General features: G+C 39.7%; 38 protein-coding genes. 27 read left to right on the forward strand and 11 right to left on the reverse strand.

Annotated features, from left to right (window positions below):
• Positions 1-296 precede the first annotated feature (296 nt).
• The 5 genes from gltB to FTV12_RS06055 all read left to right on the forward strand — a co-directional run bounded on the left by gltB (position 297) and on the right by FTV12_RS06055 (position 8,763).
• Positions 297-4,772: a glutamate synthase large subunit gene (gene gltB / locus FTV12_RS06035; RefSeq protein ID WP_180033730.1), complete on the forward strand. Its 4,476-nt coding sequence runs from the start codon at positions 297-299 to the stop codon at positions 4,770-4,772.
• 72 nt (positions 4,773-4,844) lie between these two features.
• Positions 4,845-6,266: an FAD-dependent oxidoreductase gene (locus tag FTV12_RS06040; protein ID WP_004787110.1), complete on the forward strand. Its 1,422-nt coding sequence runs from the start codon at positions 4,845-4,847 to the stop codon at positions 6,264-6,266.
• Between the two features lie 269 nt (positions 6,267-6,535).
• On the forward strand, positions 6,536-7,129 hold the full coding sequence (locus tag FTV12_RS06045; protein ID WP_004787108.1) for a LemA family protein: 594 nt from the start codon (positions 6,536-6,538) through the stop codon (positions 7,127-7,129).
• A gap of 36 nt (positions 7,130-7,165) precedes the next feature.
• Positions 7,166-8,209 (forward strand): TPM domain-containing protein, encoded by a 1,044-nt coding sequence (locus FTV12_RS06050; protein ID WP_180016591.1) that lies wholly within the window; start codon positions 7,166-7,168, stop codon positions 8,207-8,209.
• Positions 8,203-8,763, forward strand: coding sequence for a TPM domain-containing protein (locus FTV12_RS06055; RefSeq protein WP_180033732.1), 561 nt, complete (start codon positions 8,203-8,205; stop codon positions 8,761-8,763). The genes FTV12_RS06050 and FTV12_RS06055 overlap by 7 nt, the downstream gene beginning before the upstream one ends.
• A gap of 444 nt (positions 8,764-9,207) precedes the next feature.
• Here the strand turns inward: FTV12_RS06055 and FTV12_RS06060 are convergent, their stop codons facing one another.
• Positions 9,208-9,528, reverse strand: coding sequence for a helix-turn-helix transcriptional regulator (locus FTV12_RS06060; protein ID WP_180033734.1), 321 nt, complete (start codon positions 9,526-9,528; stop codon positions 9,208-9,210).
• A gap of 224 nt (positions 9,529-9,752) precedes the next feature.
• Positions 9,753-9,959 (reverse strand): helix-turn-helix domain-containing protein, encoded by a 207-nt coding sequence (locus FTV12_RS06065; RefSeq protein WP_180033736.1) that lies wholly within the window; start codon positions 9,957-9,959, stop codon positions 9,753-9,755.
• Between the two features lie 97 nt (positions 9,960-10,056).
• Here FTV12_RS06065 and FTV12_RS06070 point away from each other — a divergent pair, with 97 nt between their 5' ends.
• From FTV12_RS06070 to FTV12_RS06095, 6 genes are all read left to right on the forward strand, one after another.
• Positions 10,057-10,539 (forward strand): hypothetical protein, encoded by a 483-nt coding sequence (locus FTV12_RS06070; RefSeq protein WP_180033738.1) that lies wholly within the window; start codon positions 10,057-10,059, stop codon positions 10,537-10,539.
• A 124-nt stretch (positions 10,540-10,663) separates the two neighbouring features.
• On the forward strand, positions 10,664-10,858 hold the full coding sequence (locus tag FTV12_RS06075) for a DNA-binding protein (RefSeq protein ID WP_086044392.1): 195 nt from the start codon (positions 10,664-10,666) through the stop codon (positions 10,856-10,858).
• 173 nt (positions 10,859-11,031) lie between these two features.
• Positions 11,032-12,459 (forward strand): site-specific integrase, encoded by a 1,428-nt coding sequence (locus FTV12_RS06080; RefSeq protein ID WP_180033739.1) that lies wholly within the window; start codon positions 11,032-11,034, stop codon positions 12,457-12,459.
• Positions 12,456-14,393: a hypothetical protein gene (locus FTV12_RS06085; RefSeq protein WP_180033740.1), complete on the forward strand. Its 1,938-nt coding sequence runs from the start codon at positions 12,456-12,458 to the stop codon at positions 14,391-14,393. Before FTV12_RS06080 ends, FTV12_RS06085 begins: the two co-directional genes overlap by 4 nt.
• Positions 14,390-16,447: a hypothetical protein gene (locus tag FTV12_RS06090; protein WP_180033742.1), complete on the forward strand. Its 2,058-nt coding sequence runs from the start codon at positions 14,390-14,392 to the stop codon at positions 16,445-16,447. Before FTV12_RS06085 ends, FTV12_RS06090 begins: the two co-directional genes overlap by 4 nt.
• A 3-nt stretch (positions 16,448-16,450) precedes the next feature.
• A complete protein-coding gene (locus tag FTV12_RS06095; protein WP_180033744.1) occupies positions 16,451-16,810 on the forward strand; it encodes a hypothetical protein in 360 nt (119 codons plus the stop codon).
• 21 nt (positions 16,811-16,831) lie between these two features.
• Here FTV12_RS06095 and FTV12_RS06100 read toward each other — a convergent pair whose 3' ends face one another.
• Positions 16,832-17,323, reverse strand: coding sequence for a pilin (locus FTV12_RS06100; protein WP_180033745.1), 492 nt, complete (start codon positions 17,321-17,323; stop codon positions 16,832-16,834).
• Between the two features lie 937 nt (positions 17,324-18,260).
• Here FTV12_RS06100 and FTV12_RS06105 point away from each other — a divergent pair.
• From FTV12_RS06105 to FTV12_RS06115, 3 genes are all read left to right on the forward strand, one after another.
• Positions 18,261-18,734 (forward strand): pilin, encoded by a 474-nt coding sequence (locus FTV12_RS06105; RefSeq protein WP_180033747.1) that lies wholly within the window; start codon positions 18,261-18,263, stop codon positions 18,732-18,734.
• A gap of 141 nt (positions 18,735-18,875) precedes the next feature.
• Positions 18,876-19,610, forward strand: coding sequence for a TfpX/TfpZ family type IV pilin accessory protein (gene tfpZ, locus FTV12_RS06110; RefSeq protein ID WP_180033749.1), 735 nt, complete (start codon positions 18,876-18,878; stop codon positions 19,608-19,610).
• 91 nt (positions 19,611-19,701) lie between these two features.
• Positions 19,702-21,336, forward strand: coding sequence for a PglL family O-oligosaccharyltransferase (locus FTV12_RS06115; RefSeq protein WP_180033750.1), 1,635 nt, complete (start codon positions 19,702-19,704; stop codon positions 21,334-21,336).
• Positions 21,337-21,390: 54 nt separating this feature from the next.
• Here the strand turns inward: FTV12_RS06115 and bfr are convergent, their stop codons facing one another.
• The 3 genes from bfr to FTV12_RS06130 all read right to left on the reverse strand — a co-directional run bounded on the left by bfr (position 21,391) and on the right by FTV12_RS06130 (position 22,878).
• The gene (gene bfr / locus FTV12_RS06120; protein WP_034705394.1) at positions 21,391-21,855 is read right to left on the reverse strand and encodes a bacterioferritin; all 465 of its coding nucleotides are present in this window, start codon (positions 21,853-21,855) and stop codon (positions 21,391-21,393) included.
• A 226-nt stretch (positions 21,856-22,081) separates the two neighbouring features.
• Complete coding sequence (locus FTV12_RS06125; RefSeq protein ID WP_004787097.1) at positions 22,082-22,276, reverse strand: bacterioferritin-associated ferredoxin; 195 nt, start codon at positions 22,274-22,276, stop codon at positions 22,082-22,084.
• 218 nt (positions 22,277-22,494) lie between these two features.
• Positions 22,495-22,878: a RidA family protein gene (locus tag FTV12_RS06130; RefSeq protein WP_004787096.1), complete on the reverse strand. Its 384-nt coding sequence runs from the start codon at positions 22,876-22,878 to the stop codon at positions 22,495-22,497.
• A gap of 131 nt (positions 22,879-23,009) precedes the next feature.
• Between FTV12_RS06130 and FTV12_RS06135 the strand changes: the two genes are divergently transcribed.
• Positions 23,010-24,068, forward strand: a complete 1,059-nt coding sequence (locus FTV12_RS06135) for an RNA-guided endonuclease TnpB family protein (protein WP_180033751.1) — start codon at positions 23,010-23,012, stop codon at positions 24,066-24,068.
• 73 nt (positions 24,069-24,141) lie between these two features.
• Here FTV12_RS06135 and FTV12_RS06140 read toward each other — a convergent pair whose 3' ends face one another.
• The 3 genes from FTV12_RS06140 to gmk form a co-directional block, all read right to left on the reverse strand.
• The gene (locus FTV12_RS06140) at positions 24,142-26,247 is read right to left on the reverse strand and encodes a bifunctional (p)ppGpp synthetase/guanosine-3',5'-bis(diphosphate) 3'-pyrophosphohydrolase (RefSeq protein WP_004787093.1); all 2,106 of its coding nucleotides are present in this window, start codon (positions 26,245-26,247) and stop codon (positions 24,142-24,144) included.
• Between the two features lie 217 nt (positions 26,248-26,464).
• Positions 26,465-26,746 carry a DNA-directed RNA polymerase subunit omega gene (gene rpoZ, locus FTV12_RS06145; protein ID WP_004650579.1) on the reverse strand — a complete coding sequence of 94 codons (282 nt, stop codon included), beginning with the start codon at positions 26,744-26,746 and terminating at the stop codon, positions 26,465-26,467.
• Between the two features lie 77 nt (positions 26,747-26,823).
• Complete coding sequence (gene gmk, locus FTV12_RS06150; RefSeq protein WP_004787090.1) at positions 26,824-27,447, reverse strand: guanylate kinase; 624 nt, start codon at positions 27,445-27,447, stop codon at positions 26,824-26,826.
• Positions 27,448-27,582: 135 nt separating this feature from the next.
• Here gmk and ispH point away from each other — a divergent pair, with 135 nt between their 5' ends.
• The 12 genes from ispH (at position 27,583) to rplS (ending at position 38,346) form a co-directional block, all read left to right on the forward strand.
• A complete protein-coding gene (ispH, locus tag FTV12_RS06155; protein ID WP_180033753.1) occupies positions 27,583-28,533 on the forward strand; it encodes a 4-hydroxy-3-methylbut-2-enyl diphosphate reductase in 951 nt (316 codons plus the stop codon).
• 163 nt (positions 28,534-28,696) lie between these two features.
• Positions 28,697-29,113: a Tfp pilus assembly protein FimT/FimU gene (locus tag FTV12_RS06160; protein ID WP_227607406.1), complete on the forward strand. Its 417-nt coding sequence runs from the start codon at positions 28,697-28,699 to the stop codon at positions 29,111-29,113.
• Between the two features lie 12 nt (positions 29,114-29,125).
• Entirely contained in the window at positions 29,126-29,629 is a 504-nt protein-coding gene (gene pilV, locus FTV12_RS06165; protein WP_005180450.1) for a type IV pilus modification protein PilV, read from the forward strand.
• Positions 29,622-30,695 (forward strand): PilW family protein, encoded by a 1,074-nt coding sequence (locus tag FTV12_RS06170; protein ID WP_180033756.1) that lies wholly within the window; start codon positions 29,622-29,624, stop codon positions 30,693-30,695. The genes pilV and FTV12_RS06170 overlap by 8 nt, the downstream gene beginning before the upstream one ends.
• Complete coding sequence (locus tag FTV12_RS06175; protein WP_373687222.1) at positions 30,692-31,399, forward strand: pilus assembly protein PilX; 708 nt, start codon at positions 30,692-30,694, stop codon at positions 31,397-31,399. Before FTV12_RS06170 ends, FTV12_RS06175 begins: the two co-directional genes overlap by 4 nt.
• Positions 31,400-31,425: 26 nt before the next feature.
• A complete protein-coding gene (locus tag FTV12_RS06180; RefSeq protein WP_180033758.1) occupies positions 31,426-35,031 on the forward strand; it encodes a PilC/PilY family type IV pilus protein in 3,606 nt (1,201 codons plus the stop codon).
• A gap of 1 nt (position 35,032) precedes the next feature.
• Positions 35,033-35,581: a type IV pilin protein gene (locus FTV12_RS06185; protein WP_180033759.1), complete on the forward strand. Its 549-nt coding sequence runs from the start codon at positions 35,033-35,035 to the stop codon at positions 35,579-35,581.
• Complete coding sequence (locus tag FTV12_RS06190; RefSeq protein WP_180033761.1) at positions 35,581-36,015, forward strand: type IV pilin protein; 435 nt, start codon at positions 35,581-35,583, stop codon at positions 36,013-36,015. The genes FTV12_RS06185 and FTV12_RS06190 overlap by 1 nt, the downstream gene beginning before the upstream one ends.
• A gap of 142 nt (positions 36,016-36,157) precedes the next feature.
• Entirely contained in the window at positions 36,158-36,415 is a 258-nt protein-coding gene (rpsP, locus tag FTV12_RS06195; RefSeq protein ID WP_004826436.1) for a 30S ribosomal protein S16, read from the forward strand.
• A gap of 21 nt (positions 36,416-36,436) precedes the next feature.
• The gene (gene rimM, locus FTV12_RS06200) at positions 36,437-36,985 is read left to right on the forward strand and encodes a ribosome maturation factor RimM (protein ID WP_004787070.1); all 549 of its coding nucleotides are present in this window, start codon (positions 36,437-36,439) and stop codon (positions 36,983-36,985) included.
• A 42-nt stretch (positions 36,986-37,027) separates the two neighbouring features.
• A complete protein-coding gene (trmD, locus tag FTV12_RS06205) occupies positions 37,028-37,768 on the forward strand; it encodes a tRNA (guanosine(37)-N1)-methyltransferase TrmD (protein WP_180033763.1) in 741 nt (246 codons plus the stop codon).
• Positions 37,769-37,974: 206 nt separating this feature from the next.
• Positions 37,975-38,346 carry a 50S ribosomal protein L19 gene (gene rplS, locus FTV12_RS06210; RefSeq protein ID WP_004787066.1) on the forward strand — a complete coding sequence of 124 codons (372 nt, stop codon included), beginning with the start codon at positions 37,975-37,977 and terminating at the stop codon, positions 38,344-38,346.
• Positions 38,347-38,406: 60 nt separating this feature from the next.
• Here rplS and FTV12_RS06215 read toward each other — a convergent pair whose 3' ends face one another.
• Positions 38,407-39,375, reverse strand: coding sequence for a triacylglycerol lipase (locus FTV12_RS06215; protein ID WP_180033766.1), 969 nt, complete (start codon positions 39,373-39,375; stop codon positions 38,407-38,409).
• Between the two features lie 169 nt (positions 39,376-39,544).
• Positions 39,545-40,555 (reverse strand): triacylglycerol lipase, encoded by a 1,011-nt coding sequence (locus FTV12_RS06220; RefSeq protein WP_180033764.1) that lies wholly within the window; start codon positions 40,553-40,555, stop codon positions 39,545-39,547.
• Positions 40,556-41,077 lie beyond the last annotated feature (522 nt).

Here is a 41,077-nt window from a genome sequence, read left to right on the forward strand (position 1 = left end):
AAATTTGCTTTATTGGTGCATGAATTGAATTAATCTCCCTGTTTTGGCGCGAAAATGATTCGATGAATAGGCGTAATTGTCATCTTTGTTGCTTATTTTTATCTTATCCATCAGCAAAATGAATGTTATTTTTCATGCATTCCGTCTGAAAAAGGATTATGTTGAAAAGATACTCAATGATATTTTGCTCTATAAAGCTGCTTAGCTTGCCGAGTAAATCAGACAGTCACGCACAGCAGAATTTAGATTGTTTAATAGCCTATCGGGCTTAGTGAAAAGAAGGGTACGCTATGCACATGCCATCGCCTAATAATGTAGCTCCCGCTCAAGGTTTATACCAACCGGATGAGTTTAAAGATAACTGTGGTTTCGGTTTGATCGCCCATATGCAGGGTGATGCCAGTCATGATCTGGTCAAGACCGCAATTCATAGTCTAAGTTGTATGACCCACCGTGGCGGTATTGCTGCTGATGGCAAGACCGGTGATGGTTGTGGTCTATTGCTGGCAATGCCTAAAGAATTCTTCCGTGAAGAGGCCAAACGCTTAAGTGACATTACCTTAAGTGAGATTTTTGCTGTGGGTACAGTATTCCTGAATCTGGATCCAGCATTAGCCGCACATGCAAAACAAGTCCTGACGAAAGAAATTGAAGAAGAAGGCTGTCGCGTTATCGCATGGCGTGTTGTACCGACGAATAATGATGCGCTCGGTGAGATTGCAATGCAGTCTTTGCCGGCTTTTGAGCAGGTCATCGTGAACTGCCCAATCGGTGTGACTGAAGTTGAATTCAACCGTAAATTGTTCCTTGCGCGTCGTCGTGCTGAACAGCAGTTAACCAGTGATTCATACTTCTATGTGACGACCTTATGCTCAACTGTAATCAGCTATAAAGGTCTGATGATGCCAGCAGCTATTGCTGACTTCTATACTGACTTGGCTGATGAGCGTCTGGCATCACATATCGTGGTCTTCCACCAACGTTTCTCTACCAATACATTGCCACGCTGGCCATTGGCTCAGCCATTCCGTTACCTGGCACATAATGGTGAGATCAATACCATTACGGCTAACCGTAACTGGGCAATGGCGCGTACGCCTAAATTTGAAAACCCGTTACTGCCAGGTCTGACTGAGCTGAGTCCAATCGTAAACCGTACTGGTTCAGATTCATCTAGTCTGGATAATATGCTGGAAATCCTCGTGGGTGGTGGTATGGATTTGTTCCGTGCGCTACGTATGCTGGTTCCACCTGCTTGGCAGAACGTTGAAACGCTTGATGCTGATTTACGTGCATTCTATGAGTTCAACTCTAAACATATGGAAGCATGGGATGGCCCTGCTGGTTTAGTTATCCAAGACGGTCGTCATGCGATCTGTATGCTGGATCGTAACGGCTTGCGTCCGGCACGTTGGGTCATCACTAAAAATGGCTACATCACACTGGCTTCAGAAATCGGTGTATGGGGTTATGAACCTGAAGATGTCATTTCTAAAGGACGTGTAGGTCCTGGCCAAATGCTGGTGATCGATACTTATACCGGTAAAGTACTAGATACTCAGGATGTGAATAATCACCTGAAACGTATGCGTCCGTACCGTGAATGGTTACGTGAAAATGCTGTACGTCTACAAGGTAGCCCTGAGCTGGAAGAATATCTATGTGAGCGAGGCTTGAAAGGTGACAACCTGAAAGCGGCACAGAAAATGTTCATGGTAACTTTCGAAGAACGTGACCAGTTGCTGCGTCCAATCGCTGAAAGCGGTCAGGAAGCTGTAGGTTCTATGGGTGACGATACACCGATGGCGGTTCTGTCACGTCAGGTGCGTCATGTATCAGACTATTTCCGTCAGCAGTTCGCACAGGTAACAAATCCGCCAATCGATCCATTACGTGAATCGATTGTGATGTCGCTGGAAACCTGTTTAGGTCGTGAACAAAACGTTTTCGAACAGGGTCCAGAACATGCAGACCGTCTGATTATTTCAAGTCCGGTCTTGTCTAATTCAAAAATGCATCAGATCCGTACGCTAGGTCGTACAGGTTATGAGATTGCAGATATTGATCTGAACTATGCTGAAACTGAAGGTCTGGAAGCTGCGATTGCTCGTATTTGCGAAGAATCAGCGCAAGCGATTCGTGACGGCAAAACTTTACTGGTACTTTCAGACAAGAAAATCCGTGAAGGTTTCTTGCCAGCCAATGCTGTGATGGTCACTGGTGCAGTACACCATCATCTGATCAATACTGGTCTGCGTACTGATGCGAATCTGATTGTTGAAACCGGTTTCGCCCGTGATCCACATCAATTTGCCGTTCTGCTTGGCTTTGGCGCGACAGCAATTTATCCATACCTAGCATATGACGTGATCAATGATCTGGTGGCTAAAGGTGAATTGCTAGGTGATCCGGTCTATGCGCAAAACAATTTCCGTAAGGGTATTGAAAAAGGCCTGCTGAAAGTCCTGTCTAAGATGGGTATTTCAACTGTGGCTTCTTACCGTGGCGGTCAGCTGTTTGAAGCAGTCGGTTTATCCAATGAAGTTGTGAATAAATGCTTCGTAGGTGTTCCGAGCCGTATTCAGGGTGCAACTTTTGCTGATCTTGAAAATGACCAGAAACAACTGGCAGATTTGGCATGGAAAAACCGTAAGCCAATCGATCAGGGCGGTATGCTGAAATTCGTCTTCGGCAAGGAATACCATGCGTTTAACCCGGACGTGATTAACTCACTGCATAAAGCAGTACGTTCTGGTAATTATGCTGACTTTAAAGAATATGCAGAACTGGTAAATAACCGTCCGATTGCAACCATCCGTGATTTATTCAAGCTGAAAACTGACAACTCAATTCCAGTGGATCAGGTTGAGTCTGTAGAAGATATCCTGCCTCGTTTTGACTCCGCGGGTATGTCTTTGGGTGCACTATCTCCTGAAGCACATGAAGCGATTGCGATTGCTATGAACACTATCGGTGGTCGTTCTAACTCTGGTGAGGGCGGTGAAGATCCAGCGCGTTATGGCACCATCCGTAACTCGAAAATCAAACAGATTGCATCCGGACGTTTTGGTGTAACTCCAGCGTACTTAACATCAGCAGAAGTACTGCAAATTAAGGTAGCTCAAGGTGCAAAACCAGGTGAAGGTGGTCAGTTGCCAGGTGGTAAAGTGAATGGCTTGATTGCCCGTTTACGTTATTCAGTTCCGGGTGTTACTCTGATTTCACCACCACCACATCATGATATCTATTCAATCGAAGATTTATCTCAGTTGATCTTTGACTTGAAACAGGTCAATCCGCAAGCGATGGTATCGGTGAAACTGGTATCTGAACCGGGTGTGGGTACGATTGCAGCAGGTGTGGCAAAAGCTTATGCCGATTTCATTACCATTTCTGGTTATGACGGTGGTACAGCAGCATCTCCATTATCCTCGATTCACCATGCGGGTTCTCCATGGGAATTAGGTTTAAGTGAAGCGCATCAAGCACTTCGTGTAAACGACTTACGTGGCAAAGTACGCGTTCAAACTGATGGTGGTTTAAAAACTGGTCTTGACGTCGTAAAAGCCGCAATCTTGGGTGCAGAAAGCTTCGGCTTCGGTTCAACACCAATGATTGCCTTAGGTTGTAAATACCTGCGTATTTGTCACTTGAATAACTGTGCGACCGGTGTTGCAACTCAGCAGGATCATCTGCGCCAAGAGCACTACATCGGCGAACCTCAAATGCTGATCAATTTCTTCACTTTCATTGCTGAAGAAACTCGCGAATGGTTGGCGGCACTTGGCGTATCTAGCCTGAAAGACCTGATTGGTCGTACCGACTTGCTGGAAATCCTGCCAGGTGAAACTGACAAACATGCTCACCTTGACCTGAGCAAACTGCTAGAGTCACATCCAGCAGCAGAAGGTAAAGCACAGTACTGTGAAGTACAAGGTAATGAACCATTCGATAAAGGTATTCTGGCTGAGAAAATGGTAGAAGAAATTCTGCCAGCGATCGAAGCAGGTACAGGTGGTGAATACAGCTTCACAATAGGTAACTGTGACCGTTCGATTGGTGCACGTCTGTCAGGTGAAATTGCCAAACGTTATGGCAACCTGAGTATGGAAGCACATCCAGTTAAAGTAAATCTGACTGGTACAGCGGGTCAGTCACTCGGTGTCTGGAATGCCGGTGGTCTGCATCTGAAACTGGAAGGTGATGCGAACGACTACGTGGGTAAAGGTATGGCAGGTGGTCGTATCTCGATCTTCCCACCGAAAGGTTCGCCATTCCAGACTCAAAATACTGCGATCATTGGTAATACCTGTCTGTATGGTGCGACTGGTGGTAAATTGTTTGCTGCGGGTACTGCGGGTGAACGTTTTGCAGTTCGTAACTCTGGTGCCTTTGCTGTGATTGAGGGTGCAGGCGATCACTGCTGTGAATATATGACTGGCGGTATTGTGACAGTCTTGGGTAAAGTAGGTCATAACTTCGGTGCAGGTATGACCGGTGGTTTTGCTTATGTATTGGACCTGGACAATGATTTTGTAGATCATTACAACCATGAGTTGATTGAACTGAACCGTATCTCAACTGAAGCGATGGAAGAACATCAGACCTTTTTGCTTCGCATTTTAGATGAACATATTGCAGAAACAGGTAGTGCTTGGGCGTACAAGATCCGCCATGAGTTTGATTTCTATAGTCGTAAGTTCTGGCTGGTAAAACCAAAAGCAGCTAACTTATTGACCTTGTTGAAAACAACTCAAGCTGATCCACAATAATTCCACTACTGCAGATATAGGCAGACCTAAGGTAATGCGAATTAAGCTTTGGGTCTACCCACGGAGAGAGAGATGGCAGAGCGCCTAAATAATGACTTTCAATTCCTGGATGTCGCACGCCAAGATCCAGAGAAAAAAGAGATTGACGTCCGCAAAGCAGAATTTGTGGAAATTTATAAACCTTTCACAACAGAAGTGGCTGCAAATCAGTCACATCGTTGTCTAGGTTGTGGTAACCCATACTGTGAATGGAAATGTCCGGTTCATAACTACATTCCAAACTGGTTGAAGTTACTGGCAGAAGGCCGTATTTTCCAGGCAGCAGAATTGTGTCACCAAACCAATACTTTGCCAGAAGTCTGTGGTCGTGTTTGTCCCCAAGACCGTCTGTGTGAAGGTGCTTGTACCTTAAATGATGGTTTTGGTGCAGTCACCATTGGTAATGCTGAAAAATATATCAATGACACCGCTTTCGCTTTAGGCTGGCGTCCAGACATGTCTCATGTGAAATGGACTGACAAGAAAGTTGCTATCATTGGGGCAGGTCCTGCCGGTCTAGGCTGTGCTGATATTCTGGTACGTAATGGTGTTAAGCCAGTTGTATTTGATAAACGTCCTGAAATTGGTGGTCTGCTGACTTTCGGTATTCCAGAATTCAAGATGGAAAAAGACGTGATGAAACGCCGCCGTGAAATTTTCACGGGTATGGGTGTTGAATTCCGTCTGAATACTGAAATTGGTACCGATGTTACTATCGACCAGTTACTTGCTGACTATGACGCTGTCTTTATGGGTATGGGAACATACACTTATATGAAAGGTGGCTTTGCTGGTGAAGATCTGGATGGAGTGTATGATGCACTGGATTTCCTGATTGCTAACGTGAACCGTTGCCAAGGGTGGGAAAAAGATCCATCCGAATACATCAGCGTTGAAGGCAAAAAAGTGATTGTCTTGGGTGGTGGTGATACCGCGATGGACTGTAACCGTACTTCAATCCGTCAAGGTGCTGAGTCAGTAGTTTGTGCTTATCGTCGTGATGAAGCGAACATGCCGGGTTCACGTCGTGAAGTAAAAAATGCGCGTGAAGAAGGTGTGGAATTCCAGTTCAACCGTCAGCCTATCGAAATCGTGGGTGAAAATGGCAAAGTGACTGGCGTAAAAGTGGTAACGACTCAACTGGGTCAACCAGACAGCCGTGGCCGCCGTAGTCCGGAACCAATTCCAGGTTCAGAAGAAATTCTGCCTGCAGATGCAGTATTGCTGGCATTTGGTTTCCGTACCAGCCCAGCAGACTGGTTCACTGATGTAGAAATCAATCTGGATGGTTCTGGTCGCGTACTTGCAGCTGAACAGCAGCAATACAAATTCCAGACTTCGAATCCAAAAATCTTTGCTGGTGGTGATATGGTTCGCGGTTCTGACCTGGTCGTGACTGCGATCTGGGAAGGTCGTCAGGCTGCAGAAGGTATTCTCGATTACCTTGATGTTTAATCTAAGTTAATCATTTATTTAAAAAACCCGCTACGGCGGGTTTTTTATTTTTTTCATTTTACTAGTTCAGTCAGCTTAGTTCTAAGAAGTTATAGTAGATATGGATTTGAACTTATAGATATATCCAATATTAATTCGTAGCTCAGAAGCAGAACAGAAGGAATAAAAACGATAAAAGTAAAAAATTATAAAAATTAACAAAAAATGAGAAAAATATGTTTAAAATCAAATTAATTAAATAAATATCAATAAAGAATTGAGGAGAAAAGATGATTCCTGTATTAAAAAAATCTTTCATTGCTCTGATGTTAGCCAGTACCCTGACGCTTACAGGTTGTGGCTATAACACCTTACAAGTCAAGGATGAGGCAGTAACTGCGGCATGGTCTGAAGTGCAGAACCAGTATCAGCGCCGTGCTGACTTGGTGCCGAATCTGGTGAATGTGGTAAAAGGCTATGCCGCACATGAAGAGCAGGTATTGACTGAAGTGACTCAGGCACGTGCCAATGTTGCAGGTTTGAAAGTTGATCGTGAAGTGCTGGAAGATCCTGAACTGTTCCAGCGCTATCAGGAAGCACAGGCACAAATGACCAGTGCCTTGTCACGTCTACTGGCAGTAACCGAAAATTATCCTGATCTAAAAGCCAATGAGCAGTTCCGCGATTTACAGGTACAACTTGAAGGTACTGAAAACCGTATTGCGGTAGCGCGTAACCGTTATATTACGACTGTACAAGATTTTAACTCTTATGCACGTCAGTTCCCGCAGGTGATGACGGCCAAAGTCATTGGAATGGATACCAAGCCAAACTTTAGTGCAGAGCAGAGTGCGCAACAGGCACCTAAGGTTTCATTTGACTAAGCTTGATCTTGGGTAATCACTAATAAGGTGGCTGCAATGATGCATATAAGCGCTGTAAAACTTTATATAGGTCTATTTCTCAGCCTCATTATGAGCCTGATGAATCCTGCCTGGAGTGAAACAGCAACAGCAACTGATACAGAAGAAGTGATTGTTGCACGTGAAATTTTGCAGCCTAAAACGAATACTACGGATCAAAATGTAGAATCTGCAGATACAGCACCGCAGCGCCAAATTGCCAATGATATGGCAGAAGGTCAGGTTCAGCGCGACTTGCCCAGCATGAATGAGCCGGTGATTGATCAGGCAAATTTATTAACGGCAGCAGAAAAACAACAACTTAGTCAACGAATCATCAATCTTTATCAGGCAGGTAAGGCTCAGATCGGAGTAGTGATTGTCCCTACTACTGGACAGGAAGATATTTTTGACTATTCCATGCGTGTGGCAGATCGTTGGCAACTGGGATCAAAAGAACATGATAATGGTCTGTTAATGACCATTGCAGTAAATGATCATCGTATCCAGATTTTAACTGGATATGGGTTAGAAGGTGTTCTGCCAGATATTGTGGCTGGACGAATTATTAATAACAAAATTACACCTTTGTTTAAGCAGGGTCAGTATGCGCAAGGGATAGATGCCGGTCTGGCAGAAATCGAGCGTATTCTAAATCTGGATCCTGAGATTGCAGCTCAAGCAGCGGCTGAGCTTAAAGAACGTCAGGAACAGGCTTATAAAGCACAGCAAGCATCTCAAGCGACTTTTGGTTCGGTTATTTTTATTATCGTCGCTGGTGTCATTGGTTCCATGATCTTTGGCAGGAAGTTGAGTGCGGCCACTGCTGCAGTAGCGGGTACCGCAGCTGGATTAGTCAATGGCATGGGATTGGTCGCTAGCCTATTAATTGGTGCTGGAGTTTTCTTTTTGCTCGTAACCTCACTTGCTCAGTTGATCCTGCATGCTTTCATGGCAGGTGGAGGTCGTGGCGGTGGTAGTGGACGTGGTGGTTTTGGAGGCGGCGGCTTCGGTGGAGGCGGCGGTGGTTTTGGTGGGGGAGGAGCATCAGGCTCATGGTAACAACTACAGATACAACAGATATTGTCACGCAGCCTAAGCTGGAAGAGCATGCCCAACCAAGTTTTAAGCGCTGGCTTAAGCATTTCTTTTATATGCCTGCAACCAAGCGATTTTTCTCCAAGCAGGATCAGCATGCCATTGCATTAGCTGTAGAAGAAGCAGAGCATGGGCATGTGGGAGAAATTCAGGTGGTGATTGAAGGATCTTTACCTTCTCGTTCTGCTTATTACCAAGATACGCTGTGTCGAGCCCGACAACTTTTTGCTGAACTTGGGGTTTGGGATACAGAGCATAATAGTGGTGTACTTGTATATTTAAACCTCTGTGATCATAAAGTTGAAATTGTGATTGATCGGGGAATTAAACAGGCAACTGCACAAGATGTATGGGATCAGATCTGTGAAAATATTATCCAGCAATTGAAACAACAGAAGTATAAGAATGGTGTGATTTTGGGTGTTAAGCAGATTGGAGAAATTTTAAATCAATACTATGATCGAAAAATGAATGATTTAAAAAATGAATTAGGAAATAAACCCATCATGCTAGGGTGACTTTAGTCAAATAAATGACAATTTTTGTCAGTTATCTACACAAAATGAAACCTAAAAATAACAAATTGAAAAATATTTTTTTAAACTGCTGTTTTTTATTCTAAAATTATTATAATAAAACTTGGCACGTTTAGTGCTGAGTATAAAATAGCTTACAAAGCTTATAATTAAATTAACAAAACATTTGTGGAGAATGTTATGAATACAATGCAAAAGGGCTTTACGCTCATCGATACTCCATAAGTGTCCATATAAAATCAAGAATCCATAAGTTAGCTAATATGGACTTCTTCCATTTTTTAGGCATGTAAGCTCAATTAATTGAGCGTAATGAAAAAAATCAATGATCTCATCACTGAATAGGAACAGTGTAGAATTTAATTAATTAAATTAATGCTGTCATTTTTATTACCAATCTAGATCTTATTTAGTTATTTTATTTCTTTAGCTTGTTATTGCATCATGATTTGTACCAGAGGCTCTTCTACGAATTTTTCCTCTAAGTTTAAATAATTGAATTGGTGAAATTATTTGAGGGACTAATAAATTGTCCAATTGCTCAGTACAGTCCAAAGCAATGAGCAGTGCCATTAAATCCTGTACCTTTCCATCTCCCTGTTCCAAGATTTTGACTGTGTAGCGGCTAATACCTGCTGACTGCGCAACTTCTTCTTGAGTTAGATCTAAATTCAATCGTGCTCGTTTTAAACGTTCGCCTAATTCGCGACCCATAGCACTGGGCGTTGTATATGCATTAAATTTCATAGTGCTATTGCTTCAATATGGCTTAAGAATTTCCAGTTGAATTCATTTTACCATGTTTTTATTTGTGCTTATAATGATCAAAAAAATGATCATTAAGTGCTTTTTTTAGTTATTGTGGTCAAATATTTAATCATTATAAAACATAAATACAATCACCTTTAAAACATTAGATTGCTTTGTAGACTTTAAAATTTATCATAATAAAATATATAAATTTCAATATCTTAAGGTAATAAATCCTTTACGTTAACATTTAATGCTGATGCAATTTCATAAAGTTTTTCCACTGTTAAGTTAACTTCACCTCGTTCAATTCGACCTAAATAACTTCGATCAATCCCACACTGGAGTGCTAAGAATTCTTGTGTAATTCCTTGTTCTAATCTAGTAGCACGTAATAATTTTCCAATTTCCTTAGATAGTTCTGTCATTCACGATTAACTGCTCAAAAAACAGAAATATCAACAATTGAGGACTATACATCCACGGACTATAATCCTCTTTTTGTAAAACAGTGAAACTTTAAATATGTTTACGTTCTATCTTCCGCTTGCTAACCAATTTGCCAAAGTTTTAAGCGAATATGAAATTCATGAATGGGAAGCTAAATCATTTTGGGTGAAGTTTGATCATTCAAAAATGCATAACCCTGCTCAGCTCAGACAATATATGTACTCGGGTTTAAGAGTCTTATCTAAAAATGGTTTTTTAAGTTTTAAATATTCAGAAAGCAATTCTAGGGTGTATTTATATACTGAAACATCAAAGCTGAAAATGCTACGTTGTAAGATTTTAGATAAAGATTATGGGAAACTTTTGATAGAGGAGAAATACAAATTAAATAAAGAGTTGGATGAAATATGTTTGCATGATAATTTTATTTATGAGCTTATTTTAAAATATCCTCAACTTGATTTAAGACTTTCTAAAATGAAAGATGAAAATGAGTTTAAAAAACATAGTTGCGAAATTAAAATACAGTTTTTGGATAATTTAATTAAATCATTTTAGTTATTTTACATAAATAATTTTTAAAATATTATATAAATAAAACAATAATTTAACTTAAAAATTAAACTTGACCATAATTAAAAAAAATATTAATTTTCTTCAAAAATATTCAAGGTGGCTCATTATGAGTAAGTCAATCACTCAAGTTAAAGAGGAATTTTCTTCATCTGGTATTTCTATCGCCAGTTGGGCTAGAGATAATAATTTTTCTCCAGATTTGGTGTATCGGATTTTGAATAATAATCGGATTCCATTGAGAGGAAAAAGTCATGAAATTGCAGTTAAACTTGGAATGAAGGAGCACAAAGATAGCTGCTAAACAATTAATTATTTTTATTTGGCAAAAAGTATAAAAGCCCATGCGGAAACATGAGCTTTTATAGATTGTCTTGATTGGTGTCCAGACAATTCCATTTTGATGAATAGGGGCATTTTTGTCAATCCTGTCTCAAGGTGGCTTTTTGCCTGTTTTTTAATAAACAGGAGGCTCAAATGAGCACTAAACTTAAAAATGGTCAGTCACGTTACCGGTCTCAAGCGAAAGTCGTGACCCTTTCAAAATTTCAGCTATTGAAACTGGTTGAAGCAACCCGTTGTTTAAATGATGCAGAATTCGAAAAAAATGGTGATGTTTACCTTAAGTTCCCTTTAATTATTCAGGGAGATGGCAGCCCATCAGAAATTTTTAATCTGTATTTACTGAAAATATTACAGCAAACAGTGCAGTATAATTTTAAAACATTTGCTTCGATTGCTAATCAATTGATTGATTTTCAGCGCTTTTTGGAAGATGAGCAGCTAGACTGTTTAAAGTTTCATAAATTAAAACAGTTGAATGCGGTTTTTAAATATCGTACTCATCTGATTGAGCAAGTAAATGCAGGTTTAATTCCAGCCACTTCGGCACGTAGTCGAATTAATGCGGTGGTGAATTTTTATCGATTTCTTGTCATAGAAGACTTGGTTGATCATCAAAGCTATGGACTTCCATTCCAAGATGTCTACAAATATATTGCGGTAGATAATGAATTCGGTGCACGTAGACAGTTGGCAATCAAGTCACATGATCTTGCGATTCATGTCCCAGCCAAAGCTCCGAACTCTGAAGCCATTATTGATGGTGGTGAATTAAGCCCATTAACTGTTGAAGAGCAAGCTGTTGTATTAAAAGCATTGAAAAAATCATCACGTGCATATCAATTGATGTTCTATCTTGCTTTATTCACGGGCGCACGTTTGCAAACGATTTGTACTTTACGAATTAATTGTTTATTAAATCGTGAGACTGATAGTCATGGTTTCATCCGTCTGCCTGTTGGAGCGGGGACAGGTGTGGATACTAAATTTCAGAAGCCGATGACGCTTTTAATTCCGAGTTGGTTAGCGCAAGATCTTAAAATTTATATCAATAGTGAACAAGCGCGTCAGCGTAGACAGAAGTCAAACTATGGTGACTCGAATGAAAATTATGTTTTTCTCACCAAGCTTGGTACACCTTTCTATACCAGCAAAGTTGAACAGCAAGAGTTGACAGAGAAGATTAAAGCCTCTGACTCATTTGGGGTTAGGCTTAAGTTCTATGAAGGCGAAGCGGTACGCAGCTATTTAAAATGTGTGTTATTGCCTGAAATCCGCTTGATTGATCCGCAATTTCAAAGTTTCAAATTTCATGATTTACGTGCCAGTTTTGGTATGAATCTACTTGAAAGTCAGTTGAAGCACCTACCCGAAGGGCATAACCACATGACTGCGGTGGAATATGTGCAAGCTCGCATGGGTCATCGCAAGATAGCTACCACTTTACAGTATTTGAGCTATAAATCACGATTGCAATGGCGTAGTAAAATTCAACATGAGTATGAATCAAGTTTGATGAAGTATGTGATGTCTTCTGTCAATTCAGCAGGAGATTTGTCATGAATTTCACTCGTACTCTATTGTTTGTACATATAGCTGATATTAACAAACAGATTAAAGAACATGAGCGACTTGTTATCGTCTGTAAAGATAAAACAGCTTCTTTTAGTTATAAAAGATTAGATATTGGAACTCTATTTTTTCGTAAAAGAGAATTATATGAAAATATATCTGAAGATGAAATTTCTGCATCTTTTGATGAAAAAAGACGTTATTTTTTGCAGTGTTTAACGGATTATTTGCTGCAAATGAGTGGATCAGAGCTGTCGAAAGGCAGGTTCTATTCCATTATCAAAATATTTTTAGATTGGATTGATCGGCAAAAGAAAAATTTTGACTTATCGAATAAAGACAGTGTGATCGATGCGTATCGTAGCTATAGTAAATATCTTGTTGACCGCACTTTGCTTGCGGATACAGAAGAGGACAGTTTGGCTGCACACACTGCAAAGCGGTATCAGCGTAATGTAGCCAAACTAATAGCATATGTATTTGACTGTCATGAAATTGATATTGTTAGTCAAGCGATGCAAGTACAGTCTCAGCGTTATGATGTTCCTATCTTGCCGATTGCGGAGGAAGATCACCAGAAAACTTATGCGACTTTGCTTAATATATTTCTTGAAATCCACCGTATTGTTGTGCATGAAGGAAACTTTCCCGCGCACTTTAAATCGGTGGATGACGAAAACTTTTATTTTTACTCCGGCTTTCATCATCAAATTGAAAAAAAGCATATTCAATTTGATATTCAGGGTTATTTAGCCAAATATGCGGTTATTCCAGCTTTTTCCAAAATGCTGGCTGATTTTGGTCTTGCTGAGGATAGTGAATATAGAAAGCGCTTACGTGAAAACCGTAATGAAGCCCTGTATAAATTGCAGCAACGTAATGAGGATAAGCGACACATAGAGCGTGAAAGACTTGCTTCATATGGTCTTGTCATCGGCATGTTACTCTTTATCGCACAAACGGGGGCCAATTTAGATACAGCCCAGCAGTTACAACTTGATAAGATGGAAGTCTTGCCTTCAACTCAGGGACGAAGGTTCTCGGGCACGAAAAGCCGTGCCGACGGAAAGATGGTATACCCTGAATTTAGGGTAAAATTTGAACCGATTTTTAGAAAAATTTTGCAGCTTCGGGCTTGGTATCTCCAAGATGAGACCTGTGATTTCATCTTCTTACAACGTGATGAACTGCTTAAATTTGTCCCCATCGGGTACACTAAACTGCAAAATATGAAAAGGTTTTTGCAACGTATTTTTCCTAAAATGGTTTGGATTACTCCGCAGCAGTGGCGTAAACATAAAAGCAGTCAAACTGTTGAGTTAAGCAATGGTGATCTACTGCTTGAAGCCGAAGTAATGGATCACTCACTCGATACAGCAAGAAATAATTATGCACATACTTCATTTAAAGATGCGAGTCAGCAAATTTCACAGTTTTTTAATGAGCTGAGAAGGGTTGCAGTTGCAAAAACACGAATAGTTGAACGTATTGCGGTTCAAACGCTAGAGGAGACTTTTGAAACTCAGATTTTACCTGTCGGTGCTTGTACAACAACAAACCCACAGCCAGAAAAAGCGCTCGGTTTTACTGAACAAGCCCCAATACCCAATTGTCAGCAATTTGAGCACTGCCTTTTTTGTCAGCATTATGCAGTCCATGCCGATGAAGAAGATGTACGTAAGCTTTTGTCATTAAAAAGCTTATTGGGTTGCATCAAGCAAAAAGCCACAGATTTGATTAAATGGGAGTCACAATTCGGCGTGGTTCTACATCGTATTGATGAAGTACTAACTGAGTTGTCAAACGCTTATGAAACTTTAAGAGATCGCATTTTGTTGATTCAGGAAGAAGTTGAAAGTGGTGATTTAGATGCGTATTGGCTGAATCACTTTGAATTATTGATCGAATTGGGGTGGATATCATGAGTTCATTTAATTCATATTTGTATTCATTGGGTATTGCTGAACGGTTTTTACCTGATGAGTACAACTTACAGAATAATCAGCTGACTGTTCCAAATACTTTTGTATTATCGCGAATGAAGAGCGGTGAGATATTGTCAGTTTATTCAGACAATATATGGGATCTTTCTCCATATTTACCGAAGTGTCATTGTCGCCTGAGTTTTGATAGCTGGCTTAAAAATGCCAGTGAAGATGACTTTCTCTTCTGCCGAATTCGGGCAGAAATGAAAAAAATTAGTTTTGCTTTGCTTTATATAAAATCTGGCAAGTCGATTATTAAAAGTATTGAGAAGCGGCATACTGTTTTGCGTCAGTTTGCACGACTTGCATACAAAAATGGTTGTACGTTACAGCAGTTGTTTAGTGATGTTGCTTATATGTCAAAAGTAAATGATGCTTATGTTGGTGTGAGCTATCAAAAAGCCATCCATATCAAAGCATTTTTAACGGATTGTTTTGCTTTACAACAGCAATACCCATTGCTCATTCCTGCGTTTAGTACATATAAGCCAATAGAGCATTTAGCAAAGTTGGCTGTTCAACTCAGGTTGCAGTCGGGCAAAGTGGGTCCGCAAACCAAGTTGATCCCTTCACGGCTTTATATTGCTTTCATTAATGCTTTAGCGGATAAATTAAACGAGTTTAATCAAAATGCTTCAGCACTTCTGAAATGGTTTCAGCGCAAGCAGCAGGATGCAAATTTTGCTTTGATGCCGACAGAATTTAAACGTGAAAAAAATGCGGTAAGTTTTGTTGATGCTCGAGATTTACTCGGTTTAACGACACTGTTTGAAAATAATCAGATTCAAAAACATGCCAACCTCACCCGTTATATGACGTTGATTCAAGGTATGGCCAAGCTTTGGATTCATTTGTTTACAGGCATGCGAGACAATGAAGTGAATCAGCTGTCTTATGACTGCTATCAAACGGTACAGAGCAATGAGCATCTTGTGCATGTGTTAATGGGCTATACCTCAAAGTTACATGGTGGTGGTAATAAATCCACCTATTGGATCACGTTTGAGGACATTAAATTTGGCGTGAATGCAGCACAAAGCATTGGTGAAATCTACGCCCTGCTCAACCCACATTATGATATGTCTAATTCTGCTGAATACCCATTATTTCCAACACGATATTCACAAAAACATCGGCATAAAAATAATCGAAATATTAAAAATGAAACGGATTTTATTTCCAATTTTTCAGGTGCTCCGACTAGAACACAGTCCAATTTTAACGAGTATTTGAACCATATTTCGGCATTACTTGGTGATGAGTTACGCATCTGTGAAGGTGACTTGGCTGAACTGGAAGCCTTTGATGGTTTCCGAAATTGGCGAGAAGAAAAGGACTGTCAGCTGGGTGAATATTGGAATATTTGTACCCATCAATTTAGGCGCTCATTAGCTGTGTATGGTGCACGTTCAGGGATTATTGGATTAGGAACTTTATCCGTTCAATATAAGCATTTAACCGAAGCCATGACTTTGTATTATCGGGATAATGCAGTGTTTGCTCCCAACATTTTAGCCAGTGACAGTCAAAAAGAGTTTCTTCAAGAGCTGGAATATCAGCGTTTGGTACATTCTTATGAACAATTTGAGGATGGTGTAATTAATAGTGCTAGCCGTTTACTCGGCGGTGCAGGAACCTATTTGCAACTGCAAAAAGAACGTGGGCAATTGCTTAAGGTATTTCCAGATCGTGAGGAAACGATTAAACGGATGAAAAAGGGAGAAATTGCCTATAAACCTAGCCTTTTTGGGGCTTGTACCAATCCCGATTCATGCGAAAAAATTTCCTTTACTGCGATTACTAGTTGCTTGAGTTGTGCCCATGCGGTGTTTGATACTGGCAGCGCAGAGAAGATGCAAAAAGCAGTACAACGATTACAACGAGCAAGAAATAAACAAGCACCAAGCAGTTTACTGTACGGTCAAATGAACAGCGAGATTATGACTTTAAACAAGACTATTCAAAAAATTCAAACGATCAATATTGAGGTTTAAAATATGAGTGCACTCAATGAATATTACGCCGCTTTAGAGCGTTTAAAAGCCAATAAACCGACTATCTTAACTAAAGGCTCTGCGATTAATAATGATACCGTGGCACTGGAAGCAGGACGTAAACGGGGTTCGATTAAGAAGAGCCGTCATGCTGCGCTTATAGAAGCTATTGAGCAAGCTTCAGAGCAAGTTGGGCAAAATGTTCTTTCGCCTGCACAACGGATTGAACAGGCTAAAACTAAGACCAAAGCGGTGAAAAGTGATTATGAGCAGCTGAAAGAAGATTATGAAAAACTGCTGGAAAAGTGCAATTCGCTGTTGCTGGAAAATTTTGAGTTAAAACAAAAAACGCATCAAATTTGATGCGTTTTTTAAGAAGACTACTTATTTTACTGTGCCAATAGAACAAGCTTTATTTTCAAACTTTTTGTCTACATCACTTACACAAGTCCAAGTACCATTTTCATCACGTTGCAATTGAACACTTTTACCATTAATACCAGGATTCCCTGTAGTAAATGTTAAAGTAATTTCACCTGCACCATCGCCAGAATCATTAAGTTTAATTTTACCAAATGATGGATTTACAATACCTAAAGCATCTGGAGTTTCAGCTCTAACAGCAGGTGACTTAATTGAACCATCTTGGTTCTTCTCAGCATCTTTTGCTTTTGTTGTACCATCTGGAAACTCACCATATTCCATGACATATTCTTCCAAGCCAGTTTTATTGGCTGAAATGGTTTGTACTGCTGCCGCAATATTAGAACGGCCCACATAATTTTGATACTGAGGAATCGCAATTGCAGCCAAAATACCAATAATAGCGACAACTATCATCAGTTCGATTAATGTAAAGCCTTTTTGAGCGTTCATAACATTCTCCACAAATGTTTTGTTAATTTATTTATAAGCTTTGTAAGCTGATTTATAGTTTGCACGAAGTGTGCCAAAGTATATTAATCAATTATATCCTGTTAAATCAATACATTGTTTAATAGATTAAAAATCTTAGTATATGCATAAGTAAATTTATGTAATTAAGTGACAAAAAATGTCAGTTTTGTTCTTTAAGTTGCGCTATATCGCAGCTCTTTTTTGTTGAAGATGACAAGAGATATTATGAAGAGAGAACTGATTGACTATTGCATGACTTTTATTAAAGCCCAAAAACTAGAGTAGCAAGTCTTGGCTGAAGGACATGGTTGGGTGCCAAAACAGAATAATACGGATGCCTAACCTTTTATTCTCCTTAAAATTAACAACGCAAGAGATATAAATGAAATCCCTTGGGGAATTTCAATCGCTAAAATTATCAAGTTAACTATCCATTCTTACAGGGGCTAATAAAAGTGTAAATAACAGTATCTAGAGGATGAATATTTGATAAGAGGTAGAGTGAAACGCCTAGCAAACTTAAAAAAAATAATGAACGGATACCTCGCCCAGTGATAAAAGCTTTGCCTATGCAATTTGGTGATGACGAAGAGGCTAGACGTATTGTTCTGCATCATGCAAAATGTGTGTTTCGTCAGCATAAAGAAGAAATACAAAAGTTGGCTTATAAATGAGTTTGGATTTTTTATTCGGTTTTAGCTTATCAAAATTTTAAAATATTTTACGATCAGTCTGCTTTTACAAAAATTCATCCTATCACACTAAGTAAAAGCTATTTTCTTATATGGACAAATTGGAAAAATTTGTCCTTTTAAAAGCATGTCCATATGGACAAAATGAAGAATGAAGTAAAACAATATAATTCAATGGTTTGATGTATGTCCATATAAAGTGACTTATAGAGTAGATTGAGCTTATGATTGTTGTCGCTATTATCGGTATTTTAGCAGCAGTTGCGCTTCCTGCGTACCAAAATTACACAGTAAAAGCACGTGTTTCTGAAGTTATTTTAGCCGGTTCCTCTTGTCGTACTATAATCACTGACATTGTACAAAATGCACCTCAAGCTAATTTGGGGACTGCTTTAGAAGATGCTTGTAGTTTATCCCCTACTAAATATGTAAGTAGTGGAACTGCAAATGCCAATGGTGTGATCACAGTAGTTGCAAATGATGCGGCTTTAGGTGGTGACACGAGCAGTTCTAAGAATACTATTGATATAACACCAATGATTGCTGTAACACCAGCTAAAGCAGGTGATGCAGCATCGCGAGCATTAGCTGCTGCAACAGATGGTGGGGCGACTATTCAAGGCTGGAAATGTGGTCCAGGTGCGAGCAATCCGCTACCTAATAAATATTTGCCAGGATCATGTCAAGGTACTTACTAATTTAGTATAGAACTTGTTATAAAAAAGACTGGTCATCCAGTCTTTTTATATTTATAAAGGTTATACTTTATAAATTAGAGTTATATAAACATAAAAAATCATTTTTTATCATTTGTAAAAGACTCTTATTAGGGTTAAATAATGTCTAAACGTACACGTTTCTTTCTCGGTCATTTATCTATTTCCACACTTATAGCTATAGCGCTAGGAATTTTAATATTTTTTGTTTGGTATCCCTATCCATTATCTAAATCGGTTGGTGTAACTCAAATAATATTACTAGTATTGATAATAGATATTATTTTAGGTCCTTTGTTGGGCTTATTAGTTTATAAAGAAGGAAAAAAAACGCTTAAATTTGACTTAAGTTTTATTATTTTAATTCAAATTTCCGCTTTAATTTATGGTATTTATAGTATTGAGCAAGGGCGTCCAGCATGGTTAGTGCTTCATGTTGACCGTTTTGAACTGGTACGAAAAAATGATATTATTTTAGAAAATATTGATCAAGCTCATCCTCAATTTCAGCATGTATCATGGACTAAACCAGAATTTGTTGGAGTAAAAATGCCTGAAAGTGATCAGCAACATCAAGATGATATATTCACTGAAGTTCTAGGCGGGATTTCTATTGCGCAGCGCCCAGAACGTTATGTAGAGCTGAGTCAAGCCAAAGAACAAATACAACAACGCGCGTTATCTTTAAAAGAGCTTGAGCAATATAACTCTCAGGTAGAAATCGAAAAAAAATTAGTTAAATATCCAGAAGCAGATGCATGGCTGCCTTTAAAAGCTAATGCGGTGGATATGGTGGTTTTAATTAATAAAGAAAAAGCTGAGGTTATTAAGATTGTCGATCTACGCCCGTGGAACTAACCTGTATTTGAAAGGTCAAAGCAAAAAGCAAATTACCCTTTAATCTGCTTTTTGTTTATCATGTGCCAAACTTCCACCGCCTGATATTTCCATGAAATTCACGCTTGCCCTGATCGCAGCAATTCTCATTTCTCTGGCATGGCTCATGCCCATTCACTATCGGCCTTGGGTCACGTACACAGGTGAATTGTACGCATTTTTCGCTTTATTCGCGATTGCTGCCATCTGCCTAAAAGAAAAGCTCAAAATCCCTGCGGTCAGTTTGCCATTATTAGTGCTTGCCTGTGTCCCTATAATTCAATTGCTAACAGGACAAGTATTTTTCTTTAGTACCGCCATGATGGGCTTTATTTTTGTCTTTAGTTTTTGGCTCGCAAGTGTTTTGGGTTATAACCTTTCAACCGGAAACTATAACCGGGAAGAAACTTTTACCAATCTTAGCTATGTATTTTTAGCTTCAGGAACGATTACAGGCTTAATTGCTGTATGTCAGTGGACGAATCTGGATTCAATACTGCCAGGCATGGTGAATATCAGTGGTACTCAACGTCCCTATGCCAACTTTGCCCAGCCGAATAATATGGCGACTTTTTTGGTCATGGCATTGATGAGCTGTCTTTATCTGTATGAGAAGAAAAAAATCCAGACTAAATGGTTAGTGGCTTGCGCCTTAGCTATCGTTATTGGAATTGCTTTAAGTCAGTCGCGTACTGCTTGGGTTGCTGCGAGTGCGATTATCCTTTATTTAGCTTTCTATCAATATAAAGGTGTGATCCGTCTGAAATGGTATTACAGCATTGCTTGGTTTATTTTATTTATTTCCTGCATTGTCGCTTTCCCATTGCTAAGTCAACTGGCAACACAGGTTATGGATGCCCAGGTGGTACAAAGCCGTGATGTAGTAGCGCGTGCTACAGGGGATATGTCTCGTTTAGCGATTTGGCAGCAAATGCTAGCGGCCATTCAGGCACAACCATGGTTTGGTTATGGCTGGTATCAGACTAGTGTCGCCTTTGTCTCGATCAGTGATACGGTGCAGGGCCCAGTCTGGATTCGAAGTGCACATAACTTTATTATTGATTTTTTAGTTTGGAATGGACTGCTTATTGGTCTGCCTTTCTTAGCCTATTTCGGCTATTTAGGTTATCAGCTACAAATATGGGTGAAAACTCCTGAGTCGGTCATTGGTATTTTAATGATTGGAGCTTTTCTTACCCATGCCATGTTTGAGTTTCCGCAGCACTATGCCTATTTCCTTTTACCAGTAGGTTTTATTTTAGGTACTGTTCTAGCCCAAAATCCGAATATCAAAACCGTGACCTTACCCGCTATAGCAATGAAAATCATTTTTGGGTTTGGACTACTGTTATTGATCGTGATCTATCGGGATTATGATGTCGCTGTGCCAAAACTTGGTCAAAGTATTCGTTATGAGCAACAGCCCGAAAAAATCACCAATCAACAGCCAATCTATTTATTAACAGAGTTTAATCATCGTATTGACTGGATTCGTCTTAACCCTTATAGCAAAGTATCCTCTGAACAGATTCAAGCAGGTGAACAGATGGTATTAAGCTATCCAACTAAATATAACCTGATTAAATACGCCAAACTGCTAGCTTTTAATGGTTATGAAGATGAAGCCAGGCATCAGCTGCAACGTCTGAAGGTCATTCAAAAAACCGAACTCAGTTATGAGGAATTGATTCAGGATATGCCAAGATAAATTTCATATAAAAAAGCCAGCAATTGCTGGCTTTTTTATTGATTTATTCTAAGTTTAGAGCTGGCTTTGAATATAGTTTTCGATACCAATACTTTCAATCAGATCAAGCTGAGTTGTGGTCCAGTCCAGATATTCCTCTTCCTTTTCCAGAATTTCTCGCACCAAGTCACGAGTCACATAATCCATCTGTGTTTCTGCCAAAGCCACAGCCTGCTGAATGACTTCAATATTTTCTTTTACTTTACGTACATCACAATGCAGTACTTCTTGAGTATGCTGGCCAATATACAATTTGCCAAGATGTTGTAGGTTTGGTAAGCCTTCTAGAAATAAAATACGTTCAATGATTTTATCGGCATGCTTCATCTGGCGGATGGACTCTTTATATTCTGCCGAACCCAGTTTTTCAATGCCCCAGTCATTAAACATGCGTGAATGCAGGAAATACTGGTTAATCGCTGTAAGGTGGTGATACAACACCTGGTTCAGCTGATTAATTACATCACGATTGCCTTTCATCGTATCACTCCATATAGCCTGTTAACCCATTCATCGCTATGGGTTTTTGATTAACTTATCTTAAATCAATCGAGCGAGCAATGGCGAGTAATTTATTGAACTGCAAATGAAAATCGCAATCAAAAAGCTTCAGGTGAAATATAAAGCAATAAAAACCCGCCAGAGTCAGAGGCGGGGGAGGAGTAATGATACGAGACCATTGATTTTATAATTATCGTTATCCGCTTTAGGCAGCAACCGCTAGCCGTGCAGCAATCTGGGAAATTTCATCACTGATGATCATACGGGCTTCAGGAGCACAACGACCACAACACGTCCCTAGATCAAGCATTTCGCGTACATCACGGTAACTTTCGGCGCCATTTGCAATAGCATCTTTAATGTCTTGATCTGTAATGCCACGGCATAGACAAACGTACATAGGATACAACCACAGTGAATAAATAAGATAAGAGATATTATTGATAATTGTTATCGTTTGTCAATAAAAATCATTTGAAATAGCTTTTATTGTGATTGGTGATTTAGATAAAAAAATATCACTCAAGCAAAAATCCGATTATTGCTCGGGTTTTTGCTTGAGTGATTCATGATTGCAAACGAAATATAGAAGCTTAGGTGTTACATAAATTTTAAAAATTATTGCTGAATGATGACTACGCCATCCATCTCGACCAGAGCATCTTTCGGTAGGCTGGCAACACCGAGTGCTGCACGTGCTGGATAAGGCTGGGCAAAATATTCACCCATAATCTGATTCACCAGCTGGAAGTGCGATAAATCAGTCAGATAAATATTCAGTTTGGCGATGTCTGCCAGAGAGCCACCGGCCGCTTCGCAGACGGCTTTTAAATTATCGAATACACGGCGAATCTGTGCTTCAATGCCTTCAACCAGTTCCATGCTGTATGGATCTAAACCTATTTGACCAGATAGATACAGGGTATCGCCCACAAGAATGGCTTGCGAATAGGTGCCAATGGCAGCAGGGGCATTTTCAGTATGGATTACTTGGCGGAACATTAATTTCTCCTTTTATCAAATGGAGCGTAAAACTCTGTCCTTCAGGGCAGAGATATAAGCGATACGACATAAAATGTCGTTGAATTTTTTAAAATCAACACCTTTAATTTAACATGATCTAAAATAAGCTCATGAAAACACTTAAATTACGCATAAAAGACAAACATTGCAAGGCGCTAGACCAATTAGCATCTGAGGTGAACTTTGTTTGGAATTATGTGAATGATTTGAGTTTCAAACACCTGAAAAGAACAGGTGACTTTTTCTCAGCATTTGATATGACTCAATACACAAAAGGAACTTCAAAATTGTGTGGTTTGCATAGTCAAACAGTGCAAGGGATAACAGAAGAATATGTTGATAAAAGAAGACAACACAAGAAAGCAAAGCTGAAATGGCGTGTGAGTAACAAGAAGTCAGCAAGACGTTCGCTTGGTTGGATACCATTTAAAAAAGTAGCGATTAAATATGCTGATGGATATGTGCAATACGGCAAGCAGAAATTTAAGCTATGGGATAGCTACGGCATAAGTAAATACAGCGTGAGAACAGGCTCATTCGTTGAGGATAGTCGTGGGCGCTGGTATGTGTGTCTTGTTGTGGACTCACCTAAACAAGACAAACCAACGGCAACTAAAGCGATTGGTATTGATCTTGGTCTAAAAGACGTTGCCACCTGCTCAGATGGTACTGTAATTTCAAATCCTAAGTTTTACCGTAATTACGAGCAGAAATTAGGGATTGCTCAAAGAGCAAGAAATAAAAAACGTGTACGTGCATTACACGCTAAAATTGCCAATTGTCGTAAAGACCATTTGCATAAAGCAAGCACTCTGCTTGTGAAAGAAAATGCACTGATTGTTGTAGGTGACTTAAGTGCGAGCAAACTTGTAAAAACCAAGATGGCTAAATCTGTTTTGGACACAGGATTTTCAGCACTGAAAACAATGCTCAAGTATAAATGCGAGAACGCAGGGGTATTGTTTGAGGAAGTCAGTGAGAAATTCACAACCCAAATCTGTTCGTGCTGCGGTGAAATCACCTCTAGCAGTCCCAAAGGTAGAACAGATTTGCGAATAAGAGTATGGGAATGTGAGTGTGGAAGTATAAATCATCGTGATTTAAATTCCGCTAAGAACATACTTGCGCTTGGGCATGAGCGTCTAGCAGTAGGAATCCGCTTGCTTTAGCTGGAGGATGTCAACATCAACATACATCATATTAGATCAATTCAACTGACAAAAGCATTATCGTTTTAAATGATTAACTGGCTTTAGAGGTTTCAGCAATATTGAGCGGTTGTTCTAAGCGGGTAATACGTGGAAAACCAAAATGCATGCGTAAATCACGAATAATCTTGGCAATCTGTTTACGGTTATGCACCACAATATTTACATAAGTTTTGCCATCATAATTACGTACCATCTCTACACCTGTATGGCCTTTACGACATTGATAAATCAGATCAGAAATCTGTTCATCGTCCATGGCCTGATCAATACAGAGGTAGGCGGTAAAGCTGACATCATCCAGGTCTTCAGTCGTCCATTGTAGAGGCATAATATTTTCAGGATGCATATGTTGTTCCTGCAATAAATTATGGCAACGGGCACGATGTACAATCAGGCCACGACGAGTCAGATGGCCTTGAATTGGATCACCAAGTACCGGGTTGCAGCAATGCGCGTATTTAACATCTACGCCTTCTGTACCTTGAATAAGGCGACCTGAACTATTTGCATTTTGATGCTGGTCATGTGCGAATAAATGGTTGGCAACCAGTTGAGGTAATAAGTCACCTACAGCAATCTGTTCAAATAGTTGCTCTTTAGTCGGGACATGACGCCATTCCAGTACATTTTTCCAGTCAGCTTCGGTCAGATCACGAATAGAACACTGAAAAAGTTTTAAGGCACGGTTAAGGGCTTGTTGACCCACAAGGCGCTGTTCATCAATATCCTGATCGCGCAAAATATTCTGAATGGCACGACGGGCTTTTTGGGTATTAATAAAGCTGAGCCAGTCCGGGTTTGGGGTTGCAAGAACATCAGTGATGACTTCAACCACCTGACCACTCAATAATGGCGTAGAAAGCGGTTTGGTTTCACCATTAATTTTGGCGCCAATAGCATGGTTACCGAGGAACAGGCTGGCGGCATATGCAAAATCAACAGCAGTCGCACCTTGCGGCAATTCATGCAGATGACCGTGAGGGGTATAAACCCAAATTTTTTCCTGATGCAGATAATCCAGTAATTCGCTGAACGTGGTTTTGGCACATTCACCATCAACCAGTACGTTCAGATTTTGCATGGATGCCTGAATGGCAGAGCGACAGGCTTGAGGGGCATTTTCACCAAGTACGACGCCAAAGCGTGCAGCTTTACGCATCAGTTCAGTTTGAATAGTCAGTGACAGGGTGGTCTTTTCGCCTTTTAATCGCATCGTCAAAGACTGGTTGCCGCCTGGAAGGGGACGGCGAATATTGTCCTGATAATTTTGAACCGTAAAACTTTCAGTCAGAATATCTGCGAGACGGTCACAATCGGCAATACTCTGTAAGATAATTTCAAATGCGTGGCTATGTGTAAGTTCCTGCAGATCAATATCATTTTTTACAAAATGGCGTAATAGCTCGATATTATTGTTTTTCTTTTTAACCCGGCCTTCAATGGCATATTGCTGTAGTAATTCGTTAAGTTTCTGTTCCCACTTGGCCTGATATTCACAGCGTTTAGGCTTGGTTTCTAAAAGGGCAGCCTGGACATCATTATACATATCCAGATCCAGATTCTGATAACAGAGATGTTCCAGATTATCTGCCATTTCGTTCATGCCGACCAAGCGTGCCATTGGAACGAAAATTTCAAAGGTTTCACGGGCAATACGAGCACGTTTATCCGGGCGTAATGCTTCCAACGTAGTCATGTTGTGATAGCGATCTGCCAGTTTCACAATAATGACACGTGGATCCTGTAAAGTCGCTTGCAGGATTTTACGGAAAGAGGCCGCTTTATTATATTCCTTATCACTGGAATGGCTGAGCTTGGTGACACCATCAACCAGCTCTGCAACCGTGCTGCCAAATTTTTCAGTAATGTCATCTTTATTGAAGTCGGTATCTTCAATGACATCATGCAGCAGCGCTGCCATTAAGGTTTCAGTATCCAGACGCATATGGGCCAGAATACAGCTCACCGCGATAGGGTGCAGAATATAAGGTTCACCACTTTTACGGGTAATGCCATCATGGGCAATATCGGCATAATCACAGGCCGCAAGCACACGTTCGACATCGCTTTCACTTAAGTACGCGTCGATGATGATTTTTAACTGTTGCTTAGCTTCACTGACCTGTGGGCCTGGCATAAAACACCTTTAAAACTGGATTTTTTAACAAATAAAACAGAAAAAGCTCGTATGAAATGTATAACATAAAGTGGGTCAGTTTTTTCATATCAACAAGTGAAAAATTTATACTGACTTTAGAGCTAACCCTTATGTTATAACCGTTCTGCGCAAAATATAAAAGTCACAGAACAAAAAAAGCCTAGTTTAAAACTAGGCTTTTTGGAATGGTTTATTCTTATTGGAAAGAAAAACCATCTAAATTTAGATTATTTGCAGAAAGAGCAAGGTCTAAACTAGAAGTTTGATAATCTTGATCACGTTGTTTCAAAATATCTTTTGATACATGACCTGCAGCGATTTCACGTAAAGCAACTACAGTCGGTTTGTCATTGTCCCATTCTACAGTTGGTTCAATGCCTTGACGTGCCAATTGACGCGCGCGTTTGCTTGCCACTAGTACAAGCTCAAAGCGGTTGTCTACATGGTCTAAACAATCTTCAACGGTTACGCGTGCCATAAGAATTCTCGTTTTGAATAGTAAATTTCAACAGACTGCACAGTATAAAATGCTTTGTCTGGAGACTCAAGTTTTAATCACTGTTCGCTTGGAGTAATTAGAGCCTGGATCAGTTTTTCATGGCGGGTCGCTTGCTGGGAAAGGACCAGTCGATTAGCAATAATCACAGATTCAAGATCATGCAATGCCTTATTAAAGTCATCATTGATAATGACATAATCAAAGTTGACGTACTGCTGCATGTCTTCGACTGCACAGCTAAGACGGTGTTCAATCACCTCAACAGAATCTGTTCCACGGTTGGAAAGACGCTGACGCAAATCAAACTGGCTTGGCGGAAGAATGAAAATCTGTTTAGATTCAGGAAAAAGTCGACGGACTTGTTGTGCACCTTGCCAGTCAATTTCAAGCAATACATCATGACCTTTAGCAAGTTGTTCTTTTACAGTCGCTTGTGCTGTACCGTAATAATTACCAAAGACTTCGGCATATTCAATAAAACCACCTTCTTCGACCAGGTTTAAAAAGTCTTCTTTAGTCGAGAAATGATAATGTACGCCATCGAGTTCGCCAGGTCGTTGACCGCGTGTCGTATGAGAAACAGAAACATGAAGATTGTTGACGCGTTCAAGTAATGCTTTAACGAGGGATGTTTTGCCCGTTCCAGACGCTGCAGAAACGACAAACAAGAGACCCGACATGATATTTTTCCTGATATGATAAAATATCTTCTCTATTTTAGAGTAGAGCGGCTTTAAACTAAATAGTTGTACGTCGATTGTTTTACATTTATTTCAATTGTAGCGCCATAAATTGAGTGAGTATTGAGGATTTCTATGGAAATTGTTTTAGCTAACCCGCGTGGTTTCTGTGCCGGTGTGGATCGTGCCATTGCGATCGTGAACCGTGCCCTAGAATGCTTTAATCCACCCATTTATGTGCGTCATGAAGTGGTCCACAATAAATTTGTGGTTGATGACTTACGTCAGCGTGGTGCAATCTTTGTCGATGAGCTAGATGAAGTTCCGGATGACAATATCGTGATTTTTAGTGCACATGGCGTGTCTAAAGCTGTACAGCAGGAAGCCGAACGCCGAGGTTTAAAAGTTTTTGATGCGACCTGTCCATTGGTCACTAAAGTACATATTGAAGTGACTAAATATGCCCGTGAGGGAGTGGAGGCGATTCTGATTGGTCATGAGGGCCACCCAGAAGTTGAAGGCACCATGGGGCAATATGATAAAAATAATGGCGGTGACATTTATCTGGTCGAAGATGAAGAAGATGTTGCTGCTTTAACAGTTCGTAATCCTGAGAAAGTTGCTTTTGTGACCCAAACAACTTTGTCGATTGACGATACAGCGAAAGTCATTGATGCACTTCGCAAAAAATTTCCGAATATTCAAGGTCCACGCAAGGATGATATTTGCTATGCGACACAAAACCGTCAAGATGCTGTACGTGATTTAGCTGCACGTTGCGATGTCGTGCTGGTCGTAGGATCACCGAATTCATCCAATTCAAACCGTTTGCGTGAACTGGCTGAACGTATGGGGAAGGCAGCTTATCTGGTCGATAATGCAGATGAGCTCACGCAGGAATGGTTTACCAATATTTCTAAAATTGGGGTAACTGCAGGTGCTTCCGCCCCGGAAATTTTGATTAAGCAGGTGATTCAGCGTTTACAGGATTGGGGTGCACAGGCACCAAAAGAACTGGATGGGCGAGAAGAGAATATTACATTTAGTTTGCCAAAAGAGTTACGTATTCCTGTAACACAGGCTTAAATTGTTAACTATTTAACAATTTATTTTTTTATTAAAAAATAAGCAGATAGCTATAATATGACAGTTATCTGTTTTTTTATGCCTTTTATCTACTCTGTGTAGGTTTTGTAAAATTTATAGATATTATTTTTAATAGGGGAAAGTTTTGGAGCTGGGGAAGAGTGTGCAAAAGAATAAAGGTTTTACGTTAATTGAGCTCATGGTGACGATTGCAGTACTAGGGATTATTGCAACGATCGCTGCGCCTTCTTTTATAGAAATAATTAGAAAGAATGAACTTAATCAAGAGACTCAGCATTTAATTTTTTTGTTGCAGGAAGCTCGAAGTGACGCAATTTTTACTCGATCTTCCAAGCAAATTAAAATTCCTACATATGGTTCAGATGAAAAAAGATTTTCAGAATGGTCTGTAACTAATGATATGAGTTCGTTAGAGTTTACTGCTATGGGCTATCTAAATTCTAATACATCTATTTGCTTAACTCTAACTCATAAAAAGAATTCTCATTTAAGCAGCTCGATTAGAGTCGAGAAAAATGGGGCTATTTCTAAAGATACATCAAATTGCCTAACTAATTAGGAGAGACTAGTAATGGGGAAGTATCAAAACGGAGTTGGACTCATGGAGGTTTTAGTTGGCTTAGTTCTGTTAGCTATAGCTGTGCTAGGTTTCTCTGCTTTGCAACTGCGAGGTGTATACGCAAGTGTAGAGGCTGCCAATAATACGCAAGCAATGCATTTAGGTCGAGATCTCGCAGAAAGAATTAGAGCGAATCGGTCTGGATACGAAGCTTTGAATAAGAATAATGTTTATGTTGAGGGTAAAGGAGAGTGTTACTCAGGTTTTTGTGAGCCAAAAGATTTTGCAGAGGCGGATTTTCTACAAATTCGGAACAAAGCTGAAAATTTAGGAATGAAGGTTGCGCTTAGAGACTGTCAGGGGGTGGGAACGGTATCAATGAAAAGGCGTTGTATATATGTGGCATGGGACAAGACAACGCCTACTGATGGTCAAGCTAAGAATGATTGTACGTCTGGAGCAGCATACAATGTTGGAGCTAAATGCATAATTATGGAGTTATATAATTATGAATAATTATAAAAAAGGGTTCACTCTTATTGAGCTAATGATTGCAATCGTTTTAGGGTTGTTAATTTCAGCAGCTGCATTAACTGTTTATTTAACAGCTCAACGTTCACTGTCTTTACAAAATGGTATGGGTCAGCTACAGCAGAATGGAATTTTTGGTTTAAACCAAATCACATATGACCTTAGACACGTAAATTTAAATACAGCCTCAGCTCAAATAATTAATCCACGAGTGGTCGGTTCAGGTATTATTTTTAATCATCGTAATTTGCCAAGTTCGCTCAGTGGTATAAGTAGTGATTTTTTTACATCATTTGAATTGACTGAAGGTGCGACAACAGATAATAGTGATCAACTCACAGTTCAATATGTGCCGCAGTATTTAACAACGACATCTTATGTCGATTCAGAAGAGGAGGAAGAAGTCACTATAAGTAAGAAAAATAGTGAACAATATGATTGTGAAGGTAATAAAATTGAGTTTGAGGAAGAGTTTTCTGGGGGTAAGGCTGATCATGGTTCTGGAGCGCCAGAAACAGCAGATCGTGTTGTAGTTCAACGATATTATATTTCTGAAATTAAAAACTCTCAGTCAGAATCTTTTACTCCTAAAAGGTATGCATTATATTGCGACGCTGGTTATTACAAAGACAATGATACAGTCATTACAGGTCTTGGTGCTGGAGCTCAACAATTAATGCAGGATGTTGATGCTTTTAAATTTCTTTTAGGGGTAAGACAAAAAAGTAATGGAAAGTTATCTTATCTTACAGTAAGTGAATACGAAGATTTGATGCCTAAGGAAGATCCAACAGACGTAAATGCAGAGATCTACAATATTGTTTCAATTAAATTGGCTTTATTAATGCGATCTTCAAACCCGGTTGGCGCAAACGAACACATAAATAATAATAAAACTTTTATTACTTTTGGGGATCAATTGGAGGGAAATGTAAAGGATTCGAAATACACGTTGACTTTAAGCAACGATCAAAAAACCAATTCTAAATATTTGCGCCAAGTTGTTAGTCAAGTTGTGGCTTTTAGAAATACGTTAGGAGAAGCACAATGAGAATGAATCAGCAAGGATCAACTTTAATCATTGTGCTTGTCGTATTGTTATTAATTACAATTATTGGAACAATTGCCGTTAAATCAGGGATTTTAAATTTAAAAATTTCAACAAATGCACAGATTTATGCACTGTTGTTGGAAAGTAATGATGCTGCATTATTTGCCTTAGAGGATCAAACTAAAGTTTCACGTCAATTGGCTCAAGATGGAATGTTTGGTTATTTTAACTCTGCAGATAGTAATGATGAATTAGTATTTTGTTATCGCGCAAATGCGAATAATTTTTTCACTATGTCGAATGCGAGTGTTATTAGTGCAAATAACGATTATAAAAAAAATGGTATTTCTGGGTTTTGTGATGCCAAAGAATATTCTACACGTAGAGCCGCTGTTCAAACCCAACTGTATTTGCGTAAAAATACAAAACCTACAACACCATTAACCACTCTACCAATTGGAACGAGTGTTGGTCAGTCAGGTTTACCTGTTATTTCCAACCATATAGCAGTGACAGCTATTTCTATTTTACCTAGTTTTTCAAGTGCATCTGATCTTGCTATTCAAGAGTGCTTTAAAAAAACAAGTATTAAAAAAACCGAGACTACTGAAACAGTAAGGGAATGTTTTGATCTATTAAACATTCCTTATAACTTACAGAACGCTGAATATATGGTTGGTGGACAGCCAAAGTTAACGTCATAGACGAACATGAATGAAAGAGGTTTAAAATGAAAAGTTTTGATAAAAAAATACTTTCGGCAATGGTTTCCATGTCTATGACGTTGGCAATTTCCCATTCTGCGAATGTTTATGCAAGTGACATTGATATTTATTCCAACTCGACTCCTGGAAAACTTAATTTATTTTTGATGCTGGATACGTCTGGGAGCATGGGGTACGGCTTGGGTTATAATTGGTCAGCACCCAATAACGTAACAATGAATACTAGTAGTAGTCTTGTATCTGATTACAATGTTTGTGAATGGCGTAAAGAAAGAGTTTGGGTGCCTGGCTGGTTTGGTATTGGTGGATATTGGGATGAACGAACGGTTTCAGATTATGCAGAAGAGGAGAGGAGTTTTAAATTTAAGGATACTCCTCAAAGAAATTACAAATTAATATATTGTGACATTAACCAAGTTACATACAATAATATTTCTTCACGAACTGTCGATGGAACTAATGTATCAGGTAATACATTTCGGGAGCGTATTAAAAAAGAATGTAAATCATTAAATAACAATAGTTCTGCACCATATCGTTGTTATGATCGATTATCTCGTTTAAAACAGGCAATAGTAAATATTCTGACTGGAGATAAAATTAAGGACTCAGTTTATTTAGGGGTAGGGCAATTTTCTTCTCCGAAAAATAATTCATGGAATTCACATGATGGAAATAGTGGAAGAGTACTTTATCCAACAGTTCAACTTTCCGATGTTAATAGAGATGCGATTCTTCAAGAAATTGTAAAGCTAAACGCTTGGAGTGGGACTCCTTCAGCTGCCGCATATGCAGAATCAGCCGCTTATATGTTGGGTAAAAATACTTATGACAAGACGAATAGTGGTTATAGTTATTCACATGCAGAATCAAGAGATGGAAACGAAGGCTATAAATCTCCCTTAAAAGATATTGATACGAATAGTAAATGTAATGGGCAAGGCATTTATTTCTTAACAGATGGATTTGCGAACAACTCAAATTCTGATGCTACAGAAGCATTAATGAAACAGTCTTTTAATTCATTGACTGAAACTGGCTTAAGTGGCGGGACAAGCAATGCTGGTTGGTCATTGATAGGTAAATTTGCAAAACAATTACGCAAAGATGAAAATATAAAAACAGCTGTAGTAGGCTTTGGTAGCCTTTTCCCAAATGGAACAACTTATGTAAAAAATCTTAAAGAAAATGAGGATGATGAGAGTGCGAAGCCTTACTATAATTGTTCCTTGTTGCCTGAGGGGGATTTAAGGAATACATGTAATTGGGGTGCTAAACAGCATAAAGAACTTCCAGCAACAGTTGGTGGATATGGCAACGGAGGATTCTATTCCGCTCAATCAGAAGAAGATATTATTAATAGTATTATTCAATTTGTCGAAGATACAACTCCTAAGTTCGATTCTATTGCTACTGGATCACCGACAATTCCAGTTGATGCTTTAAATCCAATTGAACTACAAGATTATGGTTACTATGCATCTTTTTTGCCTAAACCTCAGGACTCGACAAAAATATGGACAGGTAATTTAAATAAATATGATGTGTTTAATGGACAATTGGGAAGAAAAGGTACAGGAATTAATGCAGCAAAAATTATCCCTCTTATTAAATCTGATGGCAAATTAGACTCATCTGTACAAGGTCTATGGGCTGGTGGGGTTGAAGCTAAAATTCCTTTAGGTACAAGTATTAATTCAACATCAAAAAGAACAGTCTTTACCAATCGACAAATTGATTCAAATAAGCAAGCTATTTCTAGTCAAACTTTGACGCAAGTTAATTTAGAAACTTTATTTGATGCTGATGCTACAAAAGCAAAATTTAAAAATGATCAGCAAAAAAACTATTGGTTAAATGCGCTCGGTTATAAAGTTGATGTTAGTTCGAGTGTGACCTTAGCAAGTTTGCCAACTGAAGAGCGTAGAAAGCTAGGGTCGGTGATGCACTCTAAGCCAATTCTTTTAACACAATCAGGTGATATTGATCCTACTCAAACTAGTATTACTACTTCCAATCGTGAAGACTATCTGTTGTTTGGCACAACGCAAGGTGCATTACATGTTGTAGATGATAATGGTGTAGAAAAGTTTACCTTCATTCCGCATGAAATGATGAACAAACAGAAAGAAGCTTTTTTAGATGATTCTGCAAGCAATAAAGGCAATACCAATGACATTTTTTACGGAATAGATGGGCAGTGGGCTGCTTTTACACAGTATGTGACAGATGAAAATGGCAAATTCACCGTCAAAAAAATTAAGAGAACATTGGATGATAAAGAAATAGAGTACTCTGGTTTGCAGTGGGTGTATGGTGGTCTAAGAATGGGTGGACGCAGTTATTATGCGTTAGACTTGTCGGATATAGATAAGCCGACACTTAAATTTCATATTGACCCAGATGCCGCAGTGAAGGAAGATAAAACTGATGACCCTAACAACGCTTTAGCCTATATGGGAGAAAGTTGGTCTAAACCCACAATTGGTTATATTAATTGGCAGGGTGAGAAAACCTTAGTAATGATAGTTGGAGGAGGCTATCATCGAGGTTATGAAAATCCTGAATATAGTGATTCTGATGAAGGTGTAAGAAAAGGCGCAGGCGTTTATATATTTAATGCCAACGATGGAAATCTACTATGGTGGGGCGGGGTAAATGCTACCGCTACTAAAGGGAGTGAAGCCTATACAACAAATAGTGATATGAAATATAGTGTCGTTAGTCAAGTCAATGCGATTGATCGTGACAGTGATGGTTTGCTTGATAATCTATATTTTGGTGACTTAGGTGGGCAAATATTCCGTATAGATATTAATAATAAAGCTCTAAATAAAAATAATACTGTACATAGAATTGTAAAGCTCTATGGATTTAATGAAACAGGTAAAATTAAGCCAAGATTTTATGAAATGCCTAGTTTCTCTGTAGAAAAGGGTGTCGATGGTTTATATGGTGTTATTGCAGCAGTCTCTGGTGATAGAAGCTCACCATTAGCTGGAACAACAGGAAAAAATGCAAATACAAAAAATACAGCAGAAGATGGTGTATTTGTTATTTTCGACAATGATATTGGTCGTTCTGATTTACTTAAAAATATTACCAATTTTAGAACTCCTGTGAATGGTCAACTTATCAATTTAGATTTATCTGTTGGTGTTAAACAAAAAAATGATGCAGGTAATGCCTATAACTTAGGTTGGAAATATGCCTTTGGTGGAAATAATGGGCGATACAAAGGTATGAATGAATTATATGCAATGGATAGTTATTTATTTACCAATGTGTATGATCGTGATGGTATTGGTGTTAGTGGTTCAGCTTGTGGTGGTGGCGTAAAAGGTGATACATATTTGTACCAATTCTGCTTGCCATCAGGAAAGTGTAATTTTTATGAGTCAGGAATTACCGAACCAAACAAGGTTAAATTAGGTGCTGGTATATTGGGGGCAGGACTAGGTAAAGGGTATTTAAATAACAATGATGAAGTTGGGGTTATTGTACCTAGACCGGATGAAACAGACTGTTCAAAAACACCAAATGCACCCGAGTGTCAGTTATTTAAAACTAATGTTAATTTGAAACAATTGCGCTGGTATGAGGTAAGATAAGATGAAATTATCTATCTCGAAGCAAGGGTTTACTCTAATTGAACTCATGATTGTTGTGGCGGTTATTGCAATTATTGCAGCAATCGCCTATCCATCGTATAGAGTTTATATTGAGCGAAAAGATTTAGCTCTTGCTCAAAAAGAAGCCTTGCTGATTGCTTCTGAACTTGAGAAATTTAAGTCCAAGAACTTTAGTTATAAAAACTTTTCTGCTGAATATTTATACCCAAACAACTATGATTCAGATACAGGTAGGTTACTTATTCCTGTTGGGAGCACAGTTGGTCAAGAGAAGTATATAATAACACTGAGTGATATAGACTCTAATAAGCCATTACAAGATACGAGTATTGTTGGATTGAATTGGGTGATGAAGGTTGAAAGGGCTGACTCATCACCTTCGCAAAAGAAACAACCAAATAATTATGATTTATTACTCTCAAGTAATGGCTTAAGATGTAAATCTAAGACTAATAATGCTTTCAAAGATTATGATAAGAAGACTCAGACCGACTGTAAGGCAATTGATAGTCAAAGTGAGGCTTGGTGATGAATAAAACAAAAGGATTTACACTGATTGAATTAATGATTGCTGTGGCAATCATTGGGATCTTGGCTGCAATTGCATATCCTTCTTATATTGAGTATGTTAAACGTACAAATCGTATAGATATGCAAACTCAATTGTTAATGATTATGCATAAGTTGCAAAATTATAAAGTTATAAATCATACCTATAAAAATGCAAGTTTATCTAATTTGAAGGTTGATTCAACTTATCCATCAACAGGATTATATGATGTCGAATTATCAGTCGATTCTGATGGGCAAGGGTATTTATTAAAAGCTTCACCTAGTGCAGGTAAAAGTCAAAAGAATGATGGTGACTTGTGTATAAATCAAGAAGGTTATCGTTATTGGAGAAAAGCGAATACCTGTGATAGAAGTAATTTAACTGCCACATCAAACTGGGACGGACGCTAACCAAATTCAAAATTGTGGATAACCAACTTTTGATCTTTCATTCAGGGCAAACTTCGCGTAAAATATTGCCCTCTATGAAAGGGGTTTGAAGTGTTCCGGTGGTCGGTACATGAATAATCCGTAAAAACTATAAGGTTCTATCATGGTTGTTATTCGTCTTGCACGCGGTGGTGCTAAAAAACGTCCGTTCTATCAAATCATTGTGACTGATAGCCGTAATGCACGTGACGGTCGTTTCATCGAACGTATCGGTTTCTTCAACCCTACAGCTCAAGGTAAAGCAGAAAAACTTCGTTTAGATGCTGACCGTTTTGCTCACTGGGTTTCTCAAGGTGCTCAACCTTCTGAACGTGTTGCTTCTTTAGCTGCTCAAGCGAAGAAAGCTGCAGCTGCTGCTTAATTTTAAGGTAGCAGGTAGCCCATGACACCAACACAGAATGTTCCCGAAGATCGTATTCAGATTGGACAGTTACGTTCAGCATATGGATTAAATGGGTGGCTCTGGGTCTATTCCAATACAGAACCTATGAGCAACATATTTGACTACCTTCCTTGGTACATTGAGACCAAAGCAGGTTGGCAAATTGTCGATGTAAAACGTTGGAAACCACATGGCAAGGGCTTGGTTGTTTCGCTAAAAGGTGTGAGTGATCGTACCGCAGCAGACGGTCTGGTGGGTGCTAATGTCTGGATATCTAAATCGCAACTGCCTCAACCAGGTGTGGACGAGTATTATTGGTCTGATTTGAAAGGTCTAACTGTGTTAGGTCTGGATGAAGAAGAACAGGAAGTGAATCTCGGTCAAATCCATGAAATGTTTGAGACAGGTGCCAATGACGTGATGGTGGTTCGCGCTACTGCTGACAGCGTCGATGGCGAAGAGCGAATGATTCCATGGCATAAAGATGTGGTACAGCGTGTTGATCTTGAAGCTGGTCGTATCTACGTAAATTGGGGCGTAGATTATTAATCCTTAACAGGATTAACGCAGCAGGAAAATGAGGAGTCTGCGGTGTTCTTTGCAGTCATTACGCTTTTTCCTGAAATGTTTGAAGCGATTACAGCCTACGGTATTAGCGGGCGCGCAGCAAAACGTGATTTGATGCAAATTCATTGTATTAATCCACGCGAATTTGCTGAAGGGAATTACAAACGGGTGGATGAACGTCCATTTGGGGGTGGTCCCGGTATGGTGATGATGGCTGAGCCATTAGCGAAAGCAATTCATCGTGCCAAAGAGCTTGCAGCGCAAGCGGGTGCAGTTAACGTTCCTGTGGTGTATATGTCACCGCAAGGAAAAACCTTAAATGAACCTGCGGTACAGGACTTCGTTAAATATGACGGACTGATTGTATTGTGCGGACGTTATGAAGGTGTCGATGAACGTTTGATCCAGAAATATGTTGATCAGGAATGGTCGATTGGAGATTACGTGTTATCGGGTGGTGAGCTCCCTGCGATGGTTTTATTGGACAGTATTATCCGGAGACTTCCGGGTGCAATGTCAGATGAACAATCACACGTACAAGACTCATTTGTGGATGGTCTGTTAGATTGCCCACAATATACCAAGCCAGACCATTTTGAAGGTATGGATGTACCGGACATCTTGAAATCGGGACATCATGCCAATATTGATAAATGGCGGTTTTTGCAGCGATATCAGCGCACTTTGGAACGCCGGCCTGAATTGGTAGAAAAAGTTGAACTGACCAAGCAGCAAAAGAAATGGCTAAAAGATGAGCGAGGGTGAGTAAAGCATTGCTTTACCCGAGCGCAAGGCGAGAAGCTATGCTTCGAGCAAACTAAACTGCTTAATGTAAATTAAGTACTTAAATAGGCTCTTTATGCATTGAAGCGGTCAAGCATAAAGGGAAAGTCAATCGGGTCTATGCGATTCAGCCTCTATACCCAGCGATGATCAGACCTCTTCTGACTCGCACATATTGGAGATACCCCATGAGCGGTAAGCATCCTTTAGTACAAGCTGTTGAAAATGCTCAGCTTAAACAAGACATCCCAGCTTTTGCGCCAGGTGACACAGTAGTTGTCCAAGTAAAAGTAAAAGAAGGCGACCGTGAACGTCTACAAGCGTTCGAAGGCGTTGTCATTGCTAAGAAAAACCGTGGTCTGAACTCTGCGTTCACAGTACGTAAAATTTCTAGCGGTGTTGGTGTTGAGCGTGTATTCCAAACTCACTCTCCAATCGTTGCTAAAATCGAAGTGAAACGTCGTGGTGACGTTCGTCGTGCTAAACTTTACTACCTACGCGAATTATCTGGTAAAGCTGCACGTATTCGTGAAAAATTGCCAGCTCGTAAACAAGGTTAATTTTAGCCTTGCTTATCTGCAAAAAAATGCGCCTTTGGGCGCATTTTTTATGTTTATATTTTATAAACCTTGCAGTTTTAAGCGGTTGGCATGCTGGCGATAAACATCGACTGGGTCTGGAGCAAAGACATTTTTTAACCCGAGTAACTGGTTCACTTCGTCCAGGTGGTTCCAGTTGTAGTTATCCCGAATGGTTTTACCGAATTTGGCACTACAGCGGGAGACCAGACCATCATTTTCCTTGCCGCCATCAATGAGCAGGGCTGTAACTTTGAGTGCTGAATCAGGATCGAGCGGGTTGGTAACTTGGCCTACACCTGTGAATGAATAGTTGTAGATACCTTTTTGTTGATATGTACCTTCACCACAGGTGGTAGTCGGCATACCAATGGGATATCTCTGATTAAAGTTCGCAGAGCCCAATGCCGTTAAACTGCTGCCACCCGCAAGTGAATCATGCGGATAAGAGTTTGGGTCCAGGCCTTGAGCCCAGGTAATGGCTTTAGAAACCAGATTTATTGTGCCGACCAGTGGCGCTTCAATAGCAGTCCCTTCAGCTTTTAGAATCAGGTCTGCAACCGGTGAACCTTTGTGCGGTGCACCTACTGTGGTTAATGAAGCCACCAGTTTAGGTTCTGAACCTGCTACATAACGAATTGTTGGGCCACCATGTGAGTGTCCGATCAGATTAACTTTATCTGCTCCGGTAATTGCGGCAATTTCCTTGACCTGCTCCAAAAGTTGTTCACCGCGAATTTCAGATGAGTTAAAAGGGGAGACTCGCGTTGCCCAAACATTCGCACCATTACGGGCCAGATCAGGTAAAATCTGATACCAATAGTCCAGTCCAAACTGGTCAGTGCCAACCCGAATGAAACCCGCCATGCCGTGTGAAAATACAATTGGATATTTGGTTTTGGCATATTGTGAACTGGCTTTCGCCGTCACCTGACTGGCCTGGGTAGAGGCATGAGCCGTAAAGCAGGCCGCTGCCATGAGCAGACCTGTCGTTAATACTCCATATTTCATCATTATTTCCTCATTCTTGTTGTTGTGTTAAGGCGATCCTCGCCATAATGTGGGGAATAGCCAGCTGAAAAGCTGACCCATTAAGCGTTTTGAGTGTTTTATCTCCCTATTTTTTTAAGTGAAAATAACGAAAAAGCCCTTATATCCGTAGATATAAGGGCGATGAAAATTATAGATTCTGAAGTTTTAAACGATTGGCATGTTGACGGTACATCGCCACCGGATCTGGAGCAAACAGGCCTTTAAGACCAAACATCATATTGGCCAGATCGGTATGGTTCAGCTTGTACTGGTCATTAATCACCTTACCAATGAATGCACTACAACGGGCAACCATGCCATCGTTGTCTTTATTGCCGTAAGATAAAGGGCCAAGCTGCATCAGGATGGTATCGATATCCAGTGCATTGGTCGCTTGAGCCACACCGGTCCAAGAATAATAATAGATACCGTTACGGTCTTTTGATTTCAGGTTCTTGTTACAGTTTTCTGTGGAGGCTAAGACACCATCCTGCACCATCTGTTTGGCCACGTTGGCATTAAAAGAGCTGGAGCCAGTTTGGGTCAGGGATTTCATGGATGCATCGAAATCAATTTCCAGTTCAGGTTTGAACTGTCCCAGTGCGATCAGTGGCCCAATAATATAATCACCGAGAACATTAAAAGCAGTGCGGGTAAGAGTATTGTTCTGAATATCATCGGCCACTTTAGAGCCATGATAGGTGCCTGCAACCCCCGTAATGGATGCAATCTGCTGCGGTCGAGTCGCTGCCACATAGAGTACAGTCGGGCCACCATGGGAGTGACCGATGAGATTGATTTTTTCCTTCCCTGTAATTGCCAGCACTTCATCGACCTGATGAATGAGCTGTTCACCACGGTGGGTCGTGGTATTGGCAGGCGACAATTGGGCGGCAAACACGGTAGAGCCATTACGAGCCATATCCGGCAGAATCTGATACCAGTAATCTAAGCCAATGGTATCAGTACCTATGCGTTGCCAGCCTAGCCAGCCATGCACCATCAGAATAGGATATTTGGTTTTGGCATAGTCTGATTTGGCTTTTTCAGTGACCTGAACTGCACTTGCTACCGCCTGGGTTTGTGTTGAAAAGCCAAAACCGAGGCCTGCTGCCAAGGAAAGCGCCAGCATCTGTGTTGTTTTGATAAAAGTACGCATAACCGTTCCTTTGTTCATTTTATTGTTATAAAAAGCAATCATTGCTCGGGAGTATTGATGCACGATAAATATTGAAGTTGAATACCTCGATCATGCAGACCTAATCTTCAATCACGTGCAAAAATTATTATTTTGAAGCAGAAGCATTTTTTCATGCTGATGAGCCAATTCCATGTCATTTTGGGCCACGCCCAGTAAGCACTTGTGAGTACATAAATTTGCAATTTATATACGTATGTATTTTATTTTTAACCCCTTGAAATATAAGATTGATGAATATTTAGGTTGAAATAGTTAGAAACAAATAACAATGTTAAAAAAAGTAATCAGCCCAAGAAAATCAAGGCTTTCAGAGAGAAATGGCTCTGTTAAACTCTCAAAATAGAGGGTCAGCGTCATTGCTGTCCCACAATTTTTCACAAGAGGAAGCTCAAATGAGCTTCCTCTTGTTTTATGGGTATTTTATCGGGTGAAAATAAAGCTTTTAAAGTTCTTCTTTCAAACAAATTCACTTGAATTATT

Source organism: Acinetobacter sp. YH12233 (genome assembly GCF_013417725.1).
Taxonomy (GTDB): Bacteria; Pseudomonadota; Gammaproteobacteria; order Pseudomonadales; family Moraxellaceae; genus Acinetobacter.

Bases quoted from the DNA above. Each gene is read 5' to 3' on its own strand.
- FTV12_RS06085 (WP_180033740.1), top strand. From the start codon at position 12,456: ATGAATTTCACTCGTACTCTATTGTTTGTACATATAGCTGATATTAAC.
- FTV12_RS06100 (WP_180033745.1), bottom strand. From the start codon at position 17,323: ATGAACGCTCAAAAAGGCTTTACATTAATCGAACTGATGATAGTTGTC.
- tfpZ (WP_180033749.1), top strand. From the start codon at position 18,876: ATGTCTAAACGTACACGTTTCTTTCTCGGTCATTTATCTATTTCCACA.
- FTV12_RS06090 (WP_180033742.1), top strand. From the start codon at position 14,390: ATGAGTTCATTTAATTCATATTTGTATTCATTGGGTATTGCTGAACGG.
- FTV12_RS06115 (WP_180033750.1), top strand. From the start codon at position 19,702: ATGAAATTCACGCTTGCCCTGATCGCAGCAATTCTCATTTCTCTGGCA.
- gltB (WP_180033730.1), top strand. From the start codon at position 297: ATGCCATCGCCTAATAATGTAGCTCCCGCTCAAGGTTTATACCAACCG.
- FTV12_RS06040 (WP_004787110.1), top strand. From the start codon at position 4,845: ATGGCAGAGCGCCTAAATAATGACTTTCAATTCCTGGATGTCGCACGC.
- FTV12_RS06045 (WP_004787108.1), top strand. From the start codon at position 6,536: ATGATTCCTGTATTAAAAAAATCTTTCATTGCTCTGATGTTAGCCAGT.
- FTV12_RS06185 (WP_180033759.1), top strand. From the start codon at position 35,033: ATGAAATTATCTATCTCGAAGCAAGGGTTTACTCTAATTGAACTCATG.
- rplS (WP_004787066.1), top strand. From the start codon at position 37,975: ATGAGCGGTAAGCATCCTTTAGTACAAGCTGTTGAAAATGCTCAGCTT.
- FTV12_RS06105 (WP_180033747.1), top strand. From the start codon at position 18,261: ATGATTGTTGTCGCTATTATCGGTATTTTAGCAGCAGTTGCGCTTCCT.
- FTV12_RS06180 (WP_180033758.1), top strand. From the start codon at position 31,426: ATGAAAAGTTTTGATAAAAAAATACTTTCGGCAATGGTTTCCATGTCT.
- ispH (WP_180033753.1), top strand. From the start codon at position 27,583: ATGGAAATTGTTTTAGCTAACCCGCGTGGTTTCTGTGCCGGTGTGGAT.
- FTV12_RS06190 (WP_180033761.1), top strand. From the start codon at position 35,581: ATGAATAAAACAAAAGGATTTACACTGATTGAATTAATGATTGCTGTG.
- FTV12_RS06075 (WP_086044392.1), top strand. From the start codon at position 10,664: ATGAGTAAGTCAATCACTCAAGTTAAAGAGGAATTTTCTTCATCTGGT.
- FTV12_RS06220 (WP_180033764.1), bottom strand. From the start codon at position 40,555: ATGCGTACTTTTATCAAAACAACACAGATGCTGGCGCTTTCCTTGGCA.
- bfr (WP_034705394.1), bottom strand. From the start codon at position 21,855: ATGAAAGGCAATCGTGATGTAATTAATCAGCTGAACCAGGTGTTGTAT.
- gmk (WP_004787090.1), bottom strand. From the start codon at position 27,447: ATGTCGGGTCTCTTGTTTGTCGTTTCTGCAGCGTCTGGAACGGGCAAA.
- FTV12_RS06060 (WP_180033734.1), bottom strand. From the start codon at position 9,528: ATGAAATTTAATGCATATACAACGCCCAGTGCTATGGGTCGCGAATTA.
- FTV12_RS06175 (WP_373687222.1), top strand. From the start codon at position 30,692: ATGAGAATGAATCAGCAAGGATCAACTTTAATCATTGTGCTTGTCGTA.
- FTV12_RS06170 (WP_180033756.1), top strand. From the start codon at position 29,622: ATGAATAATTATAAAAAAGGGTTCACTCTTATTGAGCTAATGATTGCA.
- FTV12_RS06070 (WP_180033738.1), top strand. From the start codon at position 10,057: ATGTTTACGTTCTATCTTCCGCTTGCTAACCAATTTGCCAAAGTTTTA.
- rpoZ (WP_004650579.1), bottom strand. From the start codon at position 26,746: ATGGCACGCGTAACCGTTGAAGATTGTTTAGACCATGTAGACAACCGC.
- FTV12_RS06215 (WP_180033766.1), bottom strand. From the start codon at position 39,375: ATGAAATATGGAGTATTAACGACAGGTCTGCTCATGGCAGCGGCCTGC.
- FTV12_RS06080 (WP_180033739.1), top strand. From the start codon at position 11,032: ATGAGCACTAAACTTAAAAATGGTCAGTCACGTTACCGGTCTCAAGCG.
- FTV12_RS06140 (WP_004787093.1), bottom strand. From the start codon at position 26,247: ATGCCAGGCCCACAGGTCAGTGAAGCTAAGCAACAGTTAAAAATCATC.
- FTV12_RS06065 (WP_180033736.1), bottom strand. From the start codon at position 9,959: ATGACAGAACTATCTAAGGAAATTGGAAAATTATTACGTGCTACTAGA.
- FTV12_RS06050 (WP_180016591.1), top strand. From the start codon at position 7,166: ATGATGCATATAAGCGCTGTAAAACTTTATATAGGTCTATTTCTCAGC.
- rimM (WP_004787070.1), top strand. From the start codon at position 36,437: ATGACACCAACACAGAATGTTCCCGAAGATCGTATTCAGATTGGACAG.
- pilV (WP_005180450.1), top strand. From the start codon at position 29,126: ATGGGGAAGTATCAAAACGGAGTTGGACTCATGGAGGTTTTAGTTGGC.
- FTV12_RS06135 (WP_180033751.1), top strand. From the start codon at position 23,010: ATGAAAACACTTAAATTACGCATAAAAGACAAACATTGCAAGGCGCTA.
- rpsP (WP_004826436.1), top strand. From the start codon at position 36,158: ATGGTTGTTATTCGTCTTGCACGCGGTGGTGCTAAAAAACGTCCGTTC.
- FTV12_RS06095 (WP_180033744.1), top strand. From the start codon at position 16,451: ATGAGTGCACTCAATGAATATTACGCCGCTTTAGAGCGTTTAAAAGCC.
- FTV12_RS06125 (WP_004787097.1), bottom strand. From the start codon at position 22,276: ATGTACGTTTGTCTATGCCGTGGCATTACAGATCAAGACATTAAAGAT.
- FTV12_RS06130 (WP_004787096.1), bottom strand. From the start codon at position 22,878: ATGTTCCGCCAAGTAATCCATACTGAAAATGCCCCTGCTGCCATTGGC.
- FTV12_RS06055 (WP_180033732.1), top strand. From the start codon at position 8,203: ATGGTAACAACTACAGATACAACAGATATTGTCACGCAGCCTAAGCTG.